This window comes from Halomarina halobia (assembly GCF_029338575.1).
Taxonomy (GTDB): domain Archaea; phylum Halobacteriota; class Halobacteria; order Halobacteriales; family Haloarculaceae; genus Halomarina; species Halomarina halobia.
In genome coordinates this window covers 2,579,398-2,633,865 of sequence record NZ_CP119992.1, presented here as the reverse complement: position 1 = coordinate 2,633,865, position 54,468 = coordinate 2,579,398, and the positions used below count along the sequence as shown (strand labels likewise).

The window sequence follows — 54,468 nt, the reverse complement described above, 5'->3', positions numbered from 1 at the left end:
CGACCTTCCCCGCCGGGAGTAGCACGAGCGTCTCCATCCCGGCGCGCGCGCCGTAGGCGGCGAGCGCGGCGCTCGTGTTGCCCGTCGAGGCGCAGGCGAGGCGCTCGACGCCCAGCTCCCGGGCGACCCGCACGCCGACGGTCATCCCGCGGTCCTTGAAGCTCCCGGTCGGGTTCATCCCCTCGTGCTTCACCCGGAGGGTTCGAACGCCCACGTCCTCGCGCAGGCGGGGGACCTCGTGCAGCGGGGTGTCGCCCTCGGGGAGCGAGACCCCCGCCTCGAAGGGGAGGGCGGCGGCGTAGCGCCAGACGCCGCGGCCGCTGAACTCCTCGAAGGTGGGGTAGCGGTCGTAGCGCACCTCGAGCAGTCCGTCGCACTCGGGGCAGGTGTAGACGACCGCCGCGAAGGGGGCGAGCGTCGCGCCGCACTCGATGCAGGCGAGCCAGACGCCGTCGTCGGCCGCCTCCGGGACGCGCGTCGAGAGTTCCAGCTGAGCCATTGCCGGGAGGTCGGCGCAGGGAGGCAAACGTGTGGCGGTCCGCACGTGTTCTGCCGGTGTCCCGAGGCACGCTGTGACCTACTGACGCAACACCAGCCACAGGAGTAAAATCAATCAAACAATAGTAAAAATATAAACGTATAATACCGCCGACCGACCGCCTCCACTCGCAATGAGAGACGGTCTCGATCGACGGACGTTCGTGAAGGGTGCGGGAGCGACGGCGGCGGGCGCGGCGCTCGGCGTCGGCACTGCGACCGCGGACGAGGAGGAGCGCGACCGGGAGACGAAATCGTCGACCCGATCCGACGAGGAACCGGCCGTCATCGCCCACCGCGGGTTCGCCGGACAGTACCCCGAGAACACGGTCGGCGCGGTCGAACTCGCCGCCCGCGGTGGACGCGGCCCGGCGGCGGCGCGGCGGGGCGCGGACATGATCGAGATCGACGTCGTCCCGACGGGGGACGACGACGTCGTCGTCTTCCACGACGACCGCCTCAGCGAGCGGGACGGCGGCGAGCGCGGCCTCACCGACGCCGACGGCGTCGTCTGGGAGACGCCCACCGAGGAGGTGCTCGACGCCGAGGTCCTCGGGAGCGGGGAGACGGTGCCGCTCCTGACGGACGTGATGGACGCCATCCCGACCGGCGTCGCCGTGAACGTCGAGTTCAAGAACCCCGGTTCGTTCGACGTGCGCTTCGCCGAGAAACTCGACGAGGACGAACTGGCACAGCAGGAGGAAATCTGGCGGCCGTTCACCGAGCGCGTGATCGATATCGTCGCCGAGTACGACAACGAGATCCTCGTCTCGTCGTTCTACGAGGCGGCCCTGTCCACGGTCCGCGAGGCGGCCCCCGAGATCCCGGTCGCGCCGCTCCTGTGGAACTCCATCGAGGACGGCCTCGAGGTCGCCCGGCGCTACGACGCCGAGGCGGTCCACCCGCCGTACAACATGATCCGCGACACGCCCTTTTTCGCCGACCCCTACTACACGGAGGGACCGTGGGAGGGCGTGGACCTGCTCGCCGTCGCCCACGAGGAGGGCCGCGAGGTGAACGTCTACACGCTCGGCACCTGGTACCAGGCCCAGGAACTCGCCGCCGCGGGCGTCGACGGACTCATCGTCGACTACCCCGGCCTGCTCGGGTTCGGCGCGCGGCGCTGAGCCGAACTACTCCCCCGTCGCACCGGTGCCGTCGCCGTACTCGTCGATGCGGTCGTGGACGTACGCCGCCCACTCGTCTAGGGTCTCGTGGAGCAGTTCCTTCGCCTCCGGGAGCGGCGTGGCGGTGTACTGGTAGACGTGGCCGCCGCCGTCGAGCAGGCGGCGCTGGCGCTCGGCGAGGCCCTTCTCGCGGAGCGTCGAGAGCGAGCGGTTGACGTTAGAGCGGTCGCGGTCGACGACCTCCGCGAGTTCCGCGACGGTGCTGCCGGGGTTGTCGAGGAGGGCGAGGTAGGTGTTGCTCTCGTGGCGCTGGATCCCGAAGACGCACGAGAGGACGTCGGCGAACTGGGGTTCCTCGTCGAGCATCAACTCGCGAAAGCGGTCCGGACTCGGCTCGGCGTCCATGCGACCACTAGGGTCGAACGCCGGATAAATCCCGCCGTATCCCGACGCGCCCGTAGAGGCGGACTCACGCCTCGGCCGCATATCCCATCTTCCGGAGACAGCCGCGCATCTCCTCGGCCGTGGCGTGCTTGTGCAACCGCGTCGGCGTGTCGCAGTAGTACGTCTCGCCGTCCCACCTGAGGGTCACCTCGTGGACCTCCCCCAGGAACTCCGTCTCGACGACGACCCGCTTTCCCGCCGAGAGGGCCTCCAACACCTCGTCCGCCGTCCACTCTCCGGCCGCGATAGTCACGTTACTCACGCGTTGGTCACCGACGGACGATAGACGCTCTCGCGTAATGATGCCTCGGATGTGCGCCCGCGCTCCTCGACGTACGCCCGAAGTGCGAACCCGGCGCTCGACGGGACGTTTCCGTTCCCGCGTTCCCGTCGCGCTAGGCATCCCACGTCTCGTGGAGGACCCGCCGCCAGTTGTCGCACGCGACGGCGCGCACCTCGCTCCCGTCGAACCCCCGCTCGCGGAGGGCGTCGAGGACGGCGGGGAGGCCGGTCGCGTTGTCCGCGGGACTCTTCGAGTCCCGCGCCACTCGCGGGTGCCACGCTGGTGTCAGCGGTGGCAGTCGAGTCGCTCGGGCCGTTCGACCCGTCCGTACCTTTATACCAGAAAACGGAACCAGAGTCCCCGTGCGCTGACTCCCGTCGCGGGGTGTCTGCGGTTGCGCGACGCCACGCCCCGCGAGCAGCCCGCGGCGTCGCCTGTCCGCCCACGTTTTGCCGCGGTCGCTCGCTGCGCTCGCTCCCTGGCAAAACCTGGACTAAAACCGCGTCTCATCCCCTCGCTGCGCTCGGGGATTCGGCGCGTCCGCTCGCTCGGCCGTCGGCCTCGCTCGCGGTTCTCAACGCCAGACGCTGCGAACACCGCCCGCGGCGTCGACAGTCCGCCCAGGTCACTGGCTCACTCCAGCAGCGTCACCAGCAGCGCCTTCTGGGCGTGCATGCGGTTCTCCGCCTGGTCCCACACGAGCGCGCGGTCGCTCTCGAGGACCGCGTCCGTGATCTCCTCGCCGCGGTGGGCGGGCAGGCAGTGCATCACCCGCGCGTCGGTCCCGGCGAGCAGCTCCTCGTTCACCTGGAACCCCTCGAAGGCCGCCAGCTTCTCCGCGCGCTGGTCCTCCTGACCCATGCTCACCCAGACGTCCGTGTAGACGACGTCTGCGTCCCGTGCGGCGTCCGCGGGGTCGTCCGCGAGCGTCGGCGTCGCTCCCAGTTCGGCCGCCCGGTCGAGCACGTCGTCGTCGATCGCGTACCCCGGCGGCGTGACGACGGTGAGGTCGACCCCCGTCATCGCACAGCCGAGGACGAACGACTGGGCGACGTTGTTCCCGTCGCCGATCCAGGTCACGTCGACGTCGAAGCCGCCGAACGCCTCCCGGATCGTGAGGAGATCGGCGAGCGTCTGGCAGGGGTGGGCGTCGTCCGTGAGCCCGTTGACGACGGGAACCGTCGCGTGAGCGGCGAGCTCCTCCAGGTCGGCGTGGTCGAACAGCCGCGCCATGACGACGTCGACGTACCGCGAGAGCACTCGCGCGGTGTCCTTGAGGGGTTCCCCGTGTCCCAACTGGATGTCCTCCGGCCCGAGGAACATCGCGTGGCCGCCGAGCTGCGTCATCCCCGTCTCGAAGGAGACGCGGGTGCGCGTGCTCGGCTTCTCGAACACCATCGCGAGGGTGCGGTCGGCGAGCGGCCGCTCGCTCGTGCCGTCGGCGAGGGCCGCCTTCGTCGTCGTCGCGCGGTCGAGGACGGCCAGCAGTTCCTCCGCGGTCAGGTCGCCCACGTCGAGGAAGTGCCGGACCATCACGACCCACCCCGGAGCGTCGCCGCCACGGCAGCGAGCACCTCGACGGAGCGGTCGAACTCCGCGAGCGGGAGGTGCTCGTTCGGCGCGTGGTCGAGATCGGAGTTCCCGGGGCCGTAGGTGACCATCGGGCAGTCCCACACCCGCGCGAAGAGGTTCATGTCGCTCGTGCCGGTCTTTCGCAGGAGGCGGGGGTCGCCACCGTGTTCGCGGATCGCGACCCGGAAGGCGCGGGCGACCTCCGTCCGGTGGCTCATCATCACCGGCGGGACGAAGTCGTGCCAGCGGACGGTGCCGCCGTTCAACTCGCCGTCGGCGCGCTCGCGCACCTCCTCCACGGAGTACGCGGGCGGGACGCGGAACTGCACCTCCATCGTCGCCTCCACGGAGAGTCCGTCGTCGCTGACGCCCCCCTCGACGCCGACGGGCTTGGGCGTGACGCGCTCGAAGACGGGCGTCCACTCGTCCTCGGCGAAGGCGTCGGTGACGCGCCCCCACCAGCCGAAGGCGTCCTGGATGGCGTTGTTCTCCGGGCGCGAGGAGTGCCCCGACTCGCTCGTGGCGACGTACGTCCCCGAGAGCAGGCCGCGGTAGCCGAGCGTGATACCGTTCCAGCCGGAGGGTTCGCCGTTCACCACCGCGTCCGGCTCCTCGCGGCCCGACTCGATGAGGTGGCGAGCGCCCGCCGACTCGCGCTCCTCCTCCACGACGCCGACGAAGCTGACGCCCTCGCGGACCGCCGCGACCGCCATCGCCGCGAGCGGCCCCTTCGCGTCCACGCTCCCGCGACCCCAGAGGGAGGGTTCGCCGCTCTCCTCCCCCGGGGCGATCTCGACGGGGATCTCGCCGGGGACCGTGTCGACGTGCGACGTGAGGAGCGCGCTGTCGTCCGCTGGCGCGCGGACGTTGCCGACCTCGTCGGTCCACGCCTCGCGGTCGTGGCGCTCGAAGAAGGCGACGAGGTGGTCGGCGCAGGCGCGCTCGTTGCCGCTCACGGAGGGCGTGGTGACGAGCGTCCGGAGCAGGTCGCGCGCCTCCTGGCGCGCGACCGCGGTCGCCGCCCGGCTCATCCCACCACCTCCGCGATCGCGTCCACGACCGCGTCGCAGTGCTCGCGCTCGACGATCAGCGGCGGGAGCAGCCGGAGGACCGTCCTCCCGGCCGGGAGCGCGAGCACGTGGTGGTCCATCGCCAGCCTCGGCAGCAGGCGGTTCGCCCCGCGCTTCACCTCGACGCCCAGCATCAGGCCCTCGCCGCGGATGTCGCGCACGGCGTCGCCCACGGCGGCGTCGAGTTCGCCCGCGAGGTAGTCGCCCGTCGCGGCGGCGTTCCCCGCGAGATCCTCGCCCTCGATCACGTCGAGCGTGGCGACGGCCGCCGCGCAGACGACGGGGCCGCCGCTGAACGTCGAGCCGTGGTTGCCCGCGTCCGTCGCGATCCACTCCCGGCAGAGGGTCGCGCCGACGGGCAGGCCGCTGGCGAGACCCTTCGCCGTCGTGAGCACGTCCGGCACCACGTCGCGCGCCTCGCAGGCCCACGTCGTCCCGGTGCGCCCGAGGCCGGTCTGGATCTCGTCGAGCACCATCGCCGCGCCGTGCTCGTCACAGGCCTCCCGGACCGCCCGCAGGTAGCCGTCGGGCGCGGGGTTGACGCCGCCCTCGCCCTGAACGGGTTCGAGGACGACCGCGGCGGTGTCGTCGTCGACCGCGTCCGCCATCGCCGCCGCGTCGCCGTACTCGACGAACTCGAAGTCGCCCGCGAGCGGTTCGAACCCGGCCTTGTACTTCCCCTTCCACGTCGCGGCGAGCGACCCCATCGTGCGCCCGTGGAAGCTCCCCGTGGTCGCGACGACCTTCGAGCGGCCGGTCGCGTGGCGGGCGAACTTCAGCGCCGCCTCGTTGGCCTCGGTGCCGGAGTTGCAGAGCCACGCGTAGTCGAGGTCGCCCGGCGCGCAGTCGGCGAGGCGGTCGTACAGCTCGTCGCGCACGTCCACCGGGTACGACCCCTGGACGTACAGCAGCCGTTCGAGCTGGTCGGTCGCGGCCGACACCACGTCGGGGTGGCAGTGGCCGGTCGGCGTCACGGCGTAGGACGCGCCGAAGTCGAGGTAGCGCGCGCCCGACTCGTCGTAGAGGTGGGGCCCCGCGCCGCGAGCGATGCGAATGGGTTTCTCGGAGAAGACGAATCCGGTCATGTCAGAGCCTCCGGCGTGATCGTGGTGCCCGTCCCGGAGAGGGCGGCGGAGACGGGCGCGTCGGCGTTCGCGCTCGCGACGACGACGCTCCTCGCGCCGCCCTCGAGCGCCTCGGTCGCGGCCATCACCTTCCGCGTCATGAACCCCTCAGCGGCCTCGTCGAGGCGCTCGTAGGCCGCGGGCGAGTCCACGCGCTCGATGACCGAGTCGGGGTCGTCCACGTCGGCGAGGACGCCCGGCACGTCCGTCAGGAGGACGAGGTCCGCGCCGAGCGCGCCCGCGATCGCGGCCGCCGCGCGGTCGGCGTCGGAGTTGACCGCGAGCCACTTCTCCCCGTCCTTCGCCAGCATGGGGACGGTGACGACGGGCGTGTACCCGCCGTCGAGCAGCGTCTCCAGCAACTCGCCGTTCACCTCGGCGATGCGCCCGGAGTGATCCCCGCGGCGGATCTTCCTCCGGCCGTCCTCGACGACGCGGACCGCCCCCTTGCGCGGGCCGGTGAGGAGGCCGCCGTCCACGCCCGAGAGGCCGACCGCGTCCGCGCCCGCGTTCTGCAGGCCGACGACGAGGTCGGTGTTCAGCTTCCCGGGCAGCACCATCGAGAACACCTCCATCGTGCGCTCGTCGGTGAACCGCCCGACGACGCCCGCGGGCGTCTCGACGTACTCGGGCTCTTCGCTCATCGCCTCGAGCGTGTCGTCCACCGCCGTCGAACCGCCGTGGACGACGACCACGCGCTCGCCTCCCTCGGCGAGCGAGGCGATGTCGGCGAGCGCGCCCTTGGGGTCGACGGCGCGCGCGCCGCCGATCTTGACGACGACCGTCACGCGGCCCACCTCCGACGATCGGTAGATCTGCCACGTGGGGCGGGAATGGAAGGGGCTGCGCGCTGGACGAAGCACGGACCTGCAAGCACCGAAGCGAACGGAGTGAGCGAGGAGCGCAGCGTGGTCTTCGTGAGCGGAGCGAACGAAGGCAGGGAAGTCGCAGCCCGCGCAACGGAGTGAGCAGGACCGTCTTCCCGTGGTCGCGCGAGTCCAGCGCGCGGGGGCTTCCGAGTTACAGTCTCCGTCGTGGTTTCCGTTCCTGTCGCGGTTCCCGTCCCCGTCGCGATCACCGATAACCCACACTGACGAGAGGAGATAGTCACGTCCATCTAGGGTGCCCCCACGGGATGCAGCCCCGCGAACTCCAGTCCGGCGGTCTCCTCGAACCCGAGGGCGACGTTGGCCGCGTGGACGGCCTGCCCCGCCGATCCCTTCATCATGTTGTCGATCGCCGAGAAGACGACCACGCGCCCGTTGCGCGGGTCGAGTTCGAAGCCCACCTCGGCGACGTTAGTTCCGGCGACCGCCTTCGGCTCGGGGTAGCGGTAGACGCCGCCGCCGCCGGCGACCGTCCGGACGAACGGCTCGTCCTCGTAGGCCTCGCGGTACGCACCCCAGAGGTCGCCCTTGGTGACGGGGTCGTCCGGGAAGACGTGGCAGGTCGCGCTCGCGCCGCGCACCATGTCCACCGCGTGGACGGTGAAGGCCACGCGCGTGCCGAGGTACGCCTCGATCTCCGCCTCGTGGCGGTGGCCCGTCGGCGCGTAGGGGCGGACGACGCCCGAGCGCTCGGCGTGGCTGGAGGCCTCGCCGCCGCCCGCGCCGCCCTCCGAGGAGCCGACCTTCACGTCCACGACGATCCGCTGGTCACCGTCTCGCGGGTCGCTCCCCTCCCCGCTCGACTGCTTCGCGGTGCTGCGCACCGCGCCGTCGATCACGCCCGCATCGACGAGCGGGAGCAGTCCGAGGACGGTCGCCGTCGCGTTGCACCCCCCGGCGGCGATGAGGTCCGCGCCGGGCAGTTCCTCGCGGTTCAGCTCGGGGAGCGCGTAGGTCGCCTCCGCCAGTAGCTCGGGGCGCTCGTGCCCGTCGTACCACTCGTCGTAGAGGTCGGCGCTGGGCAGGCGGAAGTCCGCGGACAGGTCGACCACGGTGTCCGCGGCGTCGCGGAAGGCGTCCACGTGCTGCATCGAGACGCCGTGGGGCGTCGCCGCGAACAGCACGTCCACCGACTCGAGGTCCTCGGGATCGGTGAAGCGCAGGTCGAGTTCCCGGAGGTTCGGGTGGGCGTAGCCCACCGTCTTCCGGGTGTACTTCCGGCTGGTCGCCTGGACCACCTCGAACTCGGGGTGGCCGGCGAGCAGACGGAGGAGCTCCCCGCCGGTGAAGCCGGACGCGCCGACGACCGCCGCGGTCGTCCGGCTCACGCGGATACCTCCGTCGCCTGCGCGGCCTTCGACTCCAGCCAGTCGGCGACGCGGGCGGGCACGTCCACGTCGGTGGCCTCGGTGAGCGCCTTGAACTCGACGGTGTGGTTCACCTCGTGGATCGTGTAGCCCGAGGCGGTCTCCATCAGGTCCACCCCGAGGAGGCCGCCGCCGACGGCCTCGCTCGCGCGGGCGACGAGCTCCGCGACCTCGTCGTCCACCGCGAACGTCTCGGTCGTCGCGCCCTTCGCGGCGTTGGTCAGCCAGTGATCGGAGGAGCGAGCCATCGCGGCGATCGGCTCGCCGTCGACGGCCAGCACGCGGAGGTCGCGGTCGGGCTTCTCGACGAACTCCTGGACGTAGAACACCTTGTGCTCGTAGTGGCCGAGCGTCTCCTTGTGTTCGAGGACGGCCTCGGCCGCGCTCCGGGAGTCGATCTTCGCCATCAGCCGACCCCACGACCCGACGACGGGCTTGAGGACGCAGGGGTAGCCGAACGACTCGATGATGTCGAGCGCCGCGTCGGCGGTGAACGCCACCTCGGTCTCGGGGGTCGGGACGCCCGCGTCGGCGAGCGCGAGGCTGGTACGTACCTTGTCGGCGCAGATCGTCGCCGTCTCCGGGGCGTTCACCACCGGGATCCCGTAGCTCTCGACGAACTGCGTCGCGTAGATGCTGCGGCTGGTGGCGAGACACCGGTCGAGGACGAGGTCGCAGTCAGCGAGCGACGCCGGCGGTTCGCGCAGGCCGAAGCGCTGGGAACGCACGTCCACCTTCTCGACCTCGTGGTCGCGCTCGCGGAGCTCGTTGAGCAGGAGCTTCTCGTCCCGCCGGATCCGGGAGTAGAGCACGCCGATCCTCATCGACCCACCTCCGCTCCGCGTCCGTTCGCGTCCGCGCCGACCGTCCGCATCCTCACTCCCCCCAGTCTTCTTCGAGCTCGGGCGCGGTCTCGAGCGTCACGGGATCGACCTCGATGACCTCGAGCTCCGCGCCGCAGGTGTCGCAGTCGATGATCTCTCCCACTTCGATGTCGTCGTACAGGGTCACGTCGGACCCGCACTCGGGACAGGTTGCCATTGTACTTCCCTCTCCCACGCAGGGACACTTAAATCCGTCGAACTTATCATAAAAATTATATTACTACACCCCTCTCTGCGCGCGTTTCAGGCGGTTTGGCCGCGTTTGCAGACGTTCTGCAAATTGTATGTGTGTGCTCGTCCCCGAGGGGACGGCGGCACCGGTCCCGGTCGTGGCACCGGTCGCGGTGCCGGGCGCGGTCGCCCCCGGTGCGGCGGTCGCGCCGGCGGAAGCGTCGGCTCACACATAGGACGACACCTCGGCGGCGAGTTCGTCCGCGGCCGCCTCGAGCGAGGCGCGACGGTCGGCGAGCGCCGACTCGTCCGCCGCGAGCGCCGACCCGGCGGCGTCGAGCTGGGAGGCGACCGCCTCGGGGGCGGGGCCCCCGACGGAGTCGCGGCTCTCGACGCTCCGCGCGGGGTCGAGAGCCGCCTCGACGGCGGCGGGATCGACGTAGGTCGAGAGCGGTTCGTCGAGCACCTCCGCCGCGGCGGCCTCGACGGCGGCGACGTCGGCACCCTGCTCCGCCGCGTGACTCGCGGCGGAACCGCTCGTCCGTTCCGCGGCGCGTTGCGCCGCGACAGCCACCACCTCGTGGGCCGTCCGGAAGGGCAGGCCGTGCCGGGCGAGCAGGTCGGCGACGCCCGTCGCCGTCGAGAAGCCCTCGCCGGCGGCCGCCGCGAGTTCCGCCTCGGACCACGTCGCGGTCGCCACCGCGCCCGCCGCGACCTCCGTCGCCTCCGTCACGGCGTCGACGGCGCGCCAGGCGTGGGGCGTCGCGCGCTGGAGGTCGCGGTTGTACGCCCGCGGAAGCCCCTTGAGCGTCGTGAGCAGGCCGTCGAGCCCGGCGCTCGCGTCCCCCGCGCAGGCGCGGACGAGCTCGAGCGTGTCCGGGTTCTTCTTCTGGGGCATGATCGAGGAGGTCGAGGAGTAGTCGTCCGAGAGGTCGACGTACCCCCTGTTCGCGAAGAGGACGAGGTCCTCGGCCAGCCCGGAGAGGGTCGTCGCCAGCACCGCGAGCGCGCCCGCCGACTCCGCGAGGAAGTCGCGGGCCGCGGCCGCGTCCATCGCGTTGTCGACGACCTCGTCGAAGCCGAGGAGTTCGGCCGTGCGCTCGCGGTCGACGTCGAACGTCGTCCCCGCGAACGCCGCCGCGCCGAGCGGCGAGCGGTTCACCCGCCCGTAGGCGTCGAGCAGGCGGGCGGTGTCCCGGCGGAGCGCCTGCTCGTAGGAGAGCGCCCAGTGGGCGACGGTGGTCGGCTGGGCGGGCTGGAGGTGCGTGAAGCCGGGCATCACGGTCTCGACGTGTTCCTCGGCAACCCCGGCGAGCGACTCGCGCAGGAGGAGCGTCGCCTCGACGGCGTCGAGCAGGTCCTCGCGCAGGCGGTGGCGGATGCACGCGGCCACCTCGTCGTTGCGCGAGCGGGCGGTGTGCATCTTCCCGCCGACGGGGCCGATCTCGTCGATGACGGCCGTCTCGATGGCCGCGTGGACGTCCTCGCCGTCGGGAAGCGACCCGTGGCCGTTTACCTCGACGATGTTGAGCGCCGTGAGGATCCGGGCGGCCTCGTCGTCCCCCACGATTCCACGCTCGGCGAGCATGACCACGTGCGCGCGGTCGACCGCGAGGTCGGCCGCGAAGATGCGCTCGTCGGCCGCGAGCGACGAGAGGAAGCTCCGCGCGGGGCCGCCGCTGAAGCGGTCGCGGCGGACGACGTCGCTCCCGTCCTCGCCGGTCATCGGTTCACTCCCCGTCGCCACCGTCGGTCAGCAGCGCCTCCTCGGTCCCCTCGACCGACTGCTCCTTCAGGACGGAGTTGGCGAGGCGCGACTGGAAGCCGTGGTACTTCGCCACGCCCGTCGCGTCGGCCTGCGCGATGCCGTCGACCGTCTCGGTGTTGAACGAGGCCGCCGACTCGGAGTAGACCGCGTAGTCGCTCTCGCGGGCGACGGCGCGACACTGCCCGCCCTCCAACTTCAGGGTGACGGTGCCCGTCACGCGCTCCTGGGTCGCGTCGACGAACCCGTCGAGGGCGGTCACGAGCGGCGCGGCGAGCAGCCCCTGGTAGGCCTTCTCGCCCCACTGCCGGTCGACCTGCGCCTTGAACGCGCGCTCCTCCTGCGTCAGGACGAGCCCCTCGAGCGCCTCGTGGGCTGTCAGCAGTGCCGTCGCCGCCGGGTGCTCGTAGTTCTCGCGCACCTTCAGCCCGAGGATGCGATCCTCCATCAGGTCAGTGCGGCCGACGCCGTGCGCGCCCGCGAGGTCGTTGAGCTCCGCGATGAGGGCCGCCGAGTCGAGTTCCTCGCCGTTCAGCGAACGCGCGTAGCCGTCCTCGAACCCGACCTCGACGAGGTCGGGGTCGGCGCTCCCGGGCGTCTCGGTCCACTCGTAGATGTCCTCCGGCGGGACGTAGCCCGGGTCCTCGAGGTCGTCGCCCTCGACGGAGCGGCTCCAGAGGTTCGTGTCGATGCTCCACGCGCCCTCGTTGCCGCCCTCGACGGGCAGGTCCTTCTCGGCCGCGTACTCGATCTCCCACTCGCGGGTGAGACCGAGTTCGCGCACCGGCGCGATCACCTCCAGGTCGGAGTCGCGCCAGACCGCCTCGAAGCGGAGCTGGTCGTTGCCCTTCCCCGTGCAGCCGTGGGCGACGGCGTCGCAGCCGTGCTCCTCCGCCACCTCGAGTATCGCCTCGGCGATGACCGGGCGCGCGAGGGCGGTCCCGAGGGGGTAGCCCTGGTAGTCGGCGTTGGCGCGGACCGACCGGAGACAGAGGTCGGCGAACGCCGCCGTCGCGTCGACGACGTAGTGCTCCAGGTCGAGCGCCTCGGCCGTCTCCTCGGCCTCGTCGAACTCCTCTGCGGGTTGGCCGACGTCGACCGTGACGCCGATCACGTCGTCGTAGCCGTACTCTTCCTTCAGCAGCGGTACGCAGACCGTAGTGTCGAGCCCGCCGGAGAAGGCGAGCGCGACCGTCTTCTGTGCCATTGTGGGTGAATCTCGTGCGTGTATCGTGTGAGTCGAAAGCGATGCGAACCGGGTCGGTGGGGGTGAGTGGAGTAGGGCCTAACGGCCCGGTCGCGGTCGCACGAGAACGAGTCGGCACCCGCCGCTGGCGAGGGAGCCACCAGCGCCGAGACGGGTCCGTGTCATTATCGAATCCGTACGGCCGACGCCACATAAACCTGACCCGAACGGCAATCTCCGCCGATATGCGTCTGTGACACAGACGCACGAATCGAGGACGCAGAACCTGCCTACCGGGGGCTGACTCGCGAAACGAATTTCCACCGATGGGCGGACACTTCCGACGTTCATATATGTCGAGCGCGGTACGCGGTCGATCGGGCCGTATTTCGCCCGTCGATCGTTCCTTCTCGAAGGAGGGGCGACAGTATATCCGAGCGGGGCGCCACACACACGGCGTGTACAGCCTCAACGCCCCGCTCTCGCCGGCCGCGGACGCGCTCGTCGCGGACCTCCAGGGCGACCTCCCCGCGGGCGTCCGCCCCCGACACCGCCCGACGCTCGTCGTGAAGCGCCTCGGCGGGGGCGATCACCGACGCGTCGCCGCCCGGAGTCGGGCGGCGCTCTCCGACGCCCCGGCCTGCGCCGCCCGCGTCGACGGCCTCGGGACCTTCGACGGCCCCACCGGTCCGATCCTCCACCTCGTCGTCGAGAGTCCCGGTCTGTGCCTCCTGCACGACCGACTCTGCGCGGCGTTCGATCCCGTGGCGGGCATCGAGGGGGCGGACTACGTCCCGCACGTCACGCTCGGCCGGGGCGGCGACCCCGGGGCGGTCGCGCAATTCCGCGATCGCGACGTGCCGCCCGTCGCGTGGACGGTCGACGAACTCTGGCTGTGGGACGCGGACCGCCGCGAGCGGATCGGTTCGCTCCCCCTCGGCCGGTAGCGGCGGCGAACGGGGGCGAAAGTGCGCGGTGGTGACGGACCGGTCAGGGGGCCGGCGGTGCGCCCGCCCACGCGTCCATGTCGGAGTAGAAGTTGAGCATGGCGAAGCGGAGCTTCTCGGGCTGGACGTCGATGGTCTCGACGCGCTCCTCGGGCGGGAACGTCTCGGCGACGCTGTACTTTCGCATCTCCCGGCGCGCACGACCGGTGTAGCGCTCGTCCAGGAGGATCCGGACGCCGAAGTCCTCCGGCGAACGGACGACGCGCCCGAGCGCCTGTCGGGTCTTCCTGATGGTGGGCACCTCGACGGCGTACTCCCAGCCCGGGTCCTCGCGCCCCGCGTCCGCGAACGCCGTCGCGTAGGCGTCCTGGACCGCGTCCATCCGATCGTCGAGGTGCGGGTACGGGACCCCGACGACCACGACCGTGCGGGCGTCGTCGTCGTCGAAGCTCACCCCCTCCGCGAGCGTCCCCCAGAGCGAGGTGAGCAGCGCGCCGTTGCCGTCCTCGACGAACCGCCGGCGCAGCTCCTCGACCGGCGTGCCCGGCTCGTCGAGGTAGAGCGTCGCGTCCACCGAGAGCAGGTCGTGGTAGCGCTCGGCCTCGCGGTAGCTGGGGAAGAACAGGAGCGCGTTGCCCGGCGTGAACTCGACCGCGTCCTCCAGCACGCCCGTCACCTCCCGCTGGGTGGCGGGGTCGTCCCGCCGGCTGGCGAACAGCGCCGGCACGTCCACGGCGTAGGTGCGACGGCGCTCCTCGGGGAACTGCGCCCCGTAGGCCATCGTGACGGGGGCGTCCCCCTCGTCACCCCCGGCCCGGGGGCGCTGGCCGTCCGATCCGTCCGCGCCGCCCAGCCCGAGCACGTCGGCAAGCACGTCGAACGGTCGGAGCGTCGCGCTCATCAGCACGCTCGCGGCCAGCTCGTCGAACAGCGGCTCGGTCACCTGCCGCGGGATGCAGGTGTACAGCTCCGCGCGGCCGTACACCTCGTCCGATCCTCCATCGCGCCGGACGGAGACGACCGGGTACTGGCCCTCCTGGTCCGAGTCGCGCAGCCAGTCGTCGACGAACGTGGCGGCCTGGAGGACGCGACACTCCCTCCTGGTCCGGGTCTCGCCCTCCTTGTACGCCTCGTGGTACCGCCGGTCGAGCGCCGCGCCGAGTTCGAGCGCCTCGTCCAGGTCCTCGTGGATGCCCCGGCCGGTGTAGGCGTCGAGGAAGGCGAGCGTGAGGTCGTCGCGCCCCCGCTCGTTCGTGATCGAGAGGTCGTACCACGAGTCGCCCACGGCCTCGCGCTCGCCGAACGCCAGCGCGTCGTCGTACGTCGCGACGAGGGCCTCCCGGAACGCGCGGACGACGTTCCGCGCGGCGTCGGCGCGGGCGTCCGTCACCTCCTCCAGCTCCGCGAGCGCGCCGTCGAGCGTCGGCTCCGCGAGCGTCCGGGTCGCGTGGTCGCGCGCGGCGTCCTCGACGTTGTGCGCCTCGTCGAAGACGACGATGACGTCCTCCGGATCGCGGCCGATCCACCGGAAGAACTGCTCTCTGATCGTCGGATCGAGCAGGTGGTGGTAGTTACAGACCACGAGGTCGACGCCCTCCATCCCCTCCTTCAGGAGCTCGTAGCCGCAGAACCCCAGCTGCCCGGCGCGCTCGTAGATCTCCTCCGGCGTTCGCACGTCCTCGAACAGCCAGCCGTAGAACTCGTCCGTGTCGCCGGTGAGGTTCTCGTAGTAGTGCTCGCAGGTGGCCGCCTCCCGCAGCTCCTCGAGCTCGTCGTCGAGCGCGTCGAGTTCGTCCATCACCGCCTGACGCCCCTCGGCCGCCCCGGCGTCGCCCCGCCGGGCCTCCTCCAGGAGTTCGTCGCCGCGGTCGCCCAGGTCGCCGCGGTCGCGCTCGGCCTCCACCAGCGACCGCGTCGTGTCGCGGAGCGCCTGGCACTCCTCGTAGCCGACGTCGATGTGGCACATCGACCCCTTCCCGCGGAAGACGACCGCGCGGATCGCCTCCTGGCGGGTGATCGCGCGCGCCTCCTCGATGAACTGCCGGGTCTGCTGGTGGACGTTCGTCGTGATGACGACCGTCTTTCCCGTCCGGCGGGCGTGCTCGAGCGCCGGGACCAGCGCCGCGAGGGTCTTCCCGGTCCCGCAGGCCCCCTCGAAGAGGACGTCCCGGCCGTCCTCGAGCGCCGACGAGATGGTCGCCATCGCCTCGCGCTGGTGGTCGTACGGCTCTCCGTACGGGAAGAAGCGCAGGTACGCCGGCTCGCTCACCTCGGTCACTGTGAGCGGATTGTTCGGGATCGGTTAAAAATCCTCACACCCACCTTTTGCTGCGCTCGGCGCGCTTCGCGCGCCTCGCTGGCAAAAGCTGGACCAAAAGCCTCCTCACCCCCTCGCTCCGCTCGGGGGTTCCTTGGCCCGCTCGCTCGGCGCTTCGCGCCTCGCTCGCGGAGATCGTGCCGGACGGTAGCGTGGAAGGTCGGGCGTCGCCGTCGCGAGCGTTTCCACCATCGTGCTTCGATTCCTCTGCGACTGAGCGAACGCAGTGAGCGAAGGAGCGGAGGGGCGAACCCACCCTGGGAGCCGAGAGGACGTGGGAGCACGCCAGACGAGCGCCACGGGTCCGGCAGAGGGGTGAGGTGCGGTTCCTGTGGACGTTTCGAGACCGCACCTTCGGCGTACACAGCAAGGCACCTTGGCGAACAGGCGACGCCGCGGCGAGGGTGGTTCGCGGGGCGTGGCGTCGCACAACCGCGAGCGCCCCGCGACGGGAGTCAGCGCACGGGGGGTCTGGTCCCGTTCTCGGATATAAAGATACGCGACGGTAGACCGGGGGTTCCACCGCCGACGTCGGTGCGCTGGCCCGCGAGCGAACGCAGTGAGCGAGCGGACCGACGAACCCCCGAACGAAGTGAGGGGGTGAGGAGGGTTTTGATCCAGCTTTTGCCAGCGAGGCGCGCGAAGCGCGCCGAGCGCAGCAAAAGGTGGTGGTTCAACGCTCGGGCTCGATGTACACCTTCTGCACCTGCGGTTCGCGCTCGACGAGCGCGCGTTCGATGGCGGTGATGCGCTCGTCGATCTCTCCCGTATTGAGACCGTCATCGAAGCTGACGTCGGCCGTCACGATGAGCTGTTCGGGGCCGAAGTACACCGTCCGGAAGTCGTCGACGTGGCGGACGCCGTCCCAGCGGGCGACGATGGCCTTCAGGTCCCGTTCCTCGCCCCTGGGGAGGCTCTCGCCGATGAGCAGGCGCTTGTTCTCCCACGCGAGCGCGAGCGCGAAGCCCATCAGCATGAGTCCGATGAGGAAGGAGGCGACGGCGTCGTAGATCGGGTTGCCCGTCTGCCGGGAGAGGAACACGCCGAGCAGGGCGAGTCCAGCGCCGCCCATGGCGATCGAGTCCTCCGTGAACGCCGTCAGCGTGGTCACGTCGCTGGTCTTGCGGAACGCCTCGCGGAGAGTCGACCAGCCGTGCTCGTCCATCTGCAGGGAGAGCCCCTCGTAGGCCTTCTTGAGCGCGTAGCTCTCGAAGCCGATGGCCCCGAGGAGCGCCGCGTAGTTCACGTAGACCGCCGGAAACGTCCGGCCGAGGAGTTCGACGTCCCCCGGCGCGACCGGGTGGGGGTGGACGATGGCCTCGTAGCCGTGGGCGGCGCTCTCCCAGCCCGCGATGCCGAACAGGAGGACCGCGACGAGAAACGCGTAGAAGAACTGCGCCTTCCCGTAGCCGAACGGGTGGCCGCGGCTCGCTACCTTGTCGCTGTAGCGGATGCCGACCAGGAGGAACACCTGGTTGCCCGTATCCGAGATGGAGTGATACGTCTCAGAGAGCATCGACGGACTGCCCGTCAGGAGATAGCCGACGAACTTCAGCACGGCGATCGCCGCGTTCGCGAAGAGGGCGGCGAGGACGACGGTCGTACTGCTTGCCATTACCTATCGACAGACGAGCATACGGCAAAGAGCTACCGCCAGCGACTCGTAGCTCCGCACCGTCACTGCCCGCATGATCGCGGTACTCTCCGACACGCACGGACGAGACGGACACCGCCTCGACGGTCGCACCCTCGAGGCGGTCCGCGAGGCCGACCTCGTCTGCCACGCCGGCGACTTCCTCACCGAATCGGTCCTCGACGCCTTCGAGGCCGAGAGCGCCGCGTTCGTCGGCGTGGTCGGGAACAACGACGCCCCCGGCGTCCGCGAACGCCTCCCGAGAACCCGGACGGTCGAATTCGAGGGCGTCCGGATCGCGATGGCCCACGGCCACGAGCACACGGAGACGGCGCTAGCTCTGTTCGGTCGCCAGGAGAACGCCGACCTCGTCGTGGTCGGCCACTCCCACCGGCCCGAGTTCGGCTACCTCGGGACCGTCCCCCTCCTCAATCCCGGCAGCCACGCCGACCCGCGGTGGTACGAACCCGCGCACGCGGAACTCGAACTCGACCCGCTCCGGGGGCAGTTGGTCAGACCGAACGGGACGGTCATCGACGGGTTCGAGATGTGAGCGCCGGGGATCGAACGACCGAACGACGACGCCGGCGATGGGAGTAGCGACTGGTTCCGGGCACCGACCGCCGTCGACCCCCCGGGGGTCAAGGGGGTATCGAGGGTCGACGGAAACACTTGAGTGGACACACGCGATAGAGACGCTCACGGCCCGGTATCGTGCACGGGTTTCAGACGAACCCTTGTGAGGTTGAAGGCTGCCCCGAGGCGAGGCTCGCCTGCTCGTCGTCGTCGGTTTCAGACGAACCCTTGTGAGGTTGAAGACCGCCTCGCCCAACCGCTTCCGCCCGAACGTCCCCTCGTTTCAGACGAACCCTTGTGAGGTTGAAGGAGCCCCACCCGCCCGTCTCACGGCCCGGTTACTCGTCGCCGTCGAGGGCCGTCCGCCACTCCTCGAACAGCTCCTCTTTCCCCTCGACGGGTTCCGCTCCCTCGATAGGGTCCGGCGCATCCTCCATCCACTCGTCGATACGCCGTTCGTACTCGTAGGGGTCGTACTCCTCGCCGCGTTCGGCCGCCATCTCGGCCTGCGCCCGATGCGTTTCGGGGGCCAGCCGCAGGTCGGGGCGGTCAAAATCCGACACATCGGGGACGTCCTTTACAGCCATCGTTCAAACCTCGTGACATAGTTTTGGGCGTTCGCTCGTAAATACCTCTCGGCTCTCCCCATCGCCTCTTTCGCCGGAAGCGGTCTGGAAAGCGTACGCTTGGCGACCTGCCCCTTCTCAGGGTGGTACAGATCGAGATGTAGCCCGACCACCTCGACGTTCCGGTAGGTCGGTCCGTCGACGTCGTGATCGGATCGTGCGACCTCTAACCACCGGCCAGCGTGCCAATACTCAAGCTGGACGACGAACCGAACGGGCGTCCCCCGTCGCTTCGTCATCGCCACGCGAAGGCGACAGCACGGCGGTAGCCCGCGCTCGGTCGTCCACTCCTGTTCGTACTCGGTCACTTCGACCCCCCGTCGGCGGAGCGAGCAGCCTTCAACGCCGATTCCCCGAACACCCTGGCGACGCTCGCGAGCGTCGCCAGGCCGAACGTCGCGGTCGCCCACAGCGGAACCGCCTCGCCCCGGTAGACGTAGACCGCGACGACGGCGCACGCCGTCGATACGAGTAGCAGCGTCGTCACCGTTCCCGTAAACCGCCACCGAGTACGTGTGCTTTCCGTCTCCGCGTCGCTGTCGGCGGCGGCAGCGGACGCATCGTCGTCAAACCACTCCTCGACGGTAAGTCATTGACGGCCCGAAACTACTACCCAGATTTCGTATGAGCCCCGGGAGGTCAGTCTGATTTCGGAGACGGACTGACGGTTTCAGGGCGATCCGCGCGAAGTCGTGGCGAGAAGGCGAGCGTCGGGGGGAGGGCCGAAGCGACAGTACTCACTACGTGAGAGTGTCTCATATAGACGCGGAAGGCTCAAACGATCGTTTGAGCGATCGTCCCCGAAATGACTTTCGTGAGCGGGCCGTCAGGGTTCGTATGGTCTTCGGCCTCGACATCGTCACTCTCGTCGTCATCGGCGCGATCGTCCTGTTCCTGCTCGCGGTGTACCTCATGTTCCGCCGGACGGCGCTCGCGTTCCGGGAGGGCTTCGACGGCCGGCGGTAGCGCCGTCAGCGTGCCTCGGCGACGCGCTCGACGGCTGCCTCCACGTCGTCGCGCGAGACGTCCCAGTGGGTGACGAACCGGACGGTGTGCTCGCCGAACTCGGAGCCGGCGACGCCCGCCTCGCCGATCCGGTCGAGGAACGCGCTCGCCGGCCCCTCGGTCTCGACGAGGACGATGTTCGTCTCCGGTTCCTGAACGACGAGGCCGGAGAGGTCCGAGAGTCCCTCGGCGAGCACCCGGGCGTTCTCGTGGTCCTCCGCGAGACGGTCGACGTTTTCGAGCGCCAGGAGACCGGGCGCGGCGATCACCCCCGCCTGGCGCATCCCGCCGCCGAGGAGCTTCCTGACGCGGCGGGCGCGCTCGACGAACTCGGCGTCGCCCGCGAGCACCGACCCGACGGGCGCGCCGAGGCCCTTCGAGAGGCACATCATCACGGAGTCCACCTCGCGGACCATGCGGTCGAGGGGGACGCCCCGGGACACGGCCGCGTTGGCGACGCGCGCGCCGTCGAGGTGGAGGGGGACGCCGAGGTCGTGGGCCGCCCCGGCGGCGGCGTCGAGCACCTCCGGCGCGAGGGCGACCCCGCCCTTGCTGTTGTGCGTGTTCTCGAGCGCGACGAGTCCCGTCCCCGGTCGGTGGCTGCTCGCCTCGACGTACGCCGCCTCGATCTGCCCGGGGGTGAGCGCGCCGCGCTCGCCGCCGTCGACCGGGCGGGGCTGGACGCCCGAGAGCTGCGCGACGCCCCCGAGTTCCCACTTGTAGACGTGGCACTCGCGCTCGCAGATCAGCTCCTCGCCGCGGTCGGCGTGGACGCGGACGGCGATCTGGTTGCCCATGGTGCCGCTGGGGACGTAGAGCGCCGCCTCCTTGCCCAGCAGGTCGGCCGCGCGCGCTTCGAGTTCGGCCACGGTGGGATCGTCGCGGTGGACGTCGTCGCCCACCTCGGCGTCGCGGGCGGCCTCGCGCATCGCGTCGCTCGGACGGGTGACCGTGTCGCTTCGGAGGTCGATCATGGCCGCTCGTAGCCCGCCCGGCGTCAAATACGCCGTGGTCCGGCCGTGACTCCGAAAGGGGTATCGGCGGCGCGAGTGGAGGTCGAGGCATGGATCCGCGTATCAGGGAACACGCAGAGGTCATCGCCTCGCACTCGACCGACGTACAGCCGGGCGATCTCGTCGTCGTCGCCGCCCCTGCCGCCGCGGAGGACCTCGTCGTCGCGCTCCACGAGGTGCTCGGCGACCGCGGCGCGACGCCCGTCTACCTCGGGAAGAGCGACAGGGCGGACCGCGCGTACCTCCGCGCCGTGGACGAGGACGACCTCCGGACGCCGGAGCACCTGAAGGCGCTCTACGAGCGCGCGGACCGCGTGATCCGCGTCCGTGCGAAGGCGAACGCGACGGAGACGAGCGACGTCCCCACCGAGACTAACGCCGCCCACTCGCGCGTCTACCGGCCCGTCCAGGAGACCGTCCTCGGCAAGCGCTGGTGTCTCACCCAGTTTCCCACCCCCGCGGGGGCGCAGCTCGCCGAGACGAGCACCGAGGCCTACGAGAACTTCGTCTGGGACGCCATCAACCGGGACTGGGACGCCCAGCGCGAGTTCCAGGCGAACATGGTCGAGCGCCTCGACGCGGCGAGCGAGGTGCGGATCGTCTCGGGCGAGACGACCGACGTCACCATGAGCGTCGACGGGATGCGCACGCAGAACGACTACGGCGAGTACAACCTCCCCGGCGGCGAGGTGTTCACCGCGCCCGTCCCCGACAGCGTCGAGGGCGAGGTGCTCTTCGACAAGCCCGTCTACCAGCAGGGCCGCGAGGTTACCGGCGCGCGCCTCGTCTTCGAGGGCGGCGAGGTGGTCGAGCACGGGGCCGACAAGAACGAGGACGTGCTGACCGAACTGCTCGACACCGACGCGGGGGCGCGGCGGCTGGGAGAGCTGGGCATCGGGATGAACCGCGCGATCGACCGGTTCACCTACAACATGCTCTTCGACGAGAAGATGGGCGACACCGTCCACATGGCGATCGGCCGCGCCTACGACGACACCGTCGGCGAGGGCCGCGAGGCGAACCAGTCGGCGATCCACGTCGACATGATCGTGGACATGAGCGAGGACTCGCGCGTCGAACTCGACGGCGAGGTGGTCCAGCGGGACGGCACCTTCGCCTTCGAGGAGGGCTTCGACGGATAGCGGGAGGCCGCCCACGGAAGTAACACGGTACCCGAGGAGTCAGAGTGTCTGAAGGTTCGACCCGTCTCCCCCGCGTCAGCGAGCGACGAGGCGCGTCAGGGCGGCGTGGACCAGCGTCGCGTCGACGGTCCGGACGAGCGCGAGCGCGCTGCGGACGAGAAGGTCGCGGGGGCTCGGGCGTGCGTTACGGCTGACTCGCGGGCCCATCCCCGTTACGCGATCTCGTTGTCTCGGAGGAGGTCACAGAGCACGTGCGCGTAGAGCACGACGGCGGTGAAGGCCGCCACCGGGACGGAGACGAGCGCGAGCGCGCCCACGAGCAGGCCGACGACGAGGTGGTGGCTGAGGTGCCGGCGGCGCTCCATCGCGAGGCCGCGAAAGGCACCCTCCTGGTCGAGAAACGCCCCGCGGAGGTCGCGCAGGGAGGTCCGCAGGTGCGACCAGTCACCCGTCTGGATCCGGGCGATGAGGAAGTGGTCGAGGTCGACGAACACGCTGAGCGCGACGCCGTACGCCCACAGCGCGAGGAGCGCGGCGAGCGAGAACGCCTCCGTGAACGCGAGGACCGCGACCCCGACGGCGCTGACGACCGCCCCGACCGCGGCGTGTTCCGGCGAGTGCATTGTACTCCCGTCGCGAGGCGGGCATATCGTCCTGTCGCCGCCCGGGCGGCCTCGCGCTGTCGAGGGCGGGGGGCGAACTTACTCCTCGAGGAACGACAGCTGCGCCGTACCGTTCATCAGGAGCTTCGTCAGGTTGCCGCGGAAGCGGTAGGCGTCGACGCCGCCCTCGACGCGTCCCGTCACCTCGTTTCCGGTGATCGTGTCGGTCGCGGCGTCGTCGCTCCCCCGCGGGTGTTTGACGATCGTCCCGTCCACCGCTAGGGTGTAGGAGCAGGGGTCGCTGCCGGTCCCGTCCACGACGAACGTGTGGGGCAGTACCGCCCCCTCGACGCCCGCCGACGCGAGCAGCCCCGGATCGACCTGGCGGCCGTCGACGTAGACGGCCGCCTGACCGTCGAGTTGGAAGTCGGTGACGGAACCGGAGAACAGGTAGCCGTCCGTCCCGCCCAGCACGGCACCCTCCGCGCTCCCGCCCGAGATGTTGTCCCCGGCGTCGATCGATCCGACGTCGGGATCGGGCGCGACGCCGCCGCTGACGGTAAACCGATAGGTCGCCGCCGCGTCGCCCGTCCCGACGACCGCGAGGGTGCGTGAGGGGGCGGGATCGCCCATCGAGCGGAGTTCGTCCGCGGTGACGGCGGTCCCGTCGAGTTCGATCTCGACCGGACCGTCCACCTCGAAGTCGGTGACAGCACCCGTGAAGCGGTAGGCGTCGGTGCCGCCGACGAGGAACCCGCGAACCGAGTTCCCCTCGAGGTAGTCCTCGGTGCCGTAGGCCGGGTCGAATTCCAGGTCGCCGCTCACCGAAAACGAGTACGGCGACGCCTCCTCCGAGTGTAGCTTCAGGTGGCGCTTCGTCGCGCCGTCGGTCGATTCGGTCGATTCGGGCGACTCCTCGAGCGACGAACCGCCGTCCGACGAATCGTCACCGGACGCGCTATCGTCGGAGGCGTCACCGTCACCGCCGGACGAGCCACTGTTAGTACCGTCACCGTCGTCGGGGTCACTCATCGAGCGGAGTTCGTCCGCGGTGACGGCGGTCCCGTCGAGTTCGATCTCGACCGGACCGTCCACCTCGAAGTCGGTGACAGCACCCGTGAAGCGGTAGGCGTCGGTGCCGCCGACGAGGAACCCGCGAACCGAGTTCCCCTCGAGGTAGTCCTCGGTGCCGTAGGCCGGGTCGAATTCCAGGTCGCCGCTCACCGAAAACGAGTACGGCGACGCCTCCTCCGAGTGTAGCTTCAGGTGGTGGGACGTCCCGTCGTCCGCTCCGCTCGATCGGCCGTCGGAGTCGTCCGAGGAACCGTCGGCGTCGTCGCTCCGCCGCCACCGCTCGCTCGGAACGGGGCAGGACTCGTCGTAGCGCAGGTCGCGCGTCTCGGCCGACGAGCGGACGTAGCCGACGGCCTCCCCGGGGACGTTGATACAGGTGTTCTCGACGACGCAGTCCGGGGAGTCCTCCAGGTAGATCCCGTCGCCGTGCTCCATCTGGATACAGCAGTCGCGGACGACCGACTCCGGGCGCTTGTCGAGGACGATCGCGCCGCGCTCGCTGCGCGCCGATCCCGTCACCGAGACGCCGTCGATCGTGATCCCCCACTGGTCCTCCGGCGGGGTGCCGTGCGAGGAGAAGCGCTCGCCGGGGGCGTACGCGAAGACGGCTGGCTGTCCGTCGATGTCGTTTCGGATGCGGGTGTCCTCGATCGTGACGTCGCCGTCGGAGGCGTTGATGGCGATGACCCCCATGGCGGGGGTGTCACGGTAGGCGCTGCGCGCGATGACGTCGCAGTTGTAGACGCCGCCGCCGGTCTTCCCCCACGGCCCGCTCGAGAAGTAGAGGCCGTTGACCCCGCCGGGGTCGCCCGTGTTGTCCGGGTGGGCGTCGTCCCAGTCGATGACGACGGTCGAGTCCCTGATGTACGATCCCGCGCCGAGGCGCATGACGGCCATGTCGTTGTTCTTGAAGAGGCAGTTTTCGAAGTTCACCGCGCCCTCGTGCTTCCCGGTGTAGAGGCCGCCGTCGCCCGCCGCGTTCTCGATGTGGCAGTCGCGGAACGTGATCGTCCCCCGATGACCGTGGAAGACGCCCCCGGCACCGTCGTTGACGCCGTGGGGTTTGAAGTCGGACGGCCCGGTGTGGACGAGGTTCGTCACGAGGCCCTCGCCGTCGGGATCGGTGAGCTTCGGGAGCAACGCCCAGCGGTCGGTGTCCCCGCTGGTGTTGAAGCCCGCGAACTCGACGTCGTGGATCTGTAACCCGTCGCGGATCCGGATGACGTTCCCGATGTCGCCGCCGTCGCGGCGCATCCGCTGCTGGAAGGTAAGGTTCTCGAGCAGGATGTCGCTGCCGTCGCGGATCCAGAGGAAGTACGACGACTCGCCGGGGGGCGTGACGAACTCGACGTCGCGCCGGTGCGCGCCGAGCCCCCGAACGCCGAAGCGATTCAGCTCGCGTTGATCCCGATACTCGGTGAAGAGGTACCGACCGGGCGGAAACTCGACGAGAGTCCCGTCGTCCATCGCCCCGTAGAACGCGTCGTCGATCGGCCGCTCGCCGTCGGGGTCCATCCCCAGGTCCTCGACGGCGTTCAGTACGCGGTCGAACTCGATGCCGTGACGGGTCGTCCCGGCGGCCCGGCCTACTCGGCTGCCGACGGCGACGACGCCCGCCGCTGTCGCACCGAGTTTCAAGTACGTCCGTCGATCCAGAAACGACGCGTCCGATTCCGTCTCCCCCTCCGCCGAGGAGCCGTCCGCTGCGGATTCGCTCACGCTCCCACGTGCCAATTCGTCCATGCCACCATCATTCATCGGTTACGATGTAATAAGTATTTTGTTGTAAATCAATATTAGAAGAAAGTTAATAATTAAGATATATCAGTGGAGATAACGAAGAGCGCAACGATCGGGCCGACTTCCCAGACCTCGATATGCGGCCTGAATGAGGAGTATATTCGACTTTGACCGTGATCGGCGAGGAGTCCTTCGCAGATCATAGTTGCCTTCTTATAGGTAATAGTTAAGTAAATTACTTTTATATTGTCATAGTATTTTTCATATCCCTTACTTAGTAAGCCAAAAGATTCAAGGACGGTTCGAGGGCGGCGGGTACTGTGCAGGACCGGTGAAGCGTTCCATAACGACCCCTTCGGGAGATTTTATCGTAGCCCGCGGGAAGAAGTGACGACGCGCTATAACGATCCGCGCGTTCCCACCGCCGGATGAACTCGCGCAGTCGGCCGAGAGCGGTGGACGAGGGGTGGTTGTCGCGCTCACGTCACCGGCGCTCTACTATCCCCCTCAGGGGAGACGGTAGCAGATCCCTCGCGCGGTGTCCGATCACGACGGGTCGATCGGTTCACCGGACAGTAACGTACCGTCGACCCCGGAGAGGGGACCGGACACCTCCGCAGCAGGCGGGATTATCGTGACCGGAGGAGGATATATTACTGCGAGGTGGATACTAGCTTCATGTCACTCAATACCACGTCCCCGGTGACCGACGACGTCGGATACCTCGCGCGGTCGGAACACCGCGTCCCGACGCTCGTCGCTCTGACGGAACGTCCCCGGAGTCGGTCCGAACTATGGGAGATGACCGGGGTTTCGTCGTCGACGATCCGGCGCACGTTGCGCGAGTTCGAAGAACGCCGCTGGATCCGCCGGGGCGGATACCGGTACGAGTCGACGCAGTTGGGCGCGTACGTCGCCTCCGCGATGGCGGAGCTGATCGAGCGAGTGGAGACCGAGCGACAGCTCCGCGACGTCTGGCAGTGGCTTCCGGACGAGGAGAGCGGGTTCACGATCGAGATGTGTACTAACGCGGTCGTGACCGTCGCCGCGGCCGACGACCCGTACCGCCCGGTGAACCGGTTCGTCTCGCTGCTCCGGGAGACGGACCGGTTTCGGTTCGTCGGGTTTAGTATCGCCCTGCTCGAGCCGTGTAAGGACGAGTTCCGTCAGCGGATCGTCGACGGTATGGACGCGGAGATCGTCGATCCGCCCGACGTCGCCCGATCGATCCTGTCGACCTACCCGGAGCACTGTTCCGAACCCCTCGAGAGCGGTAATCTCACGGTTCGGTTGCACGACGACCTGCCGCCCTACGGCGTCAGTCTCTTCGACCACCGGATCGGCATCAGCGGCTACACCGACAGCGGGACGGTGCGGGTGTTGATCGACACCGACGCGCCGGCGGCGCGCGAGTGGGCGGAAGCGACGTACGGGTCCTACCGGCGCGAGGCTCGACCGCTCGCGATCGAACCGGCCGTCGAGTGACTTCGCGCTGCGAGCGTTATTACGTACCGCGTCGGGTATGTCGAGCGTAACAGCGCTATCGGGGAGTGCCGTAGCTAGTGGTGTGGGGACGATCCGCGTCGCGGGCGGATTCCCGTTCAACGAGTGGCCGATCGTCACCGACTGCACGGTCGGTAGTATCTGCCGAAACGTCACGCGTTAGCTACCTACACTCGGCGCTCGTCCGATTTACTGCCGGAAGGCGAAAGAAACCATGACCGACGACCAGCAGATCAGACACGGTGTAGACATCGACAAGCTCGAGGGGTTCGCCGAATACGCGAGCGAAAACCCCGACGAGGTGCGACTCGGGCTCGGGGCCCGCTCTACCTACGAGGGGACGTGCGCGCACAGCCTGGCGAAGGTGGACTCGTACACGATGGGCGGCGAGACGATCGCCCGCGAGACGCGCGAGTACACGATACCGTACGGCGGGTGGAAGGAGGTGCTGGACGCGGGCGGGTGGGTCGGCGGAACCGACCGGATGGAGCCGATCGAGGTCGCGCTCTCCGCGCTCGCCTCGTGCATCAACGTCGGCATCACGATCAACGCCGTCGCGAACGGCGTCGACGTCGAACGGCTCCAGACCCGCGTCCGAACCGACTTCGATCCGGGCGTCCTCTTCAGTCTCGAGGACCTCGAAGAGGCCGACGCCGTCTTCGAGAACCTGACCGCCGAAGTCGATATCGCGGGCCCGGACCTCGACGAGGATCAGGTCGACGAGTGGGCGCGACGGGCACCCGTCTACACGCTCGTCTCGCTCGCCCAAGACGTCCAGCTGACCGTAAACGCCCCCGCCGAGGTGCGGGCCGACGACTGAGGAGGTGGTGAGGGATGGAACACTCACTGGACATCGAACGACTCGAGCGGGAGGTCAAGAACGTCTACCGGAACGTCGCGGAGACGCCGACCGAGGAGTTTCACTTCGAGATGGGGCGCGAGCTGGCCGAACGGCTCGGCTATCCGCCGGCCGACCTCGACCGGATCCCGGCGGAAGCCGTAGAGTCGTTCGCCGGCGTGGGATACCACTTCGATCTCGCCGACATCCGGGAGGGGGACGACGTACTCGATCTGGGTAGCGGGTCGGGGACGGACGCGTTCGTCGCGGCGCTCCACGTCGGAGACACGGGGAGCGTGACCGGCCTGGACATGACCGACGAGCAGCTCGAGAAGGCCCGGAGGTTACGGGAGGAGGCAGGGATGGACGGCGTCTCCTTCGAGCGGGGGTACATCGAGGAGCTGCCGTTCGAGGACGCGACGTTCGACGTCGTGATCTCGAACGGCGTCATCAACCTCTCCGCCGAGAAGGAACGCGTCTTCGCGGAGGCGAGTCGCGTGCTCGCGTCGGGAGGACGGCTCGCCATCTCGGACATCGTCAGCGAGCGGCGGATGCCAGAGCGCATCAAGACCGACGCGGACCTCTGGGCGGCCTGCATCGGCGGGGCCGAGCAGGTCGACAGCTACACGACCACCGTCGAAGCCGCCGGGTTCGAGGTGACGGACGTTCGGGACAACACCCGGTACCAGTTCATCTCGGATCGGGCGGCGAACGCGTGTCAGACGTACGGCGTGAAGAGCATCTCGCTCAGCGCTCACAAGTGATCATGGGAACGACAGAACAATCGGTAGCGAGCGAACGGGAAGCACAGGTCGAGCTCGGCTCAAAGCTCAGAAACGGGTCCCTGCTGATGGCCCTCGCGGGCGTCGGGTTCATCGGCTACGGGATCGTCTTCCTCGTCCTCAATTTCGTGGGAAGCGGTTTCGAACTCGGGGTCAGCCACCTCGGTGGAATGACCCCTGCGGATCTCGATCCGACGGTCGCGTACTACATCAGCCACCTGCACGTCGCCACCGCGGCGTTCATCATCTCGACGGGAATCGCCGTCACGGCCCTCTCGTGGTACGGGGTGCGCCAGCGGCTCACCTGGGCGTGGGCGACCGCGGTCGTCGCCGCCGTCGTCGGCCTGGCGATCGCCCTGCCGATGCACTACACCGCGGACGCGTTCGCCCACGACTGGGTGACCCACCTCGGGCCGATCTACCTGGCGACGATCGTCTTCGTCGTCGGCGTCGTTCTGGCGTACCAGGGGCTGCGGGCGTCGTGACTGCCGCGGCGACCGAACGACGTTTTTGACGCGAACGAGGGCGGTGGGATTCGAACCGCGTCGAGACGGCCGCACGGTCTCCGCGCCGCACCGCGAGCGAACGAGCGTAGCGAGGGGGTGCGGCGCGGTCTCAGTGGAGGTTTTGCCAGCGAGCGAGGCGAAGTCGAGCGAGTGCAGCAAAACGTCCTGGCGAGCAGGCGACGCCGCGGGCGGGATCTGGTTCGCGGGGCGTGGCGTCGCACGACCGCGAGCGCCCCGCGACCGAAGTCAGGTCACACGGACGCTGGTCCCGCTCTCCGTTATAAACGTACGGACGGTAGACCGGGGTCGCCACCGCCGACGCCAGCGCGGCAGCCGCGAGCGAGTGAAACGAGCGAGCGGCTTTTTTCGGTGCAGATGTTTTGGCCGAGTGGTGCGCGACCGAAGGGAGCGCACCCGAGGCGAAAAAAGGTGCATGGGCACGGTGGGATTCGAACCACGGTCGCTCGCTTCGCTCGCTCCCTGATTCGAATCCCACGGGGGACCTCACTCACGGCTCACGGACGTTCGCCGGAGGTGAGGCGCACGGTGGGATTCGAACCGGAGGAAGACGGTCGCCCTCACTTCGTTCGGGCGTTGCGACTTCCAGGGTTCGAATCGCCACCTCGATCCGCTGGCCGTCGCTCACGTCCGTTCGCGACAGGCCAGCGAGCACGGTGGGATTCGAACCCACGACCATCGGATTAGAAGTCCGACGCTCTATCCTAGCTGAGCTACGTGCCCCGCCGGATGGTTCACGCGAGAGCGTCAAAAGCAGTCCGTTTCCCTCATCGGGAGCGGTCCTCCTTCTCGCGGGGACGGCCGCGACCGTCGACGGGCGCGGAGTACCGCCCGCGGAACACAGCCGTTAAGAACGGAACGGACCGACTCGCGGGTAATGGGAGTCATCGGGACCGTCGGCCTGCCGGGCAGCGGAAAGGGCGAGGCGGCGAGCGTCGCCCGCGAGATGGCGATTCCGGTCGTGACGATGGGCGACGTCATCCGGGCGGAGTGCCGCCGCCGCGGCCTCGACCCGGCCGACCACCACGGCGAGATCGCGCAGCGACTCCGCGAGGAGGAGGGGCCGCTCGCCATCGCCGAGCGGTCCCTGCCGCGCGTGGAGGAGGCCCTCGAGGGGAGCGACACCGTCCTCGTGGACGGCCTCCGGTCAGACGCCGAGGTAGAGCACTTCGAGGACCGATTCGGCGAGCGCTTCACGCTCGTGGCCGTGGTCGCGCCCTTCGACCTCCGCGCCGAGCGCGTCGGCGCGCGCGGGCGGGACAACACCGATCGCGGCGGCGAGTCGCTCGCGGCGCGCGACGAGCGCGAACTCGGCTTCGGCATGGGCGCGGCCATCGAGCGCGCGGACGTGACCATCGAGAACGAGGGGGGCCTCGAATCGTTCCGCGCGAGGGTGCGCGAACTGCTGGAGGAGGAGCGATGAGCACCGTCTACAGCGTCGACGTGACGATCCGCGCCCCGGTGTACGCCACGGAGGTGACCGACCGCGTCGCCGACGCGATCCGGAACGTCTTCCCCGGCGTCGAGGTCGAGGAGCGCCCCGGCGAACTCGTCGCGACGACCCACTCCCTCGAGTCGTTCTCCGAGCACCTCCACCGCGCGGAGATCCTCGACACCGCCCGGATGACGTTCCTGGGGAACCTCGAGGGCGACACCTTCGCGTTCCGCCTGAAGAAGCAGTCGGCGTTCGCGGGGCGGGTCAACTTCGCCGTCGGCACCCCCGCCGAACTGGGCGACATCGAGGTCGAGGTGACCGTCCGCGATCCGGACCCAGAGACGTACATCGACCGCGTCGCGCCGCCCACGGAGGACGGCGTCCCGATCGACCCCGACGAGCGCGGTTCCGATCGGTGAGCGGGGAGAGCGAGCGACCGTCCGCCGATCCCCTCCGACCCGTCAGTCCAATCCGCTGACGAAGATCGCGACCCACTGTCCCCAGTCGCGCGTCTCGCGCACCTCGACCGCGGTGACCCACTTGACCCACTGGAAGCCGCGCCGCCCGGGCGCGACGACGCGCAGGGGGAAGCCGTGGCCGTGGTCGAGGCGCTCGCCGTCGACGTGCGTGGCGAGCAGCACGTCGCGGGCGACGTCCACCGGGAAACCGAAGCGGTAGCCCGTCACGGAGTGGAAGGTCACCCAGCGCGCCCCCTCGCGGACGCCCGCCTCGTCGAGCAGGTCGCCGACCGGGACGCCGCGCCAGTCGCGCTCGACGAACCAGCCGCTGGTGCAGTCGAGGACCTCGCGGCGCTCGTCCCGCGCGTCGAGGTCGCCGTACCCGAGCGTCAGCGGGCGCTCCACCGCCCCGGACACGTGGAGCCGCCACGCCTCCGCGTCGATCGGATCGGGGTCGTCGAGGACCCAGCTGGTCACCGGGAAGCGGTTGCCGGTCCCCTCACGCGGCTTCGAGCCGGTGAACCGTCGGTCCGCGCCGGCCGTGTCGAGGGCGGCGACGACGGCCTGCTGGGCGCGCCACGCGAGCGCGCCGACGAGGACGAGCCCGGCGTACTGCAGCGCCGTCCGGCGACCCTCCCAGTCGGTCCGCGCGGGCGTCCGGAAGCGTCTCGTGAGGTGATAGAGGACGAGCGGGACGACGAGTACGCCGAGCGCCATGTGGAGGGTGAGCAGCGTCCACCCCCGGAGGTCGGGGTCCGCGCCGAGCACCCACGCGATCCCCGTCGCGAGCGCCGCGAGCGCGACGGCGGCGAGGAGCACCGAGAGCGCGACCGTGCGGTCGAAGCGGCCCGTCACCCGGCGGCGGACGCGCCGGAGCTTCCAGAACAGGAGGACGACGAGGACGAGGCCGCCAGCGCCGTGGAGGACGAAGAGCCACGCCTCGCGGGCGGACCCGGCGGCGAGGCTGACGACGCCCGTGACGACCGCGAGCGTCACGAGGACGAGGATGGTCCAGTCGACCAGCCGCGGACGGGGTTCGAGGCGCACGGGGTAGATAGGTGCCGGGATCACATAGGGTACGCGAGGGGGCGAGTCGCTCGCGGCGGTCGAACGCGGCGGTCGAACGCGGTGGCCGCGAACGGCGCACAGCGGGCAATACAACAGCGTCATGCCGCTCGAGGAACTCTCTTCGACAAGCAATGCTCATCCCGCTGCGCGTGCGTGACGTGATGACGGAGACGGTGGAGACGACGGAGTCGGAGGCGGTCGTCGCGGACGTCGCGACGCACCTCCGTGACGCCGGGATCGGATCGCTCGTCGTCGTCGAGGGCGGACGCCCCGTGGGCGTCGTGACGAAGTCCGACCTCGTCGCCGTGCTCGCCGACGGCGCGTCCGCGGAGGCGATGACCGCGGAGACGGTGATGTCCTCGCCGCTGGTGACGATCGGCGCGGACGCGGCGCTCGACCGCGCTGCCGAGACGATGGAGGAGCGCGGCGTCAAACACCTCCCCGTCGTCGACGACGGCGAACTCGTCGGCATCGTGACCACGACGGACCTCTCGTACTACCTCCCCGAACTCTCGCTCCAGCACAACTGGCGCGACGCCGACGAGTACGCCCGGCTCGGCACCGACGAGGTGGCCTACGAGTCGGCCGACTGGGAGTTCACCCACACCCGCGAGAACGGTGCCCCGGTCGGCGTCGGCGACACGGTGCGCTTCAGCAAGGAGCTCTCGGAGACCGACGTGCGGTCGTTCGCCCAGTCGAGCGGCGACACGAACCGCCTCCACCTCGACGACGAGTTCGCCCGGGAGACGCGCTTCGGACGGCGCATCGCGCACGGGACGCTCGTCTCGGGCGTCATCAGCGCCGCGCTCGCGCGCATCCCCGGCCTCACCATCTACCTCTCGCAGGACCTCCGCTTTCTCGGGCCGGTCGACGTCGGCGAGACGGTGACGGCCGTCTGCGAGGTGGTCGAGGACCTCGGCGGCGACAGGTTCCGCCTCATGACGGCCGTCTACGACGAGGACGGCGAGCGCGTCGTCGACGGCGAGGCGATCGTCCTCGTCGACGAACTGTCGTGCGACGTGGGGGAGAAGCTGGAACCGGTCGAGCGCGCCGAAGAGGACGATTGACTGCTCCTACTCCCCCGACGCGAGGAACGCCCGGTTCTCCCCGTCGACGAGGTTCGCGAGGCGGCGGGTGCAGGCCGCGTCGAACGACAGCGGCGCGCCCGCGAGCCGGGCGAACGAGAGGGCGTCGTCGCCCCCCCTGGCGGCAGGGGGCGCGCGTCGGTCGGCGGTCGAATACGGTCGGTACGTCGTGGAACTCGGTGGTTGGGTACTCATCGTGCGAGTGGCGTGGTGGTCTGCGGGCGGGGCGGGGGTCGAACCGTCACCGAGCGCGTACCGGGTGCATGACTGTACGCGACCCGAGGGGCGTATTCATCATAAACGTTCATGTCATAGCAGCCGTTGCCGCGGGTCGAGCGTGTTGACACGGCCCGCGATCCGGCCTCACGGCCAGGCGAGCAGCAGCGCCACCGCGACGGCGATCCAGAAGACCTTCAGGGCGGTGTTCACGAGCACGACCTTCGAGCCGAACTCGGCCCCCCAGATGCCGTACTGAAACGGGATCGAGCGCTTGAACGTCGAGACGGTGAACGAGACGATGCCGCCGACGAGCATCGTCGCCGCCGCCGTCCTGGGAGTGAACAGGCCGTCCTCGACGAGCGGCGCGAGGACGATCGCCCCGTTGGTGGTGTCGAGGGTGAACACGGCGATCACGGGCACCGCGGCGGCGGGGAGGCCGACGAGGTCCGCGAGCGGGTCGGCCGCCCCCGCGACGGCGGCGAGGTCGTAGCGCGCGGTCAGGAGGGCGACCGCGGTGTAGATGACCGCGAGCCGCGGGAGGATGTCCCGGGTCTTCGCGAGGGCGCTCGCGAGGGCGTCCCGGAGGAGGTCGACCCGGGGGCGGTCGTCGGCCCCGCCGTCCGCCTCGACCGCGGACGGCACCGCCGCCGCCGCGTCGCGCTCGTCGAGCAGGAGCGCCCCGGCCAGCACGCCCGTGCAGGTGATGGCGAGCGCGACGGCCGCCCGCGCGCCGACGTAGAGCAGGCCCACCTCCGGGCCGAGGATCGGGATCAGCACCGGCGCGTAGAAGGTGAAGACGTGCTGGGCGAAGCCGAAGAACGTGTTGATGGTGACCGCGACGAGCGTCGCGCGGTCGTCGAGCGCCCCCGACTCGCGGAACTCCGCGAGCATGCCGTAGCCGGCCGTCGTCGAGGCCGTCGTGGTGAGGATGGCGGTGCCGACCTCCTCGGGGAGGTTCGCCGGTCGGGTGAGCGGCGTCGACAGTCCCGCGATGGCGCGGACCGCCCCGAGGCCGACGAGCAGGTTCGCGAGCGCCACCCCTGCGGCGATGAGGAGGGCGATGGTGGCCACGCGCGGCAGCACCGTCCCGAGCACGAGATCGAGGAGTCCCTGCACGGCTCCGCTCTCGCCCGCAGGGGGCAAGTGTACGTCGGTCCGCGCCTCCCCGTCAGTCCGACTCCGACTCGTCGCGCAGATGCTCGATCCTGTGGGAGAACGTCTCGACTAGCGAGGAGACCGGACGCGAGCCGAACAGCGCGACGACGATCGCCCCCACGGTGTCGAAGACGAGGTCGACGACGGTGTCCTCGACGCCGTACTGGTAGAGCACGGGATCGTGCCCGGTGAGCGTGCCCACCTCGCGCGCGAGGAACTCGAGCACCTCCCAGAAGACGCCCAGCGCGACGGTGAACAGCAGGATGTAGACGAACAGGAACGGCCGAGTGAAGTGCACCGCGTCCGAGTACTCGTCGAGCACCCGCGCGGTGGCGTACCCGACCGCGGCGACGACGGTCGCCGAGAGCGTGTGGGTGAGGTGGTCCCACCACCAGACCCGGGTGTAGATGCCGAGCATGCCGACGGCGTGGAGCGACAGCGCGACCGTGATCCACAGCGTCACGCCGGGGTCGAGCGGGAGGCTGAAGTCCCGTTCGAGGACCGCCGGGAGGAAGGTGATGGCGAGCGCGACCGCGGCGTTGACGACGACGCCGACATGGCGCGTGGCGACGCCCGCGAGCAGCACGCTCACGATGGCGACCTGGAACGCACGGGTGACCGTCCGCTCCGAGACGCCGACGTACTCACGCACTACGCTCATCGCGTCGGATAGGGGGCGGCTCGGCTAAACGGTGTCCCCACAGAGACGACACGACATACGTTTATCCGACACCGTTCTACGGGCGGAGCGATGATGGCCGTGACGCACGTTCTCGTGGGCATGGCGCTGTCGGGCGTCGTGCTCGCGTTCGCCCCCGACCTCGCCCCGGTGGCCCTCGTCGCCGGGGCGCTCGGCGGCGCGGTCCCGGATCTCGACCTCTACGTGGGGCACCGACGCACGCTCCACTACCCCGTCTACGCGACGCTCGGCGGGATCGCCGCGCTCGCGGCGAGCGCCGCGACCCCGACGCCGTTCACGGTCGCGCTCGCCGTCTTCGTGCTCGCCGCGGGGGCACACGCCGCGATGGACGCGCTCGGCGGCGGACTCGAACTGAAGCCGTGGGAGCGCACCTCCCAGCGCGCGGTATACAGCCACTTCCACGCCCGCTGGCTCCGCCCCCGACGGTGGGTGCGCTACGACGGCGCGCCGGAGGACCTCGCCCTCTCGGCGGTCGTGGCCGCGCCGCTCGTCGCGCTCTACGACTCCCCCGTCCCGCTCGCCGTCAGCGCGCTCCTCGCGGTGGCGCTCTGCTACACGCTGCTCCGCAAGCGCCTCGCCGACTACTGGACGGCGCTGGCGGCGCTCGTGCCGCCCTCGCTCGCGGCGCACCTCCCCGAACGGTTCGCGAAGGTGCGGTAGCGGATCGCCGCGGCGGGGACGCGACGCCCGCCGGTCGTACCCGCCGGAATATTTATGCGATGACGACGAACCGCCGGACGTGGCCTTGGCGGAGCGACTTCGGGCGACGGTAGCGTCGGAACGGATCCGCGAGGAGGGGGTACGGATCCTCGGCCTCGCGAGAGAGAAGCAGGTGACGACCGTCGCGGCGAGCCTCGGCTACCACGCGTTCAACACGCTGGTCCCGCTCGCGCTGTTCGTCGTCATCGGCCTCTCGCTGTTCGGCGGGACCGACCTCGCGGCCCGGGCGGCGGAATCGGTCACCGGCGTCTCCTCGACGCAGTTCGAGTCGGCCGGCCGGTCGATCACGCGGACCCAAACCGGCCGCCTCCGAGCGGCGGCCCTCGCGTTCCTCATCCTCGTCTGGAGCGCCGTTCGAACCTTTCAGGCGACGAACGGCGCGTTCGTCTCCATCTACGGCACGCGAGGGGAGCTCGGGTGGACCGAACGGGCGGTCGACGTCGCGCTGGCGGCGGTGACCATCCCGCTCGCGCTCGTGCTCGTCGGCGTCGTCGGCGTCGCGCTCACGTTCGCCGTCGACGGACCGCTCTGGGCGGTCGTGAGCCCGCTCGTCCTGTTCGCGGCGCTCGTCGCGGCGTTCCTCCCGATGTACTACCTCTTCCCGGCCGCCGACGTGACCGTGCGTGAGGTGCTCCCCGGCGCGGTGTTCGCGGCCGGACTCTGGACGCTCTCGGGGGTGTTCTTCCGCCTGTACGCGACGTACTCCCAGAGCGTCCACTTCTACGGCGTCGCGGGCGGTCTGCTGCTCCTGCTGACGTGGCTCTACCTCGGCGGCCTCGTCATCCTCGTCGGCGCGGTCCTGAACGCGGTGCTCGCCGGCCGGGTCGAGCCCGACGACGAGTGGGCGCTCGACTAGACCAGCACCCGCACGACGGCGAACAGCACGACCACGCCGAGCACGTCGCAGACGTTCGTGACGACCGGGATGACGACGTCGTCCGGATCGAGTTCGAGCCGGTAGGCGAGGTACGTCGCGACGACGGTGACGACGATCGCGAGCACCGCGAGGATCGCACCGCTCGCCAGCGCGACGAGGACGACCGTCGCGAACGGGAGCGTCGGGGCCGCGAGCAGCCACTGGAGGACCCACGCCCCCGCGCCGACGACCGGAAAGACGGTGAGCGCGAGCGCGATCGTCGCGGCGGCGTTCCCGAGGAGGCGGTCGTCCCGGGGGTCGAACCGCAACAGCCCGAGGTGGAACGCCGTCGAGAGGCGCGCGGCGAGGACGCTCCCGAGGTTACCCGCCGTGCCGATGGTCACGGGGACCAGCACGAGCAGCGTCGGATAGCGCAGCAGCGTGCCCTCGAAGGTGTCGAGGACGAGCCCGCTCCCGAGTTCGATCGCCGTGAGCACGACCAGCACGGGGAGCATGGTGCGCATGATCCCGCGGACGGTCCACTGCTGCACTCAGCCACCTCCCAGCGCGATGACGATCCGCGCGGCGAAGAGCATGGTCGCGATGCCGACCACGTCGCCCGTCGTAGTGACGACCGGGCCGGCGAGCGTGTCGGGGTTCAGTCCCCGGCGGTACCCGAGGATGACGACGACGACGACCACGACCGTGAGTGCGAGCCCCGAGAGGACGCCCGCGATGAGCGCGACCCCCACCAGTTCCCACAGGGGGGCGCTCTCCCGGCCGAGAACCGCGAGCAGGAGGTAGCCCAGCAGCGCCGCGACGACGCTGATGATGACGCCGTTGGCGATGGCGGCGACGATCGCCGCGCGGAGCCGCCCGTCGCCCGTCGCGAGTTCGGGGTCGATCAGCCCCTGGTGGAGCCCGGAGGCGAGGCGCGCGCCGAGCGACCCGTAGACGTTCCCCCGGGTGGCGAGCAGCGCCGGAACGAGCAACAGCAGGCCGGGGATGATCCGCAGTTCCGCCTCCATCCCCCCGAGGACGAGCCCGGCGAAGAGGCCGCCGGCGGCGCTCAACAGCAACACCGGCAGCGCCTCGCGGTAGGCCCGACGCGTCACCTCGCCGACGGTCATTCGTTCGTGACGATGCGGCCCGCGGGTAAAAATCGGGTGGGAAACCGAGGACGGAGAGCGGAGGGTGGAGGCTACGACCCCGGTCGGCGGGGCGGACTCAGTCCCCGAACGGGCCGAACCCGCCCATGCCGCCGCCACCGCCGCCGCGCTGTTGCATCTTCTTCATCATCCGCTGCATGTCGCCGTCGCCCATCCCCTGGAACTGCTTGATCATCCGCTCCATCATGCGGTGCTGTTCGAGCAGTTCGCGGACGCGCTCCTCGGGCTGGCCGGACCCGCGGGCGATGCGGCGCGTGCGCTCGGCCCCGACGACCCGCGGGTTGCGGAGCTCCTCGTCGGTCATCGAGTCCATGATGACCTCGAAGTCCCGCATCCGCCCCTGCGTGACGTCCATCGCGTCGTCGGGCAGCTGGTCCATCAGGCCGCCCCCGATGCCGGGGATCATGTCGAGGACCTGATCGAGCGGTCCCATGTTGTTCATCGCCTGCATCTGCCGGCGCATGTCGAGCAGGGTGAACTGGCCCTTCATCATGTCCTCGGGGTTCCAGTCGTCCTCGTCGCCCGTCTCCTGCATGGCGCGCTCGACGCGCTCGGCGAGCTGCTTGAGGTCGCCCATGCCGAGCAGCCGGGAGATGAACCCGTTGGGCTCGAAGCGCTCTATGTCCTGGACCGTCTCGCCGGTCCCGAGGAAGGCGATGGTCGAGTCCGTCTCGTTGACGGCGGCGAGCGCGCCGCCACCCTTCGCCGTCCCGTCGAGCTTCGTGATGACGACGCCGTCGACGCCCACCGCGTCGCCGAACGCCTGCGCCTGGTCCTTCGCGCCCTGTCCGATGGCCGCGTCGAGGACGAGCAGGTTGCGGTCCGGATCGACGAACCCCTCGATCTCCTTCAGCTCCTCGATGAGTTCCTCGTTCAGCCCGGAGCGCCCGGAGGTGTCGACGATGTGGACGTCGGCGTCCTCGGTCGCCTCCAGCCCCCGGCGGGCAATCTCGACGGGGTCCTCGGCGTCGGGGTCGCCGTAGAACTGCACCTCGGCGCGCTCGCACATCTGCTTCGACTGCTCGTAGGCCCCCGGGCGGAAGGTGTCCGTCTGGACGACCGCGGGCCGGAGCCCCTTCTTCGAGAACCACCACGCCATCTTCGCTGCGGTGGTCGTCTTCCCCGATCCCTGTAGCCCCGCGAGGAGGATCGTCTGCGGTTCGAGCGGGAGGTCGGTGCTGTCGCCGATGAGCGCGACCAGTTCCTCGTAGACGATGCGGAGGACGTGATCGCGAGCGGAGGTCCCCGCCGGCGGGTCCTCCTCCAGGGCGCGGGTGCGGATGGAGTCCGATAGCTCCATCACGATGTCGACGTCGACGTCGGCCTGCAGCAGCGACCGCTGGATCTCCCTGACGACCTCGTCCACGTCCTCCTTGCTCAGGCGGGACTTCCCCTGCAACGTGTCGAGGGTCCCGCGGAGAGAACTGCCGAGATTGTCGAGTACCATTACCTCCGGGTAGGCGATGCAATCGGTAAAGGCTTCGCTCCGGGGACGACGGTACCGTTCAGATGCGAGTGACCGGGCCGGACGCTCCGGCGTGACTGCCCGTCGGACGGCCGCTCGTGTGAACGGGTACGACGACGGTAGCGACCCGACGGCCGCCCCGCCGCCGTCGGCGGTCGGCGGGCAGCGGTCGAAGGTCGAAGGTCGAAGCGTGGCACACCACACAGTTCAGGCTAGTGTATTTTTTCGGTGAGGGACGCGAAGGGATATATGTCTCGCACGATCGATAATGAGGCTGAATCGGATGACGGCGGGCGGTCGGGAGTCTCCAGGCGAACGCTGCTGAAGGCCGCCGGGGCTGCCGGAGCCGTCTCGCTGACGCCGCTGGTCGGCGTCGGGGCGGCCGCCGCGCCGCGCATCGACGAATCGCTCGACACGGCGACCGACGCCCTCCAGGAGGTGCTCGTCGTCTTCGACGCGAACGCCGACGTGGACCGCCTCCGGCACCTCGATCTGGAGGAGGGGTATCACAGGTTCGAGGTGCTCCCGATCGGCTACACGCTCCTGACGGGGCCACAGATCGAGACCGTCGGCGCGTGGCCGGAGGTCCGCTACGTCCAGGCCAATCGCGAACTGGAGTACTACAACGACGACGCGCGGGCGACGACCCGCGCCGGGAGCGTCCAGTCGGACCTCGGCTACACCGGCGAGCGCGCTCACAGCGTGGTGATCGACTCGGGCGTCGACGGCGACCACCCCGACCTGCGCGACGACCTCGCGGCGAACTGGCGGTACGTGAATCCCCTCTCGAGCAGCGAGGACACGACGTGGGTCGAGGCCGGGAGCGTCGACACCGACGACAACGGCCACGGCACCCACTGCTCCGGGTCCATCACCGGGTCCGGCGCGGAGTCCGACGGCCGGTACCGGGGGATGGCCCCGGACGCCGCGCTCACCGTCTACTCCGCCGGCCTCACGCTGTTCATCGTCAAGCCCGTCGCCGCGTACGATCACCTGCTCGCACGCGTCCGCGAGGGCGAGGCGGACGTGCAGGTCGTCTCGAACTCGTGGGGCGGCGGCGACGGCACCGACTTCGATCCGGACGACGCGATCAACGTCGCCACCTGGGAGGCGTACAGGGAGGGCATCCTCTCGGTGTTCGCGGCGAGCAACTCCGGCCCGGACACCAACACGCTCAACCAGTACGCGACCGCGCCGCACGTGCTCGGCGTCGCGGCCACCGACGACGAGAAGCGCGTCACCGACTTCTCCTCGCGGGGGCGGAGACCGAGCTACGACGGCCCGACGAACTACGACCGGAAGACGGCGCTGCGCAACCTGGAGGCGTACTACGCCGCCGACAAGACCGGGACGGAGGTCGATTCGGGCTCCCACTCGGGGACCGTGACGGCGACCGCGAGCGAGTACCACCGCTGGGACGCGCCGAAGCGGGCCGGCTACGTCGAGGCGACGCTCTCGTGGACGCCGAGCGCGGAGGACGTCGACTTCTACCTGCGCGAGGGATCGAGGGACGGCCCCGTCGTCGCCAGCGGCGCGACGCTCGAGGAACCGGAGACGCTCTCGGGCGCGATCGAGGGCGGCACCGCCTACTACTTCGAGGTCCGGCCCTACGCGACCGTCGCGGCCGACTACGGGATCGAGTTCACCGCCTACGAGGGCGTGAAGCGGAACGTGACGCCGACCGGGATCTACCGCCCCGGCGTCGGCACGCCCGGGGAGATGGTGATGAGCACGCTCGCGCCCACCGACCCGCTGCAGGCGTACGGCGCGACCGGCGGCGAGCCCGACGCCGAACCGTACTACGGCCGCATCAGCGGGACGAGCATGGCCTGCCCGGTCGCGGCGGGCTGTGCGACGCTGCTCGTGGACGCCGCCCGGCAGAACGGCGTCGCGTTCGAGCCGATCGACGTGCTGAACACGATCGAGGCGACGGCCGAGGACGTCCACGAGAGCTACGCGCCCTGGTCCATCGGCGCGGGCTTCGTCGACGCCTACGCCGCCGTCGAGCGCGCCGCGGACGGGAAGTGGGCCTCCTTCGGGGAGGTGAAGCTGGTCGATGAGTGATCGCTCGACCCCCCGGCCGCGCGTCGGTCGGCGTCGGTTCCTGCGGGCGGTCGGCGCGGGGACGGCCGCGCTCGCTGCCGCGACCAGCCCCGCGAGCGCTCACGAGTGGAGCGACGCGACGAGCGACGCCGAGGCGGACGGCGATCACGACCACGCCGACGCGACGCTCCACGGCGCGTCGAGCAACGTCGAACTCGTCGGCTACCACAGCCTCGGCGGGGTCGGCCCCGCGAGCGAGAGCGGCTCGCCCGACAGCCCCCACTACGGGGCCATCACGGAGCTCCGCGTCCGCGGCGACTACGCCTACGTGGGCATCTTCTCCTCGGACGACCCGACGAACGACCGCGGGATGGCGATCCTCGACGTGAGCGAGTTCAACGCCGCCGGGACGCCGAGGGAGCTCCGGGAGGCCGAGCTCTCGGTGGTCTCGTTCCTGCGCAACGACAACCCCGCGTCGGCGGTGATGGACGTGAAGGTGAGCGACGACGGGCGGTACGCCTTCCTCTCGAAGCAGCCCTACACGGCGCTGTTCGGGGAGACCGACCCCACCCCCGGGACCGACGGCGAGTCCGCGAGCGTCAGCGCCAGCGCGCTGCAGGCCGTGGACGTGAGCGACCCCGCTCACCCCCGCATCGTCGGCACCTACGACGCCTGGGACACCGGACCGCACAACGCCACCTACCACCGCATCCGTGGGAGAGAGTACCTGTTCGCGGTGAAGGACCTCAACGACGGCACCGCGGGGCTGTACGTCTTCGAGTTCGACCGTCCGACGGGGGCGGTCCTGCCGGTCAACCGGTGGACCGTCGACGGGAACCTGCTGTCGGTCGGCGACGGCGGTCTCACCTACGTCCACGACGTGACGGTGCAGGACGACCCCCGACTCGGCGCGCCGGTGGGCTACCTCTCCTACTGGGACGCGGGGCTGTACGCGCTCGACCTCTCCGATCCGACCGACATCTCGGTGCTCGGTCACTACTCGATGGACGCCGCCCACTACGCCGAGCCCGCGCCGGCGTTCGTGGACGGGACGCGCGTCGTCGTCGCCGGCCAGGAGATATCGAGCGTCGCGGACGGGTCGAGCGGAAAGCTCTACCTCCTCGACGCCGACGGGCTCGACGACGGGTTCGACGGCGAGGACAACGTCGAGCGGCTGGCCGAGTGGGAGTGGCGCTCGAACGTCACCTTCGAGAACTTCACGCTCAGTCCGCACAACTTCCAGGTGACCGACGACGGCTACGTCCACCTGGGCCACTACCACGGCGGGACGCGCTTCCTCGAGATCGAGCGCGACCCGTGGGCGCTGACCGAGCGGGGGTACTTCCGGGCCGCCCGAGACGTGCCCGAGGCGTCGAAGATGGAGGGGCTGAACAGCGCCGCGCCGTTCACCTGGTGCGCCGTCGAGCACGAGGGCGTCACCTACGCCGCCGACGTCAACACCGGCGTCTACGCCCTGCGGTTCGCGCCCGACAGCGGCGGCGACCTGAAGGGCGCGGGCGTCGGAGCCGTCGCCGCGGGCGTCGCCGGCCTCGGCGGCCTGCTCTACCGCCTCGGGAGGGGCGCGCGGGGCGCGCCGGCGGGGCTGTTCGACTGAGCGCGCTCGGGAGCGGAGAGCGGACGACGGGGACGGTTCACGGTCCCGCGCCGCCGTCCGGCAGCGTCAGCGTCAGACGCTCGCGACCGCACCGACGACCGCGTTCGTCTCCGTCGTGTCGGGGACCGCGATCCGGCTCGATCGACGCCTCGATCGCCCGAAGTCGTATGCGTCGCTCTCGACGAGTCCCGTCGGGGCCTCGACGAAGGCCGTCGTCCTGCGTGCTCGCGTCGCTGTCGATCACCTCCCCGCTCGCCCCGACGCCGACCGCCTCCAGCTCCGCCAGCAGCCCCACCGCTCGGAGGAACGTTCGCCGGGGGAGCCGCGTCGATTCCCCCGGCCGTCGCGCGCGATCCCCCACTGATCGCCTCACCCGTTGATTGGAGAGCGCAGTTACGAAACGTACACGCCTCAACCGAGCTGCGTGTCACGCGGATCGAACATCGCTGCGATCCACCGCGCCGTCGAGCGCCGCCTCGACCAGCTTTCGCTCGGCGATCCGGATGTGCTCGTGGAACGTCGCGGTCGAGATGTCGAGCGACTCGGCGATCTCCGCGCCGGTGTTGGCCCGTGGCGTGTCGAAGAAGCCGGAGAGGTACGCCGTCCGCAGGACGTGACGCTGCCGTTCGGTCAGTTCGTCGGTGAGCGAGTTGGCGGGCTTCCGGTCGCGGGTGCGTTCGCGTCGCGCGACGAGCGTCGTCCCCGGAAAGCGTCCCTGCACCGCCGTCACGACCTGCCTGACGTTCGTCCCCGTCGGGAGCAGCGCCACCACCCGGCCGACGCCGTCCCGCGCGCGGGACTCGTGGACCACGCCGCCGAAGTCGGCGAGGACGTCTGCGACGGTGGCCTCGACGACCACCCGGACGACCCCCCCGTCCGCGTCGGCGTGGGAGACCGTCGCCTCGACGCCGCGCTCGATCGCGAGGTCGACGACCTCCTCCGGGGGCGTCCCCTCGACCCGGAGGAACTGGACGTGCGTGCCGTCCTCGTTCGGCACCGCGCCGACGAGTTCGAGGCGCGGCCCGTCGGCCGACGCGGCCACCGGAAACAGCGACTCGTCGTCGACGCGAAACTCCACCTCGACGACCGTGTCGGCGATGAGCGCGCGACGGCGTTCGACGGCGCTGATGGCGTAGGCGATCGTCTGGCCGAGTTCGCCGAGCACGTCGCGTTCGGTCGCGTCGAACGCGTCGGGGCGCGAGGCGTAGACGCAGAGGACGCCGTAGGTGACGTCCCGGTAGCGAAGCGGGATCGCGGCGGCGGACTCGAACCCGCAGTCGAGCGCGGCCTCCCGCCAGCGTTCGGCCCCGGGCGTGTCCGCGACGTACTGGACGACCTCGACCCGCCCGTTCCGGGCGGCCGTCGCGGCCGTGAGGTCGTCCGAATCGAACGAGAGGGCGCGTCGCGCGTCGAGGTAGGACGCCCCCTCGCCGGCGTGCGCGACCGGGTCGACCCGGTCGCGAGCCGCGTCGTACTCGCCCAGCCACGCGAACCGGTAGGAGTCCTCGGCCGCCAGTCGCGAGCAGACCGACTGGACGATCTCCTCGCGCGTCGAGGCGCGCAGGAGGTCCTTGTTGACGTTCCTGATGACCTCGTTGACGCGGTTGAGCGTCCGCAGGCGTTCCGCCTGTCGTTCGCGCGTCCGCTCCCGACGGCGACGGTCCGAGACGTCCCGACCGATGCCACAGATGCCGATCACGTCGCCCTCCTCGTCCGTGAGCGCCGTCCCGGTGAACTCGTAGGGGATGCGCTCGCCGTCCCGCGTCACGACGTCCGCTTCCGTCCTGGCGCGACCCTCCCGGATCGCGCGCTGGATGGCGGCCGAGACGGCGACGACGTCCTCAACCGCGACTAAGTCCGCCGGCCGCATCGCGGCGATCTCGTCGTCGTCGTACTTCGTCACCTCGCTCACCCGCCGGTTCCAGGCGATGAAGCGCAACTCGGTGTCGAAGAGGAAGAAGACGTCCGCGAGTTCGTCGATCGCCTCGCGGAGGAGGGCGTCGCGCCGCGTACCGCGCTCGCGCCCGAGCGCCGACCGGACGACGGCGGCGACCGCCGCCGCGTCCGCCTCCGCGTCCCCCGAGAGGTGGACGCACCGATCCGCGCCCGACGAGAGGACCTCGGCCGGCGCGCCCGCCGCCTCGTAGAGCGCCACGTGGGGGCGGACCGACCCGTCGCTCGCCAGCCCTCCCTGCGCGAGCGGCGTCGCGTCGAGCAGGCAGTCGGGCGCGTCGGCCGCGTCAGTCGTCTCGACTGTCACGATACCGTGGTCGTGGCGGAGCGAGCGTCGGAGCCGTTCATCCACCGGTCCGGCGACCAGTGCATGAATGGTGGCTGCCATCGACGTAGCTACGCTACCAGACGCTTGAACGTTCCGTCTGCGCTTGACATCCTCCGCACGACTAACGTCGTGGGCTTCCGCGTGCCATCTGTCGTCACCACCGCGGCTCGCGACGATCGCCCCGGCGGCGGCCGCGACCTCGTTCGCCACCGCCGAGAGGGATCCGCGTGGGCGGCCGCCTCGAACGCCGCGTCCCCCGCCCGGATCGGGCGAAACACCGATACCGGGCCGGCCGGAACGCCCTCCATGGACGAGTTCCGCAACACCGCCAAGCCGGACGACGACTGGTGGCGGGCGCTCTGGCCCGACCCGAGGGGGACGCTCCGCGCGCTCGGCGTCACCGACGGCTCGCTGCTCGACTGCTGTTGCGGCGACGGGTTCTTCACGATCCCGGCGGCGGCGCTCGTCGACGGGCCGGTGTACGCGCTCGACCTCGACCCGGAGTTGCTCGACGACCTCGACCGACGGGCGGCGGCGGCCGACCGGCGCGTCGAGACGATCCGCGGCGACGCGAGGGCCGTCGACGACCTCCTCGCGGAGCGCGTCGGGACGGTCCTCCTCGCGAACACGCTCCACGGCGTCCCGGAGCCGACCGAACTCGCCCGCCGGATCCGGGCGGCGCTCCGCGACCGGGGTCGGTTCGTCGTCGTGAACTGGCACGACCGACCGGCGACCGAGACGACCGTCCTCGGCGAACCCCGCGGCCCGCCCGAGGCGCTCAGGATGTCGCCCGACGAAACCGTCGCCGCCGTCGAACCAGCGGGCTTCGAGACCGTCGAGACGGTCGAACTGGAGCCGTACCACTACGGCGTCGTCTTCGAGCGAGCGTGATGGGACGGGACGGGACAGGACGGGACGGGAGCAGTCCCTCAGTGGTCGGCCTCGTGCGGGTTCGGTTCCGTCCCGTACCGCTCGGCGTGGTCGGTGTACTCGATGAACCGCGGCGCGTCGGGGTCGAAGGGTCGCTCGAGCGCCTCGAACGCCCGCTTCTTGTCCCAGCTCTGTAGCTTGCCGATCGCGCTCCGGTCCTCGAGGTCGTGGTAGTCGAGGTCGTCCTTCGTCAGGTTCCACGCCCGCAGGCCGCGCTCGGTGCGGACGATGACGCTCGAGTACTCGTCGCTCGACCCCACGGAGCCGACGGTGACGTCGGCGCAGTAGCCCGTGAAGTCGGCGCACTCGTTGCACCCCTTGAGGGCGGCGTCGTGGAAGTTCTCCACGTCCTCCTCCAGAAGGAGGTCGCCGTCGCGGTCGTAGGCCATCATCTTCCCGTGGAGCACGTCGAGCTTGCCGATCTCCTCGGGCGCGATGCCGCGGCGATCCGCGAGCAGGTCCCCGATGAGCCGGTAGTAGTTGAAGTTCTTCGTGCACATCAGCGCGATCGTGTACTCGACGGCGCGGACCATCCCCTCCTGGGCTCCGTACTCCCAGTCGAAGTCCCGGAGGGCACGGATGCCCTCGATCTCGCAGGGCGTGCCGACGAGCGCGAGCGACAGCTCCTCGGGGGGCTCGTCGGGGAGCTTGTGCGCCCACCGGTCGAGCGACAGGTTGCCGAGCGCCATCGTCTGGTTGTAGAAGCTCCCCGCGTTGGCGATCAGCTCCTCGGGCGTGGTGGCGAGGAACGCCTCGCCCTTCCACGGTTCGTCCTCGCTCTCGGCGGCGACGAGCGCGCCGTCGATCTCGCCGGCCTCGAGCAGGTGGCTCAGGAGGCTCGTGACGACGCCGCCGTCCTGCGCGCCGCGCCGCCACGACTCCGTGACCCGGGCGGAGAACTCCGTGATCGGGTCGCCCGCGCCGGTCACGTTGTCCTCGCCGCCGGTGATGACCCACTGGCGCTCGTACCGCAGGCCGCCGCGCGGGCAGAAGTCCCAGCACAGCGAGCAGCCGGTGCACATCTTCACGAGTTCGGGGAGGTCGTCGTCCCCGATGCCGATCGAGTCGGAGGGGCACGCGGCGACGCACGTCCCGCACTGGATGCACCGCCCGGCGTCGATCACGGCGTGGTCGAGCTCCATGAACCACGTCTTCTCGTCGGGCGTCTCGATGTCGTTCATCTCACGGCGGATCGAGTACCCCGGCGTGTCGAGGTCGACGCCCTTCGGGAGACCGACGCGCTCGGTCGGGTCGGAGCCGTCCTCGAGGTCCCGGCTTACCCCCACGGCCGGGGGCGTGAACGCGACGTCGCCGAGGCGGCCCTCGGCGTCGACGTTCGCCGCCTGGGGGCCGCCGTCGGCGAGGGCTCGGTCGCCGCCTCCGCCGGTACCGCCCGCCGCGCCGCAGGTGCACCGCCCGCCCGCGCAGCCGTCGTTTCGACCGCTCTCGGGGACCCGCGGCAGCGGCCCGCCGCGCCCGCCGCCCGCGCCGGAGGGGTTCCCGTCCGCCGGTTCGTCGTCCGCGGGTTCGTCACCCCGAGGTTCCTCATCCGTCATGGGCGACACCCCCCGCGACGTTCGCGTCGGCGCGGCGCATGACGGCCCGGAGGCGATCGTTCTCCACCCGACGGCACCACTCGTAGAAGCGCTCGCCGTCGGCCCGCTCCTCGACGTAGGCCTCGAAGAGCTGTTCGAGGGCGGGGATCACCGACCCGGCGGGCACCGCCGTCTCCACCCAGTCGACGAAGTCGTTGTCGAGGCCGAGGCTCCCCCCGAGCCCGAAGTCCACCCCCTCGACGATGGCGTCGCCCTCGGCGTTCGTACTCCCCTCGTCCTCGACCTTCACCGTCTCGCCGCGGAAGCCGACGTCCGCGATCTGGGGCTGCGCGCACGACGCCGAGCAGCCGCTCAGGTGCATCCGGACCACGTCGAGGTCGTCGGGCGTCTCGACGCGCTCGTCGAGCGAACGCGCCCAGCGCTTCACCCGCTTCTTGGTCTCGATGATGCCGTAGTTGCAGAACTCGCTGCCCGTGCAGCCGACCGCGCCCCGCGAGAAGGGACCGGGGTCGGGCCGGTAGTCCGCCGCGAAGGGTTCGGCGAGGAGGCTCTCGACCTCGCCCTCGGGGACGTGCGTGACGAGGAAGTTCTGGTCGGTCGCGAGCCGGATCGAGGTCTCCTCGGTGCCGTACCGCCGGGCGGCGCGGGCGGCCTCGGCGAACTCCTCGCCGCCCATCCGGCCCGCGACGACGTTGAACCCGACGTACCTGAGGCCGGGGCGCTTCTGTTCGTGGATCCCGACGTGGTCGCCGGTGTACCCCTCCGTGAGGTCCGTGCCGCGCTCGCGGAGGTCGACCGTACAGCGGCCGCGGACCGCCGCCTCGAACCGCTCGGGGCCCAGCTGTTCGACGAGGTAGCGCATCCGGCAGACGCCCCGATTGTGGCGGTCGCCGAGCTCCTTGAACACCTGCGCGACCGCGCGGCAGAACTCGACCGCGTCCTCGGGACGGACGAACACGTCGAGGTCGGACGCCATCCGCGGGCCGTCCGAGAGCCCACCGCCGACCCGGGCGTGGAAGCCGTAGTACCGCTCCCCGTCGATCTCCTTGGCCGCGGGCGTCAGCCCCACGTCGTTGATCTGGGACTGCGCGCAGTCCTCGCGGCAGCCGGTGATCGTCAGCTTGAATTTCCGGGGGAGGTTCGCGTACTCGCGGTTCCCCGTGAAGAAGTCGGAGACCGCCTCGACGACCGGCTGGGCGTCGAACGCCTCGTGGCCGTCCAGCCCGGCCGCGGGGCAGCCGAGTACGTTGCGCGCCCCGTCGCCGCAGCCCTGCACCGTCGTCAGCCCGACCTCGTCGTAGCGGTCCCAGATCTCGGGGACGTCCTCCAGCCTGATCCAGTGCATCTGGACGTCCTGCCTCGTCGTGATGTCGAGGAAGGCGTCGCCCCAGAGGTCGTTCTGCTCGGCCCCGCCGTACTCCTCGGGGGCCGTCGCGTACTCGGCGGCGACCTCGCCGATCACCTCGGCCTGCTCGGGCGCGAGATAGCCCCCCGGCACCTTCGTGCGGAGCATGAAGTACCCCGACTGCTTCCCGTGGGTGTACATCCCCGCCCACTTCAGGCGCTCCCACTCGCCGGGACCGGCCCGCTCCTCGATCCCGTCGAAGGTGAGCCCCTCCGCGGCGTACTCCCGCACGTCCTCGACCACGTCGAGCGGGTGCTTCTCCTGCTTCCACCGCTCAACCGTATTCATGGCGATCGCCCCCCTTCGTCGACGTCCGTCCGCGTTGAATCGTACCCCGTCTACCGCGTTCCATGTGCTCACTGAACAAGGGAGCGCGTTATACCCCGTCATTCCGGCGAGGACTGTCGTCGCTGTGTGGTTCCGTCAAGTGTTACCGGAACGCACGTCACGCTATCCCCCGGTGCGGGGATCGGTAACCGGCAGACGGCGGTCCGATTCGAGCGTACCGCCCTCGCCGAGCGGCGTCACCGACTCGGACGACGCCCGTCGCGGTCGGAACCCCCGGACGGGACGCGTATCGGCGTCGTTCCCGTCGAACCTGTTAGCGGCAAATATCCCCCGTTAGTGCGTGGAGGGATGGGCGCGGACGGCGGGGACGACGGGGACGACAGTGCGTCGTCGACCGCTGCTCCCGACGACTACGACCCGTCGGTCCCGAGCAGGCGGTCGACGATGCGCTCCGGGTCGAACCGTTCGAGGTCGTCGTAGCCCTGGCCGGTTCCGAGAAAGAGGATCGGCTTCCCGGTGACGTGGGCGATGGAGATGGCCGCGCCGCCCTGGGAGTCGGCGTCGGCCTTCGTGAGGATCGCGCCGTCGATGGCGGCCGCCTCGTCGAACTGGCGGGCACGCTGGGTCGCGTCCTGGCCCGCGACCGCCTCGTCGACGAACAGCGTCATGTCGGGGGCGACGACGCGGTCGATCTTCTCCAGTTGCGCCATCAGGTCGTTGGAGGTGTGCAGGCGACCCGCCGTGTCCCCGAGCACCACGTCGACGTCGTGGGCCTGGGCGTACTCGACGGCGTCGTAGATGACCGCCGCCGGGTCGCCGCCCTGCTCGTGGGCGATGAACTTCTTGTCGAGCGCCTCGGCGTGCTCGCGCAGCTGCTCGTTGGCCCCGGCGCGGTAGGTGTCGCCGTTGGCGAGCACCGTCGAGGTCCCGCGCTCCTCTAGATACCGCGAGAGCTTGGCGATAGAGGTCGTCTTGCCGACGCCGTTGACGCCCGTGAAGATGATGACCATCGGCTTGTCCGCCTCCGCGACGCGCCGGTCGAAGTCGAACTGCCCGACGCTGATGACGTCCACCAGCGCCTCGCGCAGCGCCATCTCGACGACCTGTCCGGTGGACTGCACCTGCGCGCGGGTCGTCCCCTCGACCTCCTCGCGGATGTTCCGGAGGATCTCCCGGGCGACGCCCATCTCGACGTCGCTCGACAGCAGCGCGAGTTCGAGGTCGTCGAGCGGTTCGTCGAGGTGCTCGGGGCGGATGACGACGCCGCCGGTGGCGAACGCCTTCGCCCGCGTGCCGAAGCTCGCCCTGAACTCCTCCTCGTCCTCCTGGGGCTCCGAACGCGAGAGCCCGATGCCGGCGGACGACTCGTCCTCGGCGGCCTCGTCAGCGTCGGCTTCCGGCCCGGCGTCCCGCCCCGCGCTGGGCTCCGCGTCGGCGTCGGGCTCAGCGGGCGGAGCCGCCGGCTCGGCGGGCGTCACGTCCTCCGGTTCGGCGTCGGGCGCTGCGGACGCCTCCGCGTCGCCCTCCTCCGCGGCCGCTTCCTCCGCGGCCTCCTCGGCGTCCTCCCGGAAGCGATCGAGCTTCTTCCGCAGTCCGTCGAACATCGCTTACTCGTCGTCCTGTTGCTGTTGTTGCATCTGCTGCTGCATCTGCTGGAGCTGTTGCTGCTGCATCTGCTGGGCGCGCTGCTCGAGCTTGTCGCCCTCCGCCTCGAGGTCCTGGATGTCCTCGCGCACCTCCTCGATGCGCTCGTCGAGCAGCTCCTTCCTGCGCTTCAGGCTCTCCTTCGCGCCGTCCTCGTCGCGCTCGGCCGAGTAGCCGCCGCCGAGGCCGACGACGATGCGCTCCATGTCCTGCACCTCGGCGTGGACGTACGCGTCGCCGCCGAGGGGTACCTGCACGGTGTCGCCGTCGTCGAGCGCCTCGATGGCCTCGACCGCCTCGTCGACCTCGGCCTTCTCGTTCTGGAATCCCTGGATCTCGCCCCGGAGCGCCTCGATCTCCTGGTCGATGAGCTGGAGCTGCTGTTGCAGTTCCTGCATCTGACCGCCGCCACCCATGCTCATCGGTCGACACCCTCGATCTCGAGCTGCGTGCGCTTGAGACCGTGTTTCGACCCGAACTCGGCGTAGGTACGCTCGACGGCGACGTCCCCGTTGGGCGCGTCGACCGTCTTCGAGAACTCCCGCAACCCGTCGCGGTTCTGGAACCGACCGGTCACTGTGTACTGGCTCATAGGGGAACGTGCGGCGGCGAGCGGGAAGAAAGTTCCCTTTCAGTCGATGTAGCCGAGCGCGTCCTCGATGCGGCCCAGCTCCGGCCCCGTGGTCTCGCGCCCGACGACGTAGCCGTGGTCGTTGGCGACGAGCCCGGAGCCGACCAGCGGCGCGCCGTAGTTGATCGTCCCGATGTCGGCGGGCACGCCCAGCAGGTCCTCGAGGAAGTCGAGTTCGGCGTCGGTCGCCTTCGGGTGACAGAGGACGCCCGCGTTGGTGGCGACCGCGGCCGTCCCGACGGTCCGCACCCCCGCGAGGTCGCCGCGCTCGACGGGCACGCCAAGCCCGTCGCCCACCACCTCGACCGCCTCGTCGGAGAGCTCGGGGTGGACGTACGCGCCGGTATCGTTCGCGAGAACGACGTTCCCGGCGGCGTTGATGCGTCCCGGGAGCTCCGTCACCGGGAGGTCGGCCGCGGCCTCGATGGCCGCGCGCTCGTCGTCGTCGAGGCGACTGCTGGCGAGCAGGCCGTTGCGGTTACCGGTGACGAGCGCGCCGACGGTGGAGGAGCCACCGATGGTCGTCGCTACGGGGGTCACGTCGAGTTCGTCGGCGAACCCCTCGACGACGTCGTCGTCCGCGTCCCGCCTGATGAGCAGGCAGTCGTCCGTCGCGCGGGCGAAGACGCCGATGTACGCGGAACCGGAGAGGGCCGTGCGAAGCACCCTTACGCGGTCTCGGCTTCGACGACCGCCTCGCCCTCCTCCTCGAAGCGGGCGGCGCGGACGCGGAGCCTCCGCGGGGGCTTCTTGCGCCCGCGAGCCCAGACGACCTCGTTGATCGACGGGTCGAGGCGCACGTCGCCCTCCTCGACCTTGAAGTGCTTCGCGAGGTGCGCGCGGACGAGACTCATCGCCTTGTCGGCGCGCCTGTGCTTGGCCTCCGCGTGGACGTCGCGCAGGGGGACGGTCACGACCCGCTCCTCGAAGTCGCTCGCGCTCATTCGTCCGTGTCACCCCGCCGCCAGCTTCGCCGCTTCGGGTTCATCATCACGTCGCGGTCCGTCTTCATGATGACCCACGCCGGGATGCGCCGGTTCTGCCGCTGGAGCTTGCCCAGCCGCTTCTTCTTCGCCTTCGATTTCTTGCCCATAGTACGCTCGAGTACCGTCCCGGGCTTAAAATCGTTGTTCCTTCGGCCGCCCGGCCGATTCGATCGCATCGCGGGGTCGGAACGCTTCCCCGAGGACTCGGTCGGAACTCCTCGGGGGATCACACGAACGCCAGCGGCACCATCAGCAGGACCCCCGCCGTCACCCCCGCGACGAGTTCGGGGACCCCGCGCCGGGGGAGCGTCACGCCGAGGTCGATCGCCTCCGGGATGAACTCAGAGAGCACCAGGTAGATCATCGCCCCGGCGGCGAAGCCGAACCCGACGGGGAGAAACGCCTCGGCCAGCGTGACGAAGTAGAACGCGAGCACCGCGCCGATCGGCTGTGGGAGGCTGGAGAAGACCGCCCACCAGACCATCCGCCAGGGCGGGACGTCCATCGACCGCAGGGGGATGGAGACGGCGAGTCCCTCCGGGACGTTGTGGATGGAGATGGCGACCGTCATGAACACCGCGAGCAGGGGGACGGAGAACCCGAGCAGGGTGAGGCCGTCCGCCCCGGCGAAGTTCAGGTCGGCGAACGAGACGCCGATGGCGACGCCCTCGGGGAAGCTGTGGACGGTGAGGATGCCCAGGATGAGCACGAGCTTCCGGAAGCTCGCCTCCTCGTACTGGTGGGGATCGACCTTCCGCCCCTCGATGACCTCGTGGGCGACGACCACGAGGAGGACGCCCGCCCCGAGACCGATGGCGAGCCGAAGGGGACCGCCGGCGGCCAGTCCCTCCGAGACGAGCCCGAACACCGACGCCGAGAGCATGATCCCCGACGCGAGCCCCCACAGCGCGACGTTCCACCGGTCGGACACCTCCTCGACGACGAAGAAGGGGAGCGCGCCGAGGCCCGTCGCCAGCGCGGTGACGAGTCCGGCGACGAAGACGAGGGCGAAATCGGCGGGCGAGGCCATGCGGACCGTACGGCCCCCGGCCGCTTAAACCTATCATATATTCTATATCTATGGGACGCCTAAACCGACAGGGAGAACGCGGCGACCGTGTCGTACGTCGGTCCGTCGGGCGCGAGGGTGCTCTCGGTGAGGCGCACCTCGTCGACGCGCATCGTGCCCACGTCGGGGTCCCGCTCCTCGACCACGCGCAGGACGCGCTCCTTCCCGCCCGCGTGGTCCATCCGCGCGATCGTGGCGTGGGGGGTGAAGTCGTGACGTTCGGGGTCGAAGCCCAGCGCGACGGTGCGCTCCTCGCACGCCTCGTGCAGGCGTGTCAGCTCCGTCGCCCCCTCGCGGACGCCGATCCAGACGACGCTGACGTACGAGCGCGACGGGAAGACGCCGTAGCCGCCGAAGCGCGCCTCGAACGGGGCGACGGCCGCGTCCTCGACGGCCGCGGCGAGCGCGTCCTCGACGGCGGGGACGCGCGACTCGGGGACCTCCCCGAGGAACTTGAGCGTGACGTGCACCCCCTCGGGATCCGTGAGCCTGAGGCCGTCGACGTCGGCGAGCGGTTCCTGCGCGGCGCGGACGGCGTCGGCCAGCGGCTCCAGATCGACGCTGACGAACAGTCGCATGGTGGAGAGAGCGAGGGCGTAGCCCTTAACCATGCCAGTCGCCAACCCCGAGGCATGACAGACGAGAGTGACGGCCACCGCTTCTCCGAGGGCCAGGGGTTCGGCGACTCCTACGAGGGGTTCGACCTCGATCCGCCGGAACTCGAGATCGACCCGAGTATGGTAGATCCGGTGGACTCCCGAGCGCTCGCGGACATCCTCGACCGGCGGCAGATCCCGAAGGGGCAGGTCGACGTCGAGTCGCTCGTGGACGTGGGCATCGCGTACATGCAGATCAACCGCTTCGAGCAGGCGACCGACGCGCTCGAGCGGGCCGCGCGCCTCGCCGACGACCCCACGCTCGAACAGGAGGCGTGGGTCAACAAGGGCGCGG

59 protein-coding genes and 1 tRNA gene (2 of these 60 cut by a window edge) are annotated in these 54,468 nt (G+C 70.2%); 18 read left to right on the top strand and 42 right to left on the bottom strand.

Going from position 1 to position 54,468, the window contains the following annotated elements; all coding sequences use genetic code 11:
- On the bottom strand, positions 1–499 hold the start of the coding sequence (gene thrC, locus P1K31_RS13955) for a threonine synthase (protein WP_276303936.1). It extends 752 nt beyond the left edge of the window; the window shows 499 of its 1,251 coding nt (coding positions 1–499); it begins with the start codon at positions 497–499; the stop codon falls past the left edge of the window.
- Positions 500–671: 172 nt separating this feature from the next.
- Between thrC and P1K31_RS13950 the strand changes: the two genes are divergently transcribed.
- A complete protein-coding gene (locus P1K31_RS13950; RefSeq protein WP_276303935.1) occupies positions 672–1,664 on the top strand; it encodes a glycerophosphodiester phosphodiesterase in 993 nt (330 codons plus the stop codon).
- A 6-nt stretch (positions 1,665–1,670) separates the two neighbouring features.
- Here the strand turns inward: P1K31_RS13950 and P1K31_RS13945 are convergent, their stop codons facing one another.
- The 12 genes from P1K31_RS13945 to P1K31_RS13890 all read right to left on the bottom strand — a co-directional run bounded on the left by P1K31_RS13945 (position 1,671) and on the right by P1K31_RS13890 (position 12,438).
- A complete protein-coding gene (locus tag P1K31_RS13945) occupies positions 1,671–2,069 on the bottom strand; it encodes a helix-turn-helix domain-containing protein (RefSeq protein ID WP_276303934.1) in 399 nt (132 codons plus the stop codon).
- 64 nt (positions 2,070–2,133) lie between these two features.
- Positions 2,134–2,370, bottom strand: coding sequence for a DUF8001 family protein (locus P1K31_RS13940; RefSeq protein ID WP_276303933.1), 237 nt, complete (start codon positions 2,368–2,370; stop codon positions 2,134–2,136).
- A 133-nt stretch (positions 2,371–2,503) separates the two neighbouring features.
- Positions 2,504–2,656 carry a hypothetical protein gene (locus P1K31_RS13935; protein ID WP_276303932.1) on the bottom strand — a complete coding sequence of 51 codons (153 nt, stop codon included), beginning with the start codon at positions 2,654–2,656 and terminating at the stop codon, positions 2,504–2,506.
- Between the two features lie 368 nt (positions 2,657–3,024).
- Positions 3,025–3,924, bottom strand: a complete 900-nt coding sequence (gene argF / locus P1K31_RS13930) for an ornithine carbamoyltransferase (RefSeq protein WP_276303931.1) — start codon at positions 3,922–3,924, stop codon at positions 3,025–3,027.
- Positions 3,924–4,994 carry a [LysW]-lysine hydrolase gene (locus P1K31_RS13925; RefSeq protein WP_276303930.1) on the bottom strand — a complete coding sequence of 357 codons (1,071 nt, stop codon included), beginning with the start codon at positions 4,992–4,994 and terminating at the stop codon, positions 3,924–3,926. Before P1K31_RS13925 ends, argF begins: the two co-directional genes overlap by 1 nt.
- Positions 4,991–6,118, bottom strand: coding sequence for an aspartate aminotransferase family protein (locus tag P1K31_RS13920; RefSeq protein WP_276303929.1), 1,128 nt, complete (start codon positions 6,116–6,118; stop codon positions 4,991–4,993). Before P1K31_RS13920 ends, P1K31_RS13925 begins: the two co-directional genes overlap by 4 nt.
- Positions 6,115–6,945 carry an acetylglutamate/acetylaminoadipate kinase gene (locus P1K31_RS13915; protein WP_276303928.1) on the bottom strand — a complete coding sequence of 277 codons (831 nt, stop codon included), beginning with the start codon at positions 6,943–6,945 and terminating at the stop codon, positions 6,115–6,117. Before P1K31_RS13915 ends, P1K31_RS13920 begins: the two co-directional genes overlap by 4 nt.
- A 329-nt stretch (positions 6,946–7,274) precedes the next feature.
- Entirely contained in the window at positions 7,275–8,372 is a 1,098-nt protein-coding gene (locus tag P1K31_RS13910) for an N-acetyl-gamma-glutamyl-phosphate reductase (RefSeq protein ID WP_276303927.1), read from the bottom strand.
- Positions 8,369–9,235: a lysine biosynthesis protein LysX gene (gene lysX / locus P1K31_RS13905; RefSeq protein WP_276303926.1), complete on the bottom strand. Its 867-nt coding sequence runs from the start codon at positions 9,233–9,235 to the stop codon at positions 8,369–8,371. The genes P1K31_RS13910 and lysX overlap by 4 nt, the downstream gene beginning before the upstream one ends.
- Positions 9,236–9,287: 52 nt before the next feature.
- Positions 9,288–9,452 (bottom strand): lysine biosynthesis protein LysW, encoded by a 165-nt coding sequence (lysW, locus tag P1K31_RS13900; protein WP_276303925.1) that lies wholly within the window; start codon positions 9,450–9,452, stop codon positions 9,288–9,290.
- Positions 9,453–9,692: 240 nt separating this feature from the next.
- Entirely contained in the window at positions 9,693–11,192 is a 1,500-nt protein-coding gene (gene argH, locus P1K31_RS13895) for an argininosuccinate lyase (RefSeq protein ID WP_276303924.1), read from the bottom strand.
- A gap of 4 nt (positions 11,193–11,196) precedes the next feature.
- The gene (locus P1K31_RS13890) at positions 11,197–12,438 is read right to left on the bottom strand and encodes an argininosuccinate synthase (protein WP_276303923.1); all 1,242 of its coding nucleotides are present in this window, start codon (positions 12,436–12,438) and stop codon (positions 11,197–11,199) included.
- 437 nt (positions 12,439–12,875) lie between these two features.
- On the opposite strand from P1K31_RS13890, the gene P1K31_RS13885 reads away from it, so the two are divergent.
- Positions 12,876–13,364 carry a 2'-5' RNA ligase family protein gene (locus P1K31_RS13885; RefSeq protein WP_276303922.1) on the top strand — a complete coding sequence of 163 codons (489 nt, stop codon included), beginning with the start codon at positions 12,876–12,878 and terminating at the stop codon, positions 13,362–13,364.
- Between the two features lie 43 nt (positions 13,365–13,407).
- On the opposite strand, the gene P1K31_RS13880 is transcribed toward P1K31_RS13885, so the two are convergent.
- Together P1K31_RS13880 and P1K31_RS13875 are read right to left on the bottom strand one after the other, a co-directional pair.
- Positions 13,408–15,642 (bottom strand): ATP-dependent DNA helicase, encoded by a 2,235-nt coding sequence (locus P1K31_RS13880; protein WP_276303921.1) that lies wholly within the window; start codon positions 15,640–15,642, stop codon positions 13,408–13,410.
- Between the two features lie 712 nt (positions 15,643–16,354).
- Positions 16,355–17,296, bottom strand: coding sequence for a cation diffusion facilitator family transporter (locus P1K31_RS13875; RefSeq protein ID WP_276303920.1), 942 nt, complete (start codon positions 17,294–17,296; stop codon positions 16,355–16,357).
- Between the two features lie 73 nt (positions 17,297–17,369).
- Here P1K31_RS13875 and P1K31_RS13870 point away from each other — a divergent pair, with 73 nt between their 5' ends.
- Positions 17,370–17,867 (top strand): metallophosphoesterase, encoded by a 498-nt coding sequence (locus P1K31_RS13870; protein ID WP_276303919.1) that lies wholly within the window; start codon positions 17,370–17,372, stop codon positions 17,865–17,867.
- 361 nt (positions 17,868–18,228) lie between these two features.
- Here the strand turns inward: P1K31_RS13870 and P1K31_RS13865 are convergent, their stop codons facing one another.
- Genes P1K31_RS13865 through P1K31_RS13855 form a run of 3 tightly spaced genes read right to left on the bottom strand, consistent with a single transcriptional unit; the run spans position 18,229 to position 19,003 of the window.
- Complete coding sequence (locus tag P1K31_RS13865; RefSeq protein WP_276303918.1) at positions 18,229–18,477, bottom strand: hypothetical protein; 249 nt, start codon at positions 18,475–18,477, stop codon at positions 18,229–18,231.
- Positions 18,468–18,824, bottom strand: coding sequence for a DUF7718 family protein (locus P1K31_RS13860; RefSeq protein ID WP_276303917.1), 357 nt, complete (start codon positions 18,822–18,824; stop codon positions 18,468–18,470). The genes P1K31_RS13865 and P1K31_RS13860 overlap by 10 nt, the downstream gene beginning before the upstream one ends.
- Positions 18,821–19,003 (bottom strand): hypothetical protein, encoded by a 183-nt coding sequence (locus P1K31_RS13855; RefSeq protein ID WP_276303916.1) that lies wholly within the window; start codon positions 19,001–19,003, stop codon positions 18,821–18,823. The genes P1K31_RS13860 and P1K31_RS13855 overlap by 4 nt, the downstream gene beginning before the upstream one ends.
- A 350-nt stretch (positions 19,004–19,353) precedes the next feature.
- Between P1K31_RS13855 and P1K31_RS13850 the strand changes: the two genes are divergently transcribed.
- Positions 19,354–19,482, top strand: coding sequence for a hypothetical protein (locus P1K31_RS13850; protein ID WP_276303915.1), 129 nt, complete (start codon positions 19,354–19,356; stop codon positions 19,480–19,482).
- A 5-nt stretch (positions 19,483–19,487) separates the two neighbouring features.
- On the opposite strand, the gene ltaE is transcribed toward P1K31_RS13850, so the two are convergent.
- The gene (gene ltaE, locus P1K31_RS13845) at positions 19,488–20,495 is read right to left on the bottom strand and encodes a low-specificity L-threonine aldolase (RefSeq protein WP_276303914.1); all 1,008 of its coding nucleotides are present in this window, start codon (positions 20,493–20,495) and stop codon (positions 19,488–19,490) included.
- Between the two features lie 89 nt (positions 20,496–20,584).
- Between ltaE and P1K31_RS13840 the strand changes: the two genes are divergently transcribed.
- Positions 20,585–21,676: an aminopeptidase gene (locus P1K31_RS13840; RefSeq protein ID WP_276303913.1), complete on the top strand. Its 1,092-nt coding sequence runs from the start codon at positions 20,585–20,587 to the stop codon at positions 21,674–21,676.
- A gap of 75 nt (positions 21,677–21,751) precedes the next feature.
- Here the strand turns inward: P1K31_RS13840 and P1K31_RS13835 are convergent, their stop codons facing one another.
- The 3 genes from P1K31_RS13835 to P1K31_RS13825 all read right to left on the bottom strand — a co-directional run bounded on the left by P1K31_RS13835 (position 21,752) and on the right by P1K31_RS13825 (position 25,095).
- Positions 21,752–21,883 carry a hypothetical protein gene (locus tag P1K31_RS13835; protein ID WP_276303912.1) on the bottom strand — a complete coding sequence of 44 codons (132 nt, stop codon included), beginning with the start codon at positions 21,881–21,883 and terminating at the stop codon, positions 21,752–21,754.
- A gap of 5 nt (positions 21,884–21,888) precedes the next feature.
- Positions 21,889–22,299 (bottom strand): hypothetical protein, encoded by a 411-nt coding sequence (locus P1K31_RS13830; RefSeq protein WP_276303911.1) that lies wholly within the window; start codon positions 22,297–22,299, stop codon positions 21,889–21,891.
- A gap of 78 nt (positions 22,300–22,377) precedes the next feature.
- Complete coding sequence (locus P1K31_RS13825; RefSeq protein ID WP_276303910.1) at positions 22,378–25,095, bottom strand: right-handed parallel beta-helix repeat-containing protein; 2,718 nt, start codon at positions 25,093–25,095, stop codon at positions 22,378–22,380.
- A gap of 675 nt (positions 25,096–25,770) precedes the next feature.
- Between P1K31_RS13825 and P1K31_RS13820 the strand changes: the two genes are divergently transcribed.
- The 4 genes from P1K31_RS13820 to P1K31_RS13805 all read left to right on the top strand — a co-directional run bounded on the left by P1K31_RS13820 (position 25,771) and on the right by P1K31_RS13805 (position 28,700).
- Positions 25,771–26,577: a helix-turn-helix transcriptional regulator gene (locus P1K31_RS13820; protein ID WP_276303909.1), complete on the top strand. Its 807-nt coding sequence runs from the start codon at positions 25,771–25,773 to the stop codon at positions 26,575–26,577.
- A 232-nt stretch (positions 26,578–26,809) separates the two neighbouring features.
- Complete coding sequence (locus P1K31_RS13815; protein ID WP_276303908.1) at positions 26,810–27,415, top strand: OsmC family protein; 606 nt, start codon at positions 26,810–26,812, stop codon at positions 27,413–27,415.
- A 14-nt stretch (positions 27,416–27,429) separates the two neighbouring features.
- Entirely contained in the window at positions 27,430–28,197 is a 768-nt protein-coding gene (locus P1K31_RS13810; RefSeq protein WP_276303907.1) for a methyltransferase domain-containing protein, read from the top strand.
- 2 nt (positions 28,198–28,199) lie between these two features.
- A complete protein-coding gene (locus P1K31_RS13805; protein ID WP_276303906.1) occupies positions 28,200–28,700 on the top strand; it encodes a hypothetical protein in 501 nt (166 codons plus the stop codon).
- 687 nt (positions 28,701–29,387) lie between these two features.
- Here P1K31_RS13805 and P1K31_RS13800 read toward each other — a convergent pair.
- Positions 29,388–29,462: transfer RNA gene (locus P1K31_RS13800), tRNA-Arg, on the bottom strand.
- A 154-nt stretch (positions 29,463–29,616) separates the two neighbouring features.
- On the opposite strand from P1K31_RS13800, the gene P1K31_RS13795 reads away from it, so the two are divergent.
- Positions 29,617–30,162 (top strand): AAA family ATPase, encoded by a 546-nt coding sequence (locus P1K31_RS13795; RefSeq protein ID WP_276303905.1) that lies wholly within the window; start codon positions 29,617–29,619, stop codon positions 30,160–30,162.
- Complete coding sequence (locus P1K31_RS13790) at positions 30,159–30,593, top strand: RNA-binding domain-containing protein (protein ID WP_276303904.1); 435 nt, start codon at positions 30,159–30,161, stop codon at positions 30,591–30,593. Before P1K31_RS13795 ends, P1K31_RS13790 begins: the two co-directional genes overlap by 4 nt.
- Before the next feature lie 42 nt (positions 30,594–30,635).
- Here P1K31_RS13790 and P1K31_RS13785 read toward each other — a convergent pair whose 3' ends face one another.
- The gene (locus P1K31_RS13785; RefSeq protein WP_368410813.1) at positions 30,636–31,679 is read right to left on the bottom strand and encodes a molybdopterin-dependent oxidoreductase; all 1,044 of its coding nucleotides are present in this window, start codon (positions 31,677–31,679) and stop codon (positions 30,636–30,638) included.
- A 152-nt stretch (positions 31,680–31,831) separates the two neighbouring features.
- Here P1K31_RS13785 and P1K31_RS13780 point away from each other — a divergent pair, with 152 nt between their 5' ends.
- A complete protein-coding gene (locus P1K31_RS13780; RefSeq protein WP_276303903.1) occupies positions 31,832–32,767 on the top strand; it encodes a CBS domain-containing protein in 936 nt (311 codons plus the stop codon).
- A 6-nt stretch (positions 32,768–32,773) separates the two neighbouring features.
- Here the strand turns inward: P1K31_RS13780 and P1K31_RS13775 are convergent, their stop codons facing one another.
- The 3 genes from P1K31_RS13775 to P1K31_RS13765 form a co-directional block, all read right to left on the bottom strand.
- Positions 32,774–32,980 (bottom strand): hypothetical protein, encoded by a 207-nt coding sequence (locus P1K31_RS13775; protein ID WP_276303902.1) that lies wholly within the window; start codon positions 32,978–32,980, stop codon positions 32,774–32,776.
- A 168-nt stretch (positions 32,981–33,148) separates the two neighbouring features.
- Entirely contained in the window at positions 33,149–34,120 is a 972-nt protein-coding gene (locus tag P1K31_RS13770) for a nucleoside recognition protein (RefSeq protein WP_276303901.1), read from the bottom strand.
- A 52-nt stretch (positions 34,121–34,172) separates the two neighbouring features.
- Positions 34,173–34,820, bottom strand: a complete 648-nt coding sequence (locus P1K31_RS13765; RefSeq protein WP_276303900.1) for a DUF2238 domain-containing protein — start codon at positions 34,818–34,820, stop codon at positions 34,173–34,175.
- Positions 34,821–34,913: 93 nt separating this feature from the next.
- On the opposite strand from P1K31_RS13765, the gene P1K31_RS13760 reads away from it, so the two are divergent.
- Together P1K31_RS13760 and P1K31_RS13755 are read left to right on the top strand one after the other, a co-directional pair.
- On the top strand, positions 34,914–35,519 hold the full coding sequence (locus tag P1K31_RS13760) for a metal-dependent hydrolase (RefSeq protein ID WP_276303899.1): 606 nt from the start codon (positions 34,914–34,916) through the stop codon (positions 35,517–35,519).
- A gap of 85 nt (positions 35,520–35,604) precedes the next feature.
- Positions 35,605–36,435, top strand: coding sequence for a YihY/virulence factor BrkB family protein (locus P1K31_RS13755; protein WP_276303898.1), 831 nt, complete (start codon positions 35,605–35,607; stop codon positions 36,433–36,435).
- Here P1K31_RS13755 and P1K31_RS13750 read toward each other — a convergent pair.
- The 3 genes from P1K31_RS13750 to P1K31_RS13740 all read right to left on the bottom strand — a co-directional run bounded on the left by P1K31_RS13750 (position 36,432) and on the right by P1K31_RS13740 (position 39,051).
- Positions 36,432–36,959, bottom strand: coding sequence for a magnesium transporter (locus P1K31_RS13750; RefSeq protein WP_276305748.1), 528 nt, complete (start codon positions 36,957–36,959; stop codon positions 36,432–36,434). The two genes, P1K31_RS13755 and P1K31_RS13750, sit on opposite strands and share 4 nt — an antisense overlap.
- Positions 36,960–36,986: 27 nt before the next feature.
- Positions 36,987–37,565 carry a magnesium transporter gene (locus tag P1K31_RS13745; RefSeq protein WP_276303897.1) on the bottom strand — a complete coding sequence of 193 codons (579 nt, stop codon included), beginning with the start codon at positions 37,563–37,565 and terminating at the stop codon, positions 36,987–36,989.
- A gap of 97 nt (positions 37,566–37,662) precedes the next feature.
- Complete coding sequence (locus P1K31_RS13740; RefSeq protein WP_276303896.1) at positions 37,663–39,051, bottom strand: signal recognition particle protein Srp54; 1,389 nt, start codon at positions 39,049–39,051, stop codon at positions 37,663–37,665.
- 267 nt (positions 39,052–39,318) lie between these two features.
- Between P1K31_RS13740 and P1K31_RS13735 the strand changes: the two genes are divergently transcribed.
- A complete protein-coding gene (locus P1K31_RS13735; protein WP_276303895.1) occupies positions 39,319–41,133 on the top strand; it encodes a S8 family serine peptidase in 1,815 nt (604 codons plus the stop codon).
- Positions 41,126–42,727: an LVIVD repeat-containing protein gene (locus P1K31_RS13730; protein WP_276303894.1), complete on the top strand. Its 1,602-nt coding sequence runs from the start codon at positions 41,126–41,128 to the stop codon at positions 42,725–42,727. Before P1K31_RS13735 ends, P1K31_RS13730 begins: the two co-directional genes overlap by 8 nt.
- A 37-nt stretch (positions 42,728–42,764) precedes the next feature.
- Here P1K31_RS13730 and P1K31_RS13725 read toward each other — a convergent pair whose 3' ends face one another.
- Complete coding sequence (locus tag P1K31_RS13725; protein WP_276303893.1) at positions 42,765–43,088, bottom strand: hypothetical protein; 324 nt, start codon at positions 43,086–43,088, stop codon at positions 42,765–42,767.
- 66 nt (positions 43,089–43,154) lie between these two features.
- The gene (locus P1K31_RS13720) at positions 43,155–45,068 is read right to left on the bottom strand and encodes a bacterio-opsin activator domain-containing protein (RefSeq protein ID WP_276303892.1); all 1,914 of its coding nucleotides are present in this window, start codon (positions 45,066–45,068) and stop codon (positions 43,155–43,157) included.
- Positions 45,069–45,314: 246 nt separating this feature from the next.
- On the opposite strand from P1K31_RS13720, the gene P1K31_RS13715 reads away from it, so the two are divergent.
- Positions 45,315–45,899 carry a class I SAM-dependent methyltransferase gene (locus P1K31_RS13715; RefSeq protein WP_276303891.1) on the top strand — a complete coding sequence of 195 codons (585 nt, stop codon included), beginning with the start codon at positions 45,315–45,317 and terminating at the stop codon, positions 45,897–45,899.
- Between the two features lie 38 nt (positions 45,900–45,937).
- Here the strand turns inward: P1K31_RS13715 and P1K31_RS13710 are convergent, their stop codons facing one another.
- From P1K31_RS13710 to thpR, 10 genes are all read right to left on the bottom strand, one after another.
- Complete coding sequence (locus tag P1K31_RS13710) at positions 45,938–47,494, bottom strand: Coenzyme F420 hydrogenase/dehydrogenase, beta subunit C-terminal domain (protein ID WP_276303890.1); 1,557 nt, start codon at positions 47,492–47,494, stop codon at positions 45,938–45,940.
- Positions 47,484–49,187 carry a nitrite/sulfite reductase gene (locus P1K31_RS13705; protein ID WP_276303889.1) on the bottom strand — a complete coding sequence of 568 codons (1,704 nt, stop codon included), beginning with the start codon at positions 49,185–49,187 and terminating at the stop codon, positions 47,484–47,486. Before P1K31_RS13705 ends, P1K31_RS13710 begins: the two co-directional genes overlap by 11 nt.
- 410 nt (positions 49,188–49,597) lie before the next feature.
- Positions 49,598–50,791 (bottom strand): signal recognition particle-docking protein FtsY, encoded by a 1,194-nt coding sequence (ftsY, locus tag P1K31_RS13700; protein ID WP_276303888.1) that lies wholly within the window; start codon positions 50,789–50,791, stop codon positions 49,598–49,600.
- 3 nt (positions 50,792–50,794) lie between these two features.
- Entirely contained in the window at positions 50,795–51,247 is a 453-nt protein-coding gene (gene pfdA / locus P1K31_RS13695) for a prefoldin subunit alpha (RefSeq protein WP_379794423.1), read from the bottom strand.
- 2 nt (positions 51,248–51,249) lie between these two features.
- Complete coding sequence (gene rpl18a / locus P1K31_RS13690; protein WP_276303886.1) at positions 51,250–51,423, bottom strand: 50S ribosomal protein L18Ae; 174 nt, start codon at positions 51,421–51,423, stop codon at positions 51,250–51,252.
- Positions 51,424–51,462: 39 nt separating this feature from the next.
- A complete protein-coding gene (locus tag P1K31_RS13685; RefSeq protein WP_276303885.1) occupies positions 51,463–52,128 on the bottom strand; it encodes a translation initiation factor IF-6 in 666 nt (221 codons plus the stop codon).
- 2 nt (positions 52,129–52,130) lie between these two features.
- The gene (locus tag P1K31_RS13680) at positions 52,131–52,406 is read right to left on the bottom strand and encodes a 50S ribosomal protein L31e (protein WP_276303884.1); all 276 of its coding nucleotides are present in this window, start codon (positions 52,404–52,406) and stop codon (positions 52,131–52,133) included.
- The gene (locus P1K31_RS13675) at positions 52,403–52,555 is read right to left on the bottom strand and encodes a 50S ribosomal protein L39e (RefSeq protein ID WP_276303883.1); all 153 of its coding nucleotides are present in this window, start codon (positions 52,553–52,555) and stop codon (positions 52,403–52,405) included. Before P1K31_RS13675 ends, P1K31_RS13680 begins: the two co-directional genes overlap by 4 nt.
- A gap of 119 nt (positions 52,556–52,674) precedes the next feature.
- Positions 52,675–53,478: a ZIP family metal transporter gene (locus tag P1K31_RS13670; RefSeq protein WP_276303882.1), complete on the bottom strand. Its 804-nt coding sequence runs from the start codon at positions 53,476–53,478 to the stop codon at positions 52,675–52,677.
- A 59-nt stretch (positions 53,479–53,537) separates the two neighbouring features.
- Entirely contained in the window at positions 53,538–54,095 is a 558-nt protein-coding gene (thpR, locus tag P1K31_RS13665; RefSeq protein ID WP_276303881.1) for an RNA 2',3'-cyclic phosphodiesterase, read from the bottom strand.
- 54 nt (positions 54,096–54,149) lie between these two features.
- On the opposite strand from thpR, the gene P1K31_RS13660 reads away from it, so the two are divergent.
- Positions 54,150–54,468: the start of a tetratricopeptide repeat protein gene (locus P1K31_RS13660; protein ID WP_276303880.1), read on the top strand. The gene runs 410 nt beyond the window's last position; the window shows 319 of its 729 coding nt (coding positions 1–319); it begins with the start codon at positions 54,150–54,152; its stop codon lies off the right edge, out of view.

Excerpts from the sequence above, each read along its gene's own strand:
- P1K31_RS13780 (WP_276303903.1), top strand. The coding sequence starts at position 31,832 with ATGCTCATCCCGCTGCGCGTGCGTGACGTGATGACGGAGACGGTGGAG.
- P1K31_RS13865 (WP_276303918.1), bottom strand. The coding sequence starts at position 18,477 with ATGGCTGTAAAGGACGTCCCCGATGTGTCGGATTTTGACCGCCCCGAC.
- rpl18a (WP_276303886.1), bottom strand. The coding sequence starts at position 51,423 with ATGAGCCAGTACACAGTGACCGGTCGGTTCCAGAACCGCGACGGGTTG.
- P1K31_RS13765 (WP_276303900.1), bottom strand. The coding sequence starts at position 34,820 with ATGAGCGTAGTGCGTGAGTACGTCGGCGTCTCGGAGCGGACGGTCACC.
- P1K31_RS13795 (WP_276303905.1), top strand. The coding sequence starts at position 29,617 with ATGGGAGTCATCGGGACCGTCGGCCTGCCGGGCAGCGGAAAGGGCGAG.
- P1K31_RS13945 (WP_276303934.1), bottom strand. The coding sequence starts at position 2,069 with ATGGACGCCGAGCCGAGTCCGGACCGCTTTCGCGAGTTGATGCTCGAC.
- P1K31_RS13840 (WP_276303913.1), top strand. The coding sequence starts at position 20,585 with ATGGATCCGCGTATCAGGGAACACGCAGAGGTCATCGCCTCGCACTCG.
- P1K31_RS13805 (WP_276303906.1), top strand. The coding sequence starts at position 28,200 with ATGGGAACGACAGAACAATCGGTAGCGAGCGAACGGGAAGCACAGGTC.
- P1K31_RS13920 (WP_276303929.1), bottom strand. The coding sequence starts at position 6,118 with ATGACCGGATTCGTCTTCTCCGAGAAACCCATTCGCATCGCTCGCGGC.
- P1K31_RS13740 (WP_276303896.1), bottom strand. The coding sequence starts at position 39,051 with ATGGTACTCGACAATCTCGGCAGTTCTCTCCGCGGGACCCTCGACACG.
- P1K31_RS13825 (WP_276303910.1), bottom strand. The coding sequence starts at position 25,095 with ATGGACGAATTGGCACGTGGGAGCGTGAGCGAATCCGCAGCGGACGGC.
- P1K31_RS13720 (WP_276303892.1), bottom strand. The coding sequence starts at position 45,068 with ATGGCAGCCACCATTCATGCACTGGTCGCCGGACCGGTGGATGAACGG.
- pfdA (WP_379794423.1), bottom strand. The coding sequence starts at position 51,247 with ATGGGTGGCGGCGGTCAGATGCAGGAACTGCAACAGCAGCTCCAGCTC.
- argF (WP_276303931.1), bottom strand. The coding sequence starts at position 3,924 with ATGGTCCGGCACTTCCTCGACGTGGGCGACCTGACCGCGGAGGAACTG.
- P1K31_RS13750 (WP_276305748.1), bottom strand. The coding sequence starts at position 36,959 with ATGCGCACCATGCTCCCCGTGCTGGTCGTGCTCACGGCGATCGAACTC.
- P1K31_RS13925 (WP_276303930.1), bottom strand. The coding sequence starts at position 4,994 with ATGAGCCGGGCGGCGACCGCGGTCGCGCGCCAGGAGGCGCGCGACCTG.
- P1K31_RS13820 (WP_276303909.1), top strand. The coding sequence starts at position 25,771 with ATGTCACTCAATACCACGTCCCCGGTGACCGACGACGTCGGATACCTC.
- P1K31_RS13675 (WP_276303883.1), bottom strand. The coding sequence starts at position 52,555 with ATGGGCAAGAAATCGAAGGCGAAGAAGAAGCGGCTGGGCAAGCTCCAG.
- P1K31_RS13815 (WP_276303908.1), top strand. The coding sequence starts at position 26,810 with ATGACCGACGACCAGCAGATCAGACACGGTGTAGACATCGACAAGCTC.
- P1K31_RS13745 (WP_276303897.1), bottom strand. The coding sequence starts at position 37,565 with ATGACCGTCGGCGAGGTGACGCGTCGGGCCTACCGCGAGGCGCTGCCG.
- P1K31_RS13760 (WP_276303899.1), top strand. The coding sequence starts at position 34,914 with ATGGCCGTGACGCACGTTCTCGTGGGCATGGCGCTGTCGGGCGTCGTG.
- P1K31_RS13810 (WP_276303907.1), top strand. The coding sequence starts at position 27,430 with ATGGAACACTCACTGGACATCGAACGACTCGAGCGGGAGGTCAAGAAC.
- ftsY (WP_276303888.1), bottom strand. The coding sequence starts at position 50,791 with ATGTTCGACGGACTGCGGAAGAAGCTCGATCGCTTCCGGGAGGACGCC.
- P1K31_RS13875 (WP_276303920.1), bottom strand. The coding sequence starts at position 17,296 with ATGGCAAGCAGTACGACCGTCGTCCTCGCCGCCCTCTTCGCGAACGCG.
- P1K31_RS13775 (WP_276303902.1), bottom strand. The coding sequence starts at position 32,980 with ATGAGTACCCAACCACCGAGTTCCACGACGTACCGACCGTATTCGACC.
- P1K31_RS13835 (WP_276303912.1), bottom strand. The coding sequence starts at position 21,883 with ATGGGCCCGCGAGTCAGCCGTAACGCACGCCCGAGCCCCCGCGACCTT.
- P1K31_RS13850 (WP_276303915.1), top strand. The coding sequence starts at position 19,354 with ATGGTCTTCGGCCTCGACATCGTCACTCTCGTCGTCATCGGCGCGATC.
- ltaE (WP_276303914.1), bottom strand. The coding sequence starts at position 20,495 with ATGATCGACCTCCGAAGCGACACGGTCACCCGTCCGAGCGACGCGATG.
- P1K31_RS13890 (WP_276303923.1), bottom strand. The coding sequence starts at position 12,438 with ATGGCACAGAAGACGGTCGCGCTCGCCTTCTCCGGCGGGCTCGACACT.
- P1K31_RS13735 (WP_276303895.1), top strand. The coding sequence starts at position 39,319 with ATGTCTCGCACGATCGATAATGAGGCTGAATCGGATGACGGCGGGCGG.
- P1K31_RS13950 (WP_276303935.1), top strand. The coding sequence starts at position 672 with ATGAGAGACGGTCTCGATCGACGGACGTTCGTGAAGGGTGCGGGAGCG.
- P1K31_RS13730 (WP_276303894.1), top strand. The coding sequence starts at position 41,126 with ATGAGTGATCGCTCGACCCCCCGGCCGCGCGTCGGTCGGCGTCGGTTC.
- P1K31_RS13680 (WP_276303884.1), bottom strand. The coding sequence starts at position 52,406 with ATGAGCGCGAGCGACTTCGAGGAGCGGGTCGTGACCGTCCCCCTGCGC.
- P1K31_RS13790 (WP_276303904.1), top strand. The coding sequence starts at position 30,159 with ATGAGCACCGTCTACAGCGTCGACGTGACGATCCGCGCCCCGGTGTAC.
- P1K31_RS13870 (WP_276303919.1), top strand. The coding sequence starts at position 17,370 with ATGATCGCGGTACTCTCCGACACGCACGGACGAGACGGACACCGCCTC.
- argH (WP_276303924.1), bottom strand. The coding sequence starts at position 11,192 with ATGACCGGCGAGGACGGGAGCGACGTCGTCCGCCGCGACCGCTTCAGC.
- P1K31_RS13670 (WP_276303882.1), bottom strand. The coding sequence starts at position 53,478 with ATGGCCTCGCCCGCCGATTTCGCCCTCGTCTTCGTCGCCGGACTCGTC.
- lysW (WP_276303925.1), bottom strand. The coding sequence starts at position 9,452 with ATGGCAACCTGTCCCGAGTGCGGGTCCGACGTGACCCTGTACGACGAC.
- lysX (WP_276303926.1), bottom strand. The coding sequence starts at position 9,235 with ATGAGGATCGGCGTGCTCTACTCCCGGATCCGGCGGGACGAGAAGCTC.
- P1K31_RS13710 (WP_276303890.1), bottom strand. The coding sequence starts at position 47,494 with ATGACGGATGAGGAACCTCGGGGTGACGAACCCGCGGACGACGAACCG.
- thpR (WP_276303881.1), bottom strand. The coding sequence starts at position 54,095 with ATGCGACTGTTCGTCAGCGTCGATCTGGAGCCGCTGGCCGACGCCGTC.
- P1K31_RS13830 (WP_276303911.1), bottom strand. The coding sequence starts at position 22,299 with ATGCACTCGCCGGAACACGCCGCGGTCGGGGCGGTCGTCAGCGCCGTC.
- P1K31_RS13715 (WP_276303891.1), top strand. The coding sequence starts at position 45,315 with ATGGACGAGTTCCGCAACACCGCCAAGCCGGACGACGACTGGTGGCGG.
- P1K31_RS13705 (WP_276303889.1), bottom strand. The coding sequence starts at position 49,187 with ATGAATACGGTTGAGCGGTGGAAGCAGGAGAAGCACCCGCTCGACGTG.